This is a genomic window from Pseudomonas sp. GV047, assembly GCF_003058245.1.
Taxonomy (GTDB): Bacteria; Pseudomonadota; Gammaproteobacteria; order Pseudomonadales; family Pseudomonadaceae; genus Aquipseudomonas; species Aquipseudomonas marginalis.
Genome location: NZ_QCWA01000002.1, coordinates 225,048 through 281,668, shown reverse-complemented (window position 1 = coordinate 281,668; position 56,621 = coordinate 225,048). Strand labels below are relative to the sequence as shown.

The following is a 56,621-nucleotide window of genomic DNA, read 5'->3' as shown; positions in this document are numbered from 1 at the left end:
CGAGCATCGGGGCACGCCGGAGTTGCCGGGCCTGGTCTTTGGCCTGGATCGCGGAGGCTCGTGCAGCGGGTTTGCCTACCGCTTGCCGGACGATCAACTGGAGGCTTCGCTTTACGCCTTGTGGCAGCGCGAGATGCCTTACCCGTCCTACCGGCCGCACTGGCTCAGTTGCCGCCTTGAAGATGGCAGTCAGGTGCAGGCGTTGGGGTTTGTGTTGGAGCGGCACTTGCCCAGCTACGCCGGTAACCTGCCCGATATCGTGCTGAACCACGTGCTGCAAAGCGCTTGTGGGCGTTACGGCACCACTCGCGATTATGTCGAGCAGACCGTCAACGCCCTGCGTAGCCACGCCATGCCAGATAAAAACCTGGAGGCGCGGCTCAAGCGTTGTGCCAAGGATTGCTCAGGCGATTAACGCGCCGAGCTGACGCTGTTGGTGTGCCACAGCGTTGGGATCAGGAATGCGATGGCCAGCACGCACGCGCCGATCAGCAGCACGAAACCACCGTCCCAGCCAAAATGGTCCACGGTGTAGCCCATGGCCGCACTGGCTGCCACCGAACCGCCCAGGTAGCCGAACAGACCGGTGAAGCCCGCAGCCGTACCGGCGGCTTTCTTCGGTGCCAGTTCCAGCGCCTGCAGGCCGATCAGCATCACCGGGCCGTAGATCAAAAAGCCGATCGAGATCAGCGCGATCATATCGACCATCGGGTTGCCCGGCGGGTTGAGCCAGTACACCAGGGTCGCCACGGTCACCAGCGCCATGAACACGATGCCGGTCAGGCCACGGTTGCCACGGAAGATCTTGTCCGACATCCAGCCGCACAGCAGCGTGCCCGGAATACCTGCCCACTCGTAGAAGAAGTACGCCCAGGACGATTTATCCACCGTGAAGTGCTTGGCCTCCTTGAGGTAGGTCGGCGCCCAGTCCAGTACGCCGTAGCGCAGCAGGTAGACGAACACGTTGGCGAATGCGATATACCAGAGCATTTTGTTGCGCAGCACGTACTTGACGAAGATTTCCTTGGCGCTGAATTCGTCTTCGTGGCTGGCGTCGTAGCCTTCCGGGTAATCATTCTTGTACTGCTCGATCGGCGGCAGGCCCACCGATTGCGGGGTGTCGCGCATGGTAATGAAGGCAAATGCCGCCACTGCCAAGGCCACCGTGGCCGGTACATAGAACGCCGCATGCCAGTCGTTGAACCAGGCCATGCCCAGCAGGAACAGCGGGCCGATCAGACCGCCGCCGACGTTGTGCGCCACGTTCCACACCGACACCACGCCGCCGCGTTCTTTCTGCGACCACCAGTGCACCATGGTCCGGCCACTGGGCGGCCAGCCCATGCCCTGGGCCCAGCCGTTGATGAACAGCAAAATGAACATCATGGTCACGCTGGACGTCGCCCAAGGCGCGAAACCGAAAATGAACATCACCCCCGCCGATACCAGCAGGCCGAAGGGCAGGAAGTAACGCGGGTTGGAGCGGTCGGATACCAGGCCCATGAGGAACTTGGACAGGCCATAGGCGATCGCGATGGCCGACATCGCCAGGCCCAGCTCCCCCCGGGTGTAACCCTCGTCGATCAGGTAGGGCATGGCCAGGGAGAAGTTCTTGCGCAGCAGGTAATACCCGGCATAACCGAAGAAAATACCGGCGAAGATCTGCCAGCGCAGCCGTCGGTAGGTACTGTCGATATTTTCTTCAGGCAGAGGCGCCTGGTGTGCGGCAGGACGAAAGAAAGCAAACATTCAAGAGCTCCAAATTTCTTGTTTTGACTGCGGATGCGAATGTTACAGTTTCGTTACCGAAAATAGCATTGCCTCTTATGCGCAAACACAGGAAATTAGAGCAAGCGCGTGTTCTCTTACGAACATGTCGCTAATAGATAAGTGGTGGTCGCTCAGCGTTTCTCAGTCCAATGGAGAACAAATGTGGGAGGGGGCTTGCCCCCGATAGCGGTAGGTCAGCCAGCTTATCTGTAGCTGACCCACTGCCATCGGGGGCAAGCCCCCTCCCACATTTGATTGCATTTCAGATCGGTCAGCGGGTCTGGACGACGACCTTGCCTACCGCCCGGCGCTGCCCGAGGTCATTAATCGCCTGAGCGGCCTGCTCCAGCGGATACACCTGCGACACCAACGGCTTGAGCTTGCCCTCACCGTACCAAGTGAACAGTTGCTGGAAGTTCGCCGCATTGTCCTGGGGCTGGCGCTGGGCAAACGAACCCCAGAACACCCCGACCACCGCCGCACCCTTGAGCAGCGCCAGGTTCACCGGTAGCTCCGGGATGCGCCCGCTGGCAAAACCCACCACCAGCAGGCGGCCGTTCCAGGCAATCGCGCGAATGGCCTGGTCAAACAGGTCGCCGCCCACCGGGTCGTAGATCACATCGGCGCCGTTACCGTCGGTCAGGCGCTTGATTTCGTCCTTTAGGCTGGCTTCGCTGTAGTTGATCAGTTCATCGGCGCCGGCGGCCTTGGCCACGGCGAGTTTGTCGGCACTGCTCGCGGCGGCGATCACCCGCGCGCCCATGGCCTTGCCGATTTCCACGGCGGCCAGGCCCACGCCACCGGAGGCACCGAGCACCAGCAGGGTTTCGCCGGGTTGCAGGTTGGCGCGTTGTTTCAGCGCGTGCATGGAGGTGCCGTAGGTCATGCTGAAGGCGGCGGCGGTGTTGAAGTCCATGGTCGGCGGGATCGGCAGCACGTTGTAGCCTGGCACCGCGACCTGTTCGGCAAAGCTGCCCCAGCCGGTCAGTGCCATGACCCGGTCGCCGACTTTCAGGTGGCTGACCTTTTCCCCGACTTCGCTGACCACCCCCGATGCCTCGCCACCCGGCGAGAACGGGAAGGGCGGCTTGAACTGGTATTTACCCTCGATGATCAGGGTGTCGGGGAAGTTGACCCCGGCGGCATGCACGTCCAGCAGGATTTCGTTCTTCTTGATCGTGGGGCTTGCGACGTCTTCCAGCACCAGGGTTTCGGCGGGGCCGAAGGCTTTGCACAGCACAGCTTTCATCGGGCTATTCCTTTTGGTGTCGTGGCCGATAAGTGTAGGAGGGTAGGCCTGTGGGTCAACGAGCATGCTCGGCCCTGATAAGTCGCCATAAGCTTGTGCTCTGCCTTGCTAGCGTTATGCTACCCGGCAACCGAATGTGAGGAATGAACTGTGAAAGCGTGGATCCTATTGATGCTGGCCCTGACCTTGCCGATGGCAGCCCAGGCCGAAGAAGCCAAAGAAGGCGAGGCGCCGAAGGTCAGCTATATCAGCCTGAGCCCGCCGTTCGTGGGTAACTACGGCCTGGATGGCACAGCCAAGCTCAAAGTGTTCAAGGCCGACATCGCCCTGCGCGTGACCGGCGAAGAAGCCGCCAAAGCGGTCAAGTCCAACGACGCATTGATCCGTAACCAGTTGGTCGCGCTGTTCACCCAGCAGACCAATGAGGCCATGAGCACGGTCGACGGCAAGGAGAAGCTGCGCCAGGAAGCCCTCAAGCAAACCCAGCAAGTGATGAACGACGAGACGGGCAAGCCCATGGTGGAAGACCTGCTGTTCAATAACCTGATCATTCAGTAATCAGCCTGGCTTGCGGTTCAGGAAGCCAGGCTCTTCCTGAACCGCGCCAACGCCACCGCAAAAAACAACAGCCCGATCCCCGCCAGCGCCAGCAAGTCCGGCCACACCACACTCACCCCCGCATCGCGAAACAAAATCGCTGCGCTCAGGCTCACAAAGTGCGTCGACGGCGAGCCCTGCATCACCCACTGCAACCACTCGGGCATGCTGTCCAGCGGCGTGCTGCCGCCTGACAACAGCAGCATCGGGATAATCACCGGGATCGCCAGCAAGCCGAACTGCGGCGTGGAGCGGGCGAGGGTGGCGAGGAAGATCCCCAGTGCCGTACTGGCAAACAGATACAGGGCAGTCACAAACAGGAACAACCCCAGCGACCCGGCCAGCGGCACGCCGAGCAGCCCTTTGACCACCACCTCCAGCGATAGCCAGGTGCACAGCACCACCACCAGCATATTGCTCCAGATTTTCGCCAGCATGATTTCCAGTGCGGTCAGCGGCAGTACCAGCAGGTGGTCGAGGGTGCCGTGCTCGCGCTCACGCAGCAATGCGGTGCCGGTGAGCACGATGGCCAGGATGGTGATGTTGTTGACGATCTGGATCACGGCCAGGAACCAGCCGCCCTCCAGGTTGGTGTTGAACAGTGCTCGGGTCGTGAGCAGCGCGGGCGCCTGGCGGGTGGCGTCGGTTTGCCCACTGTAGCTGAGCAATTCGCGCTGGAAGATCCGCCCGATATAGCCCGCGCCCATGAACGCCTGGCTCATCGCCGTGGCGTCGACGTTCACCTGCACGCCAGGCTGGCGACCGGCCAACAGGTCGGCCTGAAAGTTGGCCGGTACGTTGATCACGAAGGTGTACTGGCCGCTGTCCATCACCTTGTCCAGCTGGTCATAGGCCAACGGTGCCGGTGGTTGGAATTCGGGCGGTTGCAGCGCCTCGGCCATCTGCCGGGAGAGCGCGCTGTGGTCTTCATCGACAAACGCCACGCTGGCGTTGTGCACGCCGATCACCGAGCCGGCGGCGGGCATGTAGATGGCGACGGTGAAGGCGTAGAACAGAAACAGCAGCAAGACGCTGTCGTGACGCAGGCTGGTGAGTTCCTTGATGCCCAGCCGGAAGATGTGTGCGAGCTTGTGCATCAGGCCTCCTGCTTCTTGAGCATGACCAGGCTCAACCCGGTGAACCCGATAAAGAAGCCGAACAGCGCCAGGCATTGCGGCCACAACTGGCGCAGATCCAGGGCCTTGGTGAAGGTGCCCACGGCAATATCCAAAAAGTGCCCGGCCGGAAATAGTGCGCCCATCAAGGCGGCGGCGCCCTCCAGGGACGAGCGCGGCACGATCAGCCCGGAAAACTGGATGGTTGGCAGGCTGGTGATGATCATGGTGCCGAGGATCGCCGCGATCTGGGTGCGGGTGAACGCGGAAATCAGCAGGCCCATGCTGGTGGTGGCCAGCACATACAGCAGCCCGCCAAACGCCAGCGTCAGGCCGCTGCCCTTGAACGGCACGCCGAACAGCCAGCGATTCATCGCCACCAGCAGCGCCAGGTTGACCAGGCTCACGGCCAGGTAAGGCGCCTGTTTACCGAGCAGGAATTCCAGGCGCGTCAGGGGGGTGGCGTAGAAGTTGGTGATCGAACCCAGTTCTTTCTCGCGCACGATGCCCAGGGCGGTGAGCATCGCCGGGATAAACGCCAGGATCAGTGCCATCACGCCGGGGCCGATGGCATTCACGCTGACCACGTCCTGGTTATAGCGAAAACGGGTTTCCAGTTTGGCGGCTGCCTGGGTGCTGCGCGGCAGGCTGCTCAGTTCGGCCAGTTGCTGCAGGTTGCCTTGGTGCACCGCCTCCACATAGTTGCGGCTGGTTTCCGCACGAAACGGCATGCCGCCATCGAGCCACGCGGCCACGGTGGGTTGGCGCCCGGCATAGAGATCGCGACCAAAGCCGGGCGGGATCTCCAGGGCCAGTTTGATTTCCGAGCGTTGCAGGCGTCGGTGCAATTCGGGGGCGTCCTGGATCGGCGCCTGCTCGGCGAAGTAGCGCGAGCTGCGGAAGGCTTCCAGATAGGCGCGGCTTTGTGGCGTCTGGTCCTGGTCGTAGACGGCGAAGGCGAGGTTTTCCACATCCAGGGAAATGCCGTAGCCGAAGATCACCATCATGAACATCGCACCGAGCAGGGCAAAGGCCATGCGTACTTTGTCGCGCAGCAGTTCCTTGCCTTCGCGGCTGGCCACGGCCAGCAGGCGAGACAGGCTGAAACCACGCTTGCTGAGGGGCGGCGCATGGGTTTCGCTGACGGTTTTGGCCGACGTGGCAGGTTCGGCATCGCCCTGGGCTTGCTCAAGGCAGGTGACGAACGCGGCTTCCAGGGTGTCGCCGTTGAATTGCCGTTGCAGTGCGTCCGGTGTATCGCAGGCGAGTACCTTACCGGCATGCATCAAGGAGATGCGGTCGCAGCGCTGGGCTTCATTCATGAAGTGGGTAGACAGGAAGATCGTCACCCCTTGTTCGCGGGACAACTCGATCAACAGTCGCCAGAAATCATCCCGGGCCGCCGGGTCGACGCCCGAGGTGGGCTCATCGAGGATCAATACTTCCGGGCGATGCAGCACCGCCACGGCCAATGACAAGCGTTGGCGCAGGCCGAGGGGCAGTTCCCCGGAGGGCTGCTCGGCCACTTCACCGAGGTCGAAGCGCTGGATCAGCTCATCGATGCGCTGGCCGCTGTCGGCCTTGGGCAAATCGAACAGTTGCGCGTGCAGCCCCAGGTTCTGGCGCACGCTCAGCTCGCCATACAGCGAGAAGCTTTGCGACATGAACCCTACGCGCTTGCGGGTGGCCAGGTCCTTGGCGTTCACCGGGTTGCCCAGCAGCGTGGCGCTGCCTTCGGTGGCCGGCATCAGCCCGGTGAGGACTTTCATCGTGGTGGTCTTGCCACAGCCGTTGGAGCCGAGGAAGCCGAAGATCTCGCCACGGCCGATGGCAAAGCTGACCTTGTTCACCGCCGTGAAGTCGCCGAAGCGCAGGGTCAGGTCGTGGGCTTCGATGGCGATATCGGTGTTGGCGTTTTCCCTTGGCGGGATCACCAGGGGTTGGTTGCCGTGGGCGCTGTCGCCCTGGAAGTGGGTGAAGGCCTCATCCAGTTTGCCCCTGGGGGTCGCTGCCGCCAGTTCGCTGCTGAGCCCGTCGGCGATCAGTTGGCCACGGTCGAGCATCAGGCAATGTTCGAATTGCTCGGCTTCTTCCATGTAGGCGGTGGCTACCAGCAGCGTCAGTTGCGGGCGCTCGCTGCGGACGGTCTCCACCAGTTCCCAGAAGCGCCGCCGCGACAGCGGGTCGACACCGGTGGTGGGTTCGTCGAGGATCAACAGGTCCGGATCGTGGATCAGCGCGCAGCACAGGCCGAGCTTCTGCTTCATGCCACCGGAGAGCTTGCCGGCCGGGCGCTCGGCGAAGCGCGCGAGGTCGGTGGCCAACAGCAGGTTGTGCATGCGCTGGTCGCAGTCGGCGTTGGACAGGCCGAACAGCGTGGCGAAGAAGCGGATGTTTTCGCTGATGGACAGTTCGGGGTACAGGTTGCCGCCCAGGCCCTGGGGCATGAAGGCGATGCGCGGGTACAGGCTGTTGCGGTGGCGGCGGTCGGCGATGGAGCCGCCGAGCACCTCCAGTTGGCCGTCCTGGAGCTTTTTAACCCCGGCGATCAACCCCAACAGGCTCGACTTGCCTGCACCATCCGGGCCGATCAGTCCGCAGCGGGTGCCGGTGGGCAGGCTGAAGGCGATGTCGATCAAGGCCTGCTGCTTGCCGTAACGGTGGTTGATGGCGGTGGCGTGCAGCGCCAGGCCGGTCATTGCAGGTTGGCCGGCCAGTCGATGTCAGCCATGCGCACGTAGCCGGCGCCGGGCATCCCCGGTTTGGCCTGGGGCACGGCGCTGGGCTGGGTCAGGCGCAGCTTGACGCGAAACACCAGCTTCTGGCGTTCGTCGCGGGTTTCGACTTCCTTGGGGGTGAACTGCGACTTGGCGGCAACAAAACTGATTTTCGCCGGCAGCGGTTGCTGGGGCAGGGCATCGAGGAGGATGCGTGCGTCACTGCCCACCGTCAGGCGCCCGGTGACGGAGGCGGGCAGGTAGAGGTTCATGTACTGATCCTCGGGGTCGATCAACAACAGCACGCGCCCGCCGGCGCCGAGGACTTCGCCTGGCTCGGCCAGGCGCAGTTGGATAATGCCGTCGATGGGTGCGCGCAGGCTGCTGTCATCGATTTCGCTGGTCAACTGGGCGACCTGGGCCTGGGCGGCACCGATGGCGGCCTTGACCGAATTGACCTGGGCTTGCGCGGCGATCACGGCAGCGTTGCCGGTGTTCTGGCGGGCCTGCTGCTGGTCGATCAACTGGCTGCTGGCAAAGCCGCGCTTGTACAGTTCCTGGGTACGCTTGAGTTCCTGGTTGGCCAGCAGTTGCTCGCTTTGGCGCAGTTGCACATTGGCCTCGGCGGCGGCGAAGTTTTCCCTGGCGCGCAGCACTTCGGCTTCGGCCTGGGCGCGCTGGGCTTCCAGGGTGCGGGTGTCCATGCGCGCCAGCAACTGGCCCTTGAGCACCTTGTCACCTTCATCCACCCGCACCTCGGCCAGGCGGCCGGGGATCTTGGCGGCGATCTGCACTTCGGTGGATTCCAGGCGGCCGTTGCCCATTCCCAAGCCTTCGGGCAGGCGATCCTGGGTGGACTTCCAGTAACCGAAGCCGCCGGCGGCGAGCAACAAGGCAATCAACAAAGCGGCAAACAGGTGGGAGGAGCGGGGCGTGATCGACATGGGTGCATCCTGCGGCGTTAGCGTCCTAGTTTGACCGAGGCAGCCCGAGGGGCGTTGATGCCGGTCAAATGAAGCGCAAGCCTAACCCGGTTCAGGTGCAGATGCATGCGCCGGGAGCGTGACCGCAGGGTTCTGGTCAGCGCAGTGCCAGCACCGCCGCCCATTGCTCTGCCGTGACCGGCATCACGGACAAGCGACTGCCTTTTTGTACCAGGGGCAATTCGGCGAGGGCGGTTTGCTGTTTCAGGTAGCCCAGGCCCAGCACCTTGGGAAAGGTCTGGACGTGCGCGACATTGATCGCGCTCCACGGGTTTTTCTCCGGGGTGGCCTTGGCGTCGAAGTAATGGCTGTCCGGTTCCAGCGCGGTAGGGTCCGGATAGGCGGCCGCGATGATCTTGCCGATGCCGGCAATGCCGGGCTCGGGGCAACTGGAGTGGTAGAAGAAAAATTGGTCACCCACCGCCATGGCGCGCAGGAAGTTGCGTGCCTGGTAGTTGCGTACCCCGTCCCAGCGCGCTTCGCCCAGCGTTTCCAGGCCGTTGATGGAGAGTTCGTCGGGCTCGGATTTCATCAGCCAGTAGGCCATTTTTGCGCTCCTGAAAAAGCAGTGGGCAAGTTGTCAGGCAATTTGATGACAAACCGACAGTCGGTTGGCGTCAAGGTTTGCGTGTTGGTTCACGTTATCGCAGAATGCCGGGATTTTAAGCTTGACGCAGCTGCAACGGACTACTTTGGAACGTTGTTGTCATCGTGTACGAGATGCCTGAAGGGGGGCAATCGATGCAACGTAAACCGGATTTACTATGGATATTGGTGATTTTGTTTGGTCTGGGCGTCGTGACCACCGGGTATGCGCAAAGCTTGTGGTCGAACAAGACCGATGCGCCAGTTGAACTGACTCAGCAGCAGCCGCAACCCTTCAAGCGCTGACCCTTCTTCAAGGCGCCGTAGCTTCCTGCGGCGTTTCTGCGACATACCACTGCCTGTCGGTAACGGTGCCAGCCAACGGCACATCCCAGCTGGCCTGTGCCAATCGATCGACCTTCTGACATTCATGGGCCAGGCCCAGCAGCGCCGGCTTGCGCCAGCTTTTGCGGCGTGCCAGATAGGCGAGGCTGCGGTCGTAGAAACCGCCGCCCATGCCCAGGCGGCCACCGGTATCATCGAACCCCACCAACGGCAGCAACACCAGATCCAGCGCCCATACCTTGCGCTGGCGCCTGGCATTGACCCGTGGCTCCAGAATGCGAAAGCGATTGGGCAGCAGCGTTTCCCCAGGCTTCACGCGCTGGAACACCATCTTGGTCCGTGGCCAGGCGCTGAGCACCGGCAGGTAAGTGGCCTTGCCCCGGCGCTGTGCCGCACGCAGCAGCAGGCGCGGATCGATTTCACCGTCCGTCGGTAGATACAGGGAAATATGTTTGGCCCGGCGAAACAGCGGGTGCTGTGCCAGTTGCCGATACAGGCCATGGGCGGCCTGGCGCTGCTCGCTGGGCGTGAGGGCGCGGCGGGCTTTGCGCAACATGCGTCGAAGGTGCGGACGGGAAAGCGGCGCAGGCTCGTTCATGGTTTTTCGGCTCATAAAACAATGCCAGTCCGGGGACTGGCATTGAGTTCTGGAATTCAGGCTCCCCGACAGAGCCGCTGTCGACTCAGCCCTTGAACCCGAAAGTTCAAGGTGGAAGAAGCAGTAGGCTTTAAGGCTTTCCGTCTAGCGGACATGCACACCAGCCCAACGTGCAACTTCCAGGGTAGTGCGAATCGGCTCCGGGACATCGCCGACTGGCAAGCACGCCAGGGAGTGGGGCGAGTATACCTTAAACAGTCGCGGCAATCAGCCCTTGGGTTGCTCTGTGTCGCTGGAAAGCACCAGGTCGACGCGTTCGAGCAGGTCGCGCACCTGCTCGCGCGTCGAGCCGCTGGCCTGTACGTCAGGGCGCTCCTGCTTATGCAGCAGGTCGTGGGTAATGTTCAGGGCGGCCATTACGGCGATGCGGTCGGCACCGATGACTTTGCCGCTGCTGCGGATTTCACGCATCTTGCCGTCCAGGTAGCGGGCGGCGCTCACCAGGTTGTTGCGCTCTTCCTGGGGGCAGATGATCGAATATTCTTTGTCGAGGATCTGCACGGTGACGCTATTGCTTGAACTCATGAGTCTTGCTCCAGGGCCTTCAGGCGCGAAATCATCGATTCGACCTTACGCCGGGCGATTTCGTTTTTTTCAATGAGGTGAGCGCGTTCCTCGCGCCAGGTCTTTTCCTGAGCTAATAGGAGTCCGTTTTGACTCTTAAGTTGCTCGACCCGAGTAATTAGCAATTCGAGTCTGGCCATCAGCGCTTGCAGGTCGGTGTCTTCCATTGGGTTCCACTGGATTTGTCTGATGAATGGCAACTGCAGGATAAACGATCTGACGCCCTCGATAGTCTTGGTACGTCTGCCGGTGCTAGGATACAGCGCTCCATTCTAGACATTGCGCCGTCTGGCGCCTAGCTCACCATGCCCATTCAGAACTCCCCGTACGATGCTTTTTCCAAACTGCTGAGCACCAGCGGCCATCCTTGCTCGCCCGCCGAGCTGCATGGCGTGCTGCTCGGCCGCAGTTGCACCGGTGTTGGCTTTGATGCCGACAACTGGCTGGCCGATGTGGCCGAGCTGCTGGAAACCGAACCGACCGACAACGTGCGCAACGCGCTGATCGGCCTGCAAGAGATGGTCAAGGGCGAACTGACCGGTGATGACGTCACCGTGGTCCTGCTGCTGCCGACCGACGATGCACCGCTCCCCGAACGCGCCGCCGCACTGGGCCAATGGTGCCAGGGCTTCCTCCACGGTTTCGGCGTGAACGCCGGCGGCCTGGAACTGAGCACCGACGCCAAGGAAGTGCTGCAGGACCTGGCGGCCATCTCCCAGGTGCAAGATGCCCTGGAAGAGTCCGAAGACGGCGAAGGCGACTACATGGAAGTCATGGAATACCTGCGCGTCGCGCCATTGCTGCTGTTCACCGAGACCAGGAAGTCCGCTGAGCCTGCTGCACCCAAGCCTTCGCTGCACTAAGAAAAGGAAGCCCATCTGCCCATGATCCATATCCCCAAAGCGGAATACACCCGGCGTCGCAAGGCGCTCATGGCGCAGATGGAACCCAACAGCATCGCGATCCTGCCGGCTGCCGCCGTGGCGATCCGCAATCGCGATGTGGAGCACGTCTATCGCCAGGACAGCGACTTCCAGTACCTGAGCGGCTTCCCCGAGCCGGAAGCGGTGATCGTGCTGATGCCCGGTCGCCAGCATGGCGAGTACGTGCTGTTCTGCCGCGAACGCAATGCCGAGCGCGAATTGTGGGACGGCCTGCGTGCCGGTACCGAAGGCGCCATCCGTGACTTTGGCGCCGACGATGCCTTCCCCATCACCGATATCGACGACATCCTGCCCGGCCTGATCGAAGGCCGCGACCGGGTGTATTCGGCCATGGGCAGCAACGCCGAATTCGATCGGCACCTGATGGAGTGGATCAACGTCATCCGCTCCAAAGCGCACCTTGGCGCCCAGCCACCGAACGAGTTTGTTGCCCTGGATCATCTGCTCCACGACATGCGCCTGTATAAATCGGCGGCAGAAGTGAAGGTGATGCGCGAGGCCGCGCGAATTTCCTGCGCGGCCCATGTGAAGGCCATGCAGGCCAGCCGCGCCGGCTTGCATGAGTTCAGCCTGGAAGCCGAACTGGATTACGAATTCCGCAAGGGCGGCGCGAAGATGCCGGCCTATGGCTCCATCGTCGCCACCGGGCGCAACAGCTGCATCCTGCATTACCAGCAGAATGACGCCGTGCTTAAGGACGGCGACCTGGTGCTGATCGATGCCGGTTGCGAAATCGACTGTTACGCCAGCGACATCACGCGCACCTGGCCGGTCAATGGCAAATTTTCGCCGGAACAGAAGGCGATCTATGAAATCGTGCTGGCTTCCCAGGAAGCCGCCTTTGCCGAGATCGCGCCGAACAAACATTGGAACCAGGCCCACGAGGCGACGGTGCAGGTCATCACTGCCGGACTGGTGAAGCTGGGGTTGCTGAAGGGCGACGTCGACGAGCTGATCGCCAGTGAAGCCTACAAACCCTTCTATATGCACCGCGCCGGCCATTGGCTGGGGATGGATGTGCATGATGTGGGCGAGTACAAGGTGGGCGGCGAATGGCGTGTACTGGAAGTTGGCATGGCGCTGACGGTGGAACCGGGCATTTATATCTCGCCGGATAACCAGACCGTCGCGAAAAAATGGCGTGGCATTGGTGTACGTATCGAGGACGACGTGGTGGTGACCAAGCAAGGCTGTGAAATCCTGACCGGCGGCGCCCCCAAGGGCGTCGCCGAAATCGAAGCCCTGATGGCGGCCGCCCGATGAGCCGGGTCAACCTGGCGATTATTGGTGGCGGCCTGGTGGGCGCGAGCCTGGCGCTGGCGTTGCAGGCCGGGGCCAAGGCGCGTGGCTGGAAGATCGTGCTGATCGAACCCTTCGCGCCCGGCGACAGCTACCAGCCGAGCTACGACGCGCGGTCTTCGGCGCTGTCCTACGGCGCCCGGCAGATTTATCAGCGCCTGGGCCTGTGGCAGCAGATCTCGCGCCGCGCCGAGCCGATCAAGCAGATCCATGTGTCGGACCGCGGACGCTTCTCCACCGCGCGACTGTCCGCCATGGAGGAGGGCGTGCCGGCCCTCGGTTACGTGGTGGAAAACGCCTGGCTCGGCCAATGCCTGTGGCAAGGCCTGGACAAGGACGTGGTGAGTTGGCGCTGCCCGGCGGAAGTCACACGCCTGGAGCCGCTGCCCGATGGCTACCGCCTGACCCTCAACGATGAAACCGTGCTGGAATGCGACCTCGCGGTGCTCGCCGACGGCGGCCGCTCCGGCCTGCGCGAGCAATTGGGCATTGGCGTGAGAACCCGCCCGTACAACCAGAGCGCACTGATCGCCAACATCACCCCGAGCGAAGCCCACAACGGCGAAGCGTTCGAGCGTTTCACCGATGAAGGCCCGATGGCCCTGCTGCCGCTGCCGGACAACCGTTGCGCACTGGTATGGACCCGTATCGGCATGGACGCACAGCGCCTGGCAAATCTCGATGAACGCAGCTTCCTGAGCGAGTTGCAGGGCGTGTTCGGCTACCGCCTGGGCACCCTCAAGCAAGTCGGCGCCCGTCATCTGTATCCGTTGACCCTGGTGGAAGCCGAAGAGCAAGTGCGCTCGCACCTGGCGATCCTCGGCAATGCCGCCCACAGCCTGCACCCGATTGCCGGGCAGGGGTTCAACCTGTCCCTGCGTGATGCGCACGCCTTGGCCGAGGCCCTGTTGGCCGGGCCGGCGGTGCCGGGCGACCTGGCGACGTTGCAGGCTTATCGCGAGCGTCAGCGCATGGATCAGAAGTTGACCGTGGGTTTCTCCGACCAGGTCACGCGGCTGTTTGGCAGCGCGCAACCGCTGGTCGCCCTGGGCCGCAATATGGGCCTGCTGGGCCTGGACCTGCTGCCACCGGCCAAGCGTTGGTTCGCCCGTCAGGCCATGGGCCTGGGGACGCGTCCCGATGCGTGAGACTCATCAATCCTTTTACGTGCGGTGCAAGCCGCCAGCGAGACAGGCTTAAAGCATGGACATGCGCGCAGATGTGCTGATTGTCGGGGCCGGAATGGTCGGAAGCGCCCTGGCGCTGGCATTGCAAGGCAGCGGCCTGCAAGTGCTGCTGCTCGACGGCAGCCCGCTGAGCGTCAAGCCGTTCGACCGCGCGGCGGCCTTCGAACCCCGTGTGAGTGCCTTGTCGGCGGCCAGCCAGCGCATCCTCGAGCGCCTCGGTGTGTGGGATGGCATCGTTGAACGACGCGCCAGCCCGTACGGCGAGATGCAGGTGTGGGACGGCAGCGGCACCGGGCAGATCCACTTTTCGGCGGCCAGTGTGCATGCCGAAGTGCTCGGGCATATCGTCGAGAACCGCGTGGTCCAGGATGCCTTGCTCGAGCGTCTGCACGACTGCGACCTGGGCCTGCTGGCGAATGCGCGCCTGGAGCAGATGCGCCGCTCCGGCGATGACTGGCTGCTGACCCTGGCCGATGGCCGAAAATTGCGCGCGCCGCTGGTGGTGGCCGCCGATGGCGCCAACTCCGCCGTGCGCCGCCTGACCGGCACCGCGACCCGTGAATGGGACTACCTGCATAACGCCATCGTTACCAGCGTGCGCAGCAGCCAGCCGCACCAGCGCACGGCCTGGCAACGCTTTACCGACACCGGCCCGCTGGCGTTTTTGCCGCTGGAGCGGGACGGGCAGCAAGATTGGTGCTCGATCGTCTGGTCGACTACGCCGGTTGAATCCGAACGCCTGATGGCGCTGGATGATGAAAGCTTCTGCCGTGAACTGGAGCGCGCCTTTGAAGGGCGCCTCGGTAGCGTGGTCAGCGCCGATCCGCGTGTGTGCGTACCCTTGCGTCAGCGCCACGCCAAACGCTATGTGGCCGAGGGCCTGGCATTGATCGGCGACGCCGCCCATGTCATCCATCCATTGGCCGGGCAGGGCGTCAACCTGGGTTTCCTCGATGCGGCGGTGCTGGCCGAAGTGTTGTTGTCGGCCACCGAGCGCGGTGAACGTCTGGCCGATGTGAAGGTGCTCAGCCGTTACGAGCGCCGACGAATGCCCCATAACCTGGCCCTGATGGCGGCGATGGAAGGCTTTGAGCGCCTGTTCCAGGCCGATCAACTGCCGCTGCGCTGGTTGCGTAATGCCGGGTTGAAGATGGTCGACCAGATGCCCGAGGCCAAGGCCGTGTTTGTGCGCCAGGCCCTCGGGTTGAGCGGGGATCTGCCGGACCTGGCCAAGCCCTGACAGGTTTGTGCAACATTTGGTAACGGCTCCGCCGAGCGTTACCAAATGTGAGTCCCTATCATTTGCGCTTATTTTGCAAATGAGAGACCGCACCCATGTTGGCACCCAAGCGCCTCCTGACTGCCCTGGCATTCACCCTGATCGGCAGCACCTCCGTGCAGGCAGCCGACGAAGTGGTGGTCTACTCCTCGCGTATCGACGAACTGATCAAACCGGTGTTCGACGCCTACACCCAAAAGACCGGTGTCCAGGTGAAGTTCATCACCGACAAGGAAGCGCCGCTGATGCAGCGCATCAAGGCCGAGGGCGAAAACGCCACCGCCGACCTGCTGCTCACCGTGGATGCCGGCAACCTCTGGCAGGCCGAGCAAATGGGCATTCTGCAACCGTTCACCTCCCCGGTAATCGACAAGAACATTCCCCTGCAATACCGCTCTTCGGCGCATGCCTGGACCGGTTTGAGCCTGCGCGCGCGGACCATCGCGTACTCCACCGACCGGGTCAAACCGGGTGACCTGACCACCTACGAAGCCCTGGCCGACAAACAGTGGGAAGGCCGCCTGTGCCTGCGCACGGCGAAAAAGGTCTACAACCAGTCGCTGACGGCCACCCTGATCGAAACCCACGGCGCGGCCAAGACCGAAGAAATCGTCAAGGGCTGGGTGAATAACCTGTCTACCGACGTATTCTCGGATGACATTGCGGTGCTGGAGGCGATCAACGCCGGGCAATGCGACGTGGGTATCGTCAATACCTACTACTACGGCCGTCTGCACAAGCAGAAGCCGGACCTGGCGGTGAAGCTGTTCTGGCCGAACCAGGGCGACCGTGGCGTGCATGTGAACCTGTCGGGCATCGGCTTGACCAAACACGCGCCACACCCGGAAGCCGCCAAGGCATTGGTGGAGTGGATGACCACGCCTGAGGCGCAGAAGATCTTTGCCGACGTGAACCAGGAATTCCCGGCCAACCCGGCGGTACCGCCGTCGGCTGAAGTGGCGACCTGGGGCAAGTTCGTGGCGGATACATTGCCGGTGGAAGTGGCGGGCAAGCGCCAGGCTGAAGCCATTCGCCTGATGGATCGGGCGGGCTGGAACTAAGTACAATTTGTAGGACGCCGCAGATCCAAATGTGGAGGGGGGCTTGCCCTCGATGTCGGAGTGTCAGTCTACTCATCGTTGACTGATCCACCGCCATCGGGGGCAAGCCCCTCCCACATTGGATTGTGGTGATTTGAAGATTTCATTATTGAGAACCCACCCTTGGCCCACCCCGCCCAACGCCGCTGGTACCTGCCGGTCTTCAGCGTCGCCGCCCTGGTGCTGCTGCCGCTGAGCGTGCTGTTGCTGTCCTGGCAAAGCATCGACGCGCAAATCTGGTCCCACCTGTGGGAAACCCAGATGCCCCGCCTGCTGGGTAACACCCTGACCCTGGTGCTGGGCGTCGGCGTCGGTGTAACCCTGTTGGGCGTCAGCCTCGCCTGGCTCACCAGCCTCTGCGAGTTCCCCGGCCGGCGTTGGCTCGACTGGGCGTTGATGCTGCCCTTTGCCATTCCCGCCTATGTGCTGGCCTTCGTGTTTGTGGGCCTGCTGGATTTTTCAGGCCCCGTGCAGACCCTGCTGCGCGAGTGGTTCGGCACCGGCTTGCGCCTGCCGCGGGTGCGCTCCACCAGCGGTGTGATCATCGTGCTGGTGCTGGTGTTCTATCCCTACGTGTACCTGTTGGCGCGCAGCGCATTCCTCGCCCAGGGCAAGGGCCTGATGGAGGCGGCGCGGGTGCTGGGACAGTCGCCCTTGCGGGCATTCTGGCATGTGGCCCTGCCCATGGCGCGGCCGGCGATAGGAGCCGGGGTGGCGTTGGCACTGATGGAGACACTGGCGGATTTCGGTGCGGTGTCGGTGTTCAACTTCGATACGTTCACGACCGCGATCTACAAGACCTGGTACGGCTTTTTCAGCCTGTCCAGCGCGGCCCAACTGGCCAGCCTGTTGCTGTTGGTGGTGATGCTGGTGCTGTATGGCGAACGGCGTGCCCGGGGCGCCAGTCGATCCAGCAATGAACGGCCACGGGGCAAGGCGCTGTACCACTTGCGCGGGTTCAAGGCGGCGGCTGCCAGTGCCTGGTGTGGATTGGTGTTTGCCTGTGCCTTTGTCATCCCGATGCTGCAATTGGTCGCCTGGTTCTGGCAGCGCGGCCGGTTCGACCTGGATGAGCGCTATTCGGGCCTGATCGTCCATACCCTCTACCTGGGTGGCATCGCGGCGCTGATCACGGTCAGCGTGGCGCTGGTACTGGCCTTCGCCAACCGCCTGGCGCCGACCCGGGCGATTCGCTCCGGTATCAGCCTGGCCAATGTCGGCTATGCCTTGCCGGGCTCGGTGCTGGCGGTGTCGATCATGCTGGCGTTCAGTTACCTGGACCGTGAGCTGGTGGTGCCGCTGTCCGGCTGGCTCGGCGGGGCGGGCAAGCCATTGTTGCTGGGCAGTCTGTCGGCGCTGGTGCTGGCGTATCTGGTGCGCTTTCTGGCCGTGGCCTACGGGCCGCTGGAAAACAGCCTGGCGCGCATCCGGCCTTCGTTGCCGGAAGCTGCCCGCAGTTTGGGCGTGAGTGGGCCGCGACTGTTTTGCAAAGTGTATCTGCCGCTGTTGCTGCCCGGCACCCTGAGTGCAGCACTGCTGGTGTTCGTCGACGTGCTCAAGGAAATGCCCGCAACCCTGCTGATGCGCCCGTTCGGCTGGGACACCCTGGCGGTGCGGATCTTTGAAATGACCAGCGAAGGCGAGTGGGCGCGGGCTTCTCTGCCGGCCTTGACGCTGGTGCTGGTGGGGCTGCTGCCGGTCATCGGGCTGATCCGACGCTCCGCCCGACCAATCGGTTAGGTGCCAGTCCTACGGCTTGCGGCTACAATGCGCGGCATTCGGTGCGGTCCGTCCTTCGGATCGAGTCGCTGTACGTGGCTGCAGGCCTTGTCATTCAAGGTGTCCGGCACGGGCAACGGCGCTGCGCACCTTCGCCAAGCCCGGAAGGAGAAACCCATGGGACAGCGTACGCCTCTGTATGACCTGCATCTCGCCCTCGGCGCGAAAATGGTCGATTTTGGCGGTTGGGATATGCCTTTGCACTACGGCTCGCAAGTTGAGGAGCACCATCAGGTGCGGCGCGACTGCGGGGTGTTCGATGTATCTCATATGACCGTGATCGATATCACCGGCCCCCAGGCCAAGGAATGGCTCCAGCACCTGCTGGCCAATGATGTCGAGCGTTTGCATGGCTGTGGCCGTGCGTTGTACAGCGCCATGCTCAATGAGCAGGGTGGCGTGGTGGACGATATGATTGTCTATCGCACCGAGACCGGATATCGGCTGGTGGTCAACGCCGCCACCCGAGACCAGGACATGGCCTGGATCCAGGCGCAACTTGGCAGCTATCAGGTGCACCTGCATGAGCGGCCCGAGTTGGCCATGCTCGCCATTCAAGGTCCCCATGCCCGGCAGAAGATTGCCGAGCTGGTCACCCAGTCTCGCGGTACCCTGATCCACCAGCTCAAGCCCTTTGAAGGGCATGCCGACGGCGATTGGTTTATCGCCCGCACGGGTTACACCGGCGAAGACGGCCTGGAAATTGTCCTGCCTGCCGATCAGGCGCCGGGGTTTTTCAACGATCTGGTCGGTGCGGGTATTTCCCCCATTGGCCTCGGCGCGCGGGACACCCTGCGGCTGGAAGCCGGCATGAACCTGTACGGCCAGGATATTCACCAGGACGTTTCGCCCCTGGCGGCCAACATGGCCTGGAGCATTGCCTGGGAACCTGCCGAGCGCAATTTCATTGGGCGAGCGGCGCTGGAAGCAGAGTTGGCCGCCGGTGTGCAGTTCAAACTGGTCGGGCTGGTACTGGAAGAACGTGGGGTTTTACGCGCTCACCAGGTGGTTCGCATCGCCAATGTTGGCGAAGGGGAGATCACCAGTGGTAGTTTCTCTCCTACGCTGAGCAAATCCATTGCCCTGGCGCGTGTACCGACGGCGACTGCCGATCGGGCCGAAGTGGAAATCCGCGGCAAGTGGTACCCGGTTCGAGTGGTCAAACCGACCTTCGTGCGCCATGGCAAAACCTTGATCTAACTATTTCCGGCAGGCCAATGGCTGCTGACATTTCTTCTTGAGGACACAGACTATGAGCGATATCCCTGCCGACCTGCGTTTTGCCGAAAGTCACGAATGGGCCCGTCTGGAAGCTGACGGTACGGTGACCGTCGGGATCTCCGATCATGCTCAGGAAGCTTTGGGTGATGTGGTGTTTGTTGAGTTGGCCGAAGTCGGCGCTACGTTTGAAGCCGAAGGCCAGGCAGGTGTGGTTGAGTCGGTGAAGGCTGCTTCGGATATCTACGCCCCGGTTGCCGGTGAAGTGATTGCCGTCAACGAAGAGCTGGGTGGCAGCCCTGAGCTGCTGAACTCCGACCCTTACGGCGCGTGGATCTTCAAGCTCAAGCCAAGCAACCCGGCTGATCTGGAAAAGCTGCTGGATGCGGCTGGCTACAAGGCGGTCATCGGCGAGTAAACGCTAGACCCCTGTGGGAGGGGCCTTGCTCCCTCCCACATTCAACCGTGCAGGGCCACGAGTGTTCAGTCCGCCTTCAGGACCGCCTTTACCGCCGCCACCGACCGCTCCACATCTGCCTCTGTCATCGCCGTGAACATCGGCAACGACACGATCAAACGTCCAACCTTTTCCGCTACCGGGAACATACCTTCCTTGAACCCCTGTGCCCGATACAGGCTCAGCAGGTGAATCGGCGGGTAGTGATAGCCAATGCCAACACCCTGTGCCTGCATTTTCTCCATGAAGGTGGCGCGGGCGGGCAGCCCGTCTTGGCGCTCCGGCAGCACCAACTGGAACAGGTGCCAGTTGCTGTTTTCGAAGTCGGCCGGCGGCAGTTGCGCGCCGTACTTTTCCTCGAAATCACTGCCGAAACATTTGAAGTAGTGCCGGGCCAGATGCTGGCGATGGGCGGTGATCTTCTCGATGTGGGCAAACTGCCCCAGGCCGATGGCTGCAGCGATGTCGGTCATGTTGAACTTGCCGCCCAGTACATCCACGTCCAGGCCGTCGAAGCCGGTGCGGGTGACGCCCTGCAGGCGGTATTTTTCCGCCAGGCGGGCTTCTTCGGCATTGTTCAACACCAGGCAACCGCCCTCGGAAGAGGTGATGTTCTTGTTGGCCTGGAAGCTGAACGATACAAAGTCCCCGGTGGAACCGATGCGTTCGCCATCCCAACTGGAGCCCAGGGCCTGGGCGGCGTCTTCGACGATGCGCAGGTTGTACTTGTTGGCCAGTGCGTACAGCATCGGCATGTCCAGGGGCAGGCCGGCCAGGTACACCGGGATGATCGCCTTGGTGCGCGGGGTGATTGCGGCTTCCACCTGGGCCAGGTCGATATTGCGGGTGACCGGGTCGATGTCGGCGAACACCGGCGTGGCGCCTACTTCCAGGATCACGTTGGCTGTTGCGACCCAGGAGATCGGTGTGGTGATGACTTCATCGCCGGGCCCGATACCGGCGATACGCAAGGCGATCTCCATGGTGCAAGTGCCTGAGTTGAAGGTGCGCACTGGCCGGCCGCCAAAGTATTCCGATAGCTGCGCCTCGAAAGCCTGCACTTTCGGTCCGCTGGTGATCCAGCCCGAGCGCAGTACATCGCCGACCGCCGAGATGGTGGCTTCATCGATGGTAGGTTTGGAGAACGGCAGAAAGGGCTGTTGGCTCATGACGACGAAGGCATCCGTTTCAGATTGGCGATGAGTAAGCGAGGGTTCAGTCCCGGCATGGTGGCACGGTTAGACTGAATATAGCCTGTCGCCTGTGAATGAATCGTCATGCCACGGATACGGAAGTGCCGCTTGAACGGCGGCATGTCCTGTTGCCGGTCAGAAGTACACACGGGTTTCAAAGAACACACTCTGCTCCTTGAGCTTGCCCTTGAGCTGTTCATCACGAGCGTTTATCCGGTTGGTGAAGGTGTTGTAGCCGGTCTCGATACGGCCCATGTCCACGTAGCGCCAACCTGTGCCAAAGGCAATGCGGTCGTTGACCTTGGCATCCAGGCCCAAGCCTACGCTGTAGGCAAAATTATATTGGCGGTGGCTGGCAAAGCGACGGGTGTCATTGCTCTGAAAACCCTCGGCATCAATTTGCGCGACGCCCATCCCCGCCATGCCGTAGAACGAGAGCCAATGGGTGAGCGGTATGTTTTTATAGCCGTTGACCATCAAGCGCTGGCTGTCCGCTTCAAGACGGTTGACGTTGGCATTGAAGGGCGACCAGAAGGAGTCGAAGGTCGAGCTGCCGGAGAGGGTGTATTCCCCTTCCGCGCGCCAGCCATTGGCGAAGGCATAACCTACCGCGTAGGATCCGGTGAATGTTTTAGTGCTATCAGGCGCTTCCACTCGTTCGTTGACGCGCGGGCTGGTCAACAGTGCGCTGGATAGATTCTGGCGTGCACTGTTGAATTTTGCCGAGCCGTACCAGGCCTCTGCCTGTGCATAAGGCGTTGCAATAGCAGTGAGGAACAGAAAGGAAGATAGTTTTCGCATGGTTATCGATTCACTGAGGGGAAGGGTGGAATCGATAGCTTGTCGTCGGGCGAGTGCAGTGATCGAGAGGACTTCTCCTGTTCAATCGTCAACTCATCAGTCTTTGCTGTAGGAAGAAAAGCGGCACAAAAAAGCCGCTCCCAGGGAGCGGCTGTTTTAACCGGCGGTTTTACTCGGCGGCGATAGCGTTTTTCGCCAGGATGGCGTTGGCCAGTTCCATATCCGTGGCCTGCAGGCCAGGGTTATCGGCGCGGACTTTCTGCATGGCGGCTTCAAGGTACGGGCCGCGGATACCGCCGTCGCTGGCAACGAAGCTGCCTGCGTCGTCTTGTGCGGCAACCACCAGTTTGTGGTCCTTGAAGGTCAGGTAGGTCGAGCCGGTCGTGGCGCCCGACGAGATGACATTGCGCCAGAAACTGTCGGCCATGGCTGAACCGACAGGAAGGGAAAGCACAGCGAGGGTAGCGACAGCATATTTAAGACGCATGATGGGTGACTCCGGGTGGGTGATCTGTACCGTTTGATTGCAGTTAGCCCAGCCGAGTTCCATCACTGACTAAACAGTTTCTACCTTCAAGATCACGCCATCCAGGCCCACCACACGCACTTGAGCGCCTACAGGGCTGTCAGGGCCGGTTACCATCCAGACGCCGTCACCGACTTTTACCTTGCCCCGACCCTCCACAATCGCCTGATGCACCACGAACACACGGCCGATCAGCTCCGAGCCACGCTCGTTGAGCCCCGGCTGGTCACTGGCTTTGGCACTGCTGCGCTGGCGTTTCCACCAGTACACCGCTGTCAATATCGACAGCACAGCGAACAGCAACAGTTGCCACTCCAGCCCGAGCGGCGGCACCAGAAACTTGATCACGCCCACGGCTGCCGCAGCTATGCCCATCCACAGCAGGTAGCCACCGGCGCCGAATACTTCAAGAATCAATAGCACTGTACCCAGTGCGAGCCAATCCCAGAACGAAAGATGCTGCAGGAAATCCCACATGGCGATCGCCTCAGGCTTTCTTGTTGTCGAAGGTTGCCTTGACGATTTCGCCGATGCCGCCGACAGCGCCGATCACCTGGCTGGCTTCCAGCGGCATCAGGATCACTTTGCTGTTATTGGCCGACGCCAATTTGCCAAGGGCATCGATGTATTTCTGCGCGACGAAGTAGTTGATGGCCTGTACGTTGCCGGTGGCAATCGCTTCGGAAACCACCTGGGTCGCGCGGGCCTCAGCCTCTGCCTGACGCTCACGGGCTTCAGACTCCAGGAACGCGGCCTGGCGCCCACCTTCGGCTTCAAGAATCTGTGCCTGTTTCTTGCCTTCGGCCGTCAGGATCGCCGATGCCCGCAGGCCTTCGGCTTCCAGGATCTGTGCACGCTTGATCCGCTCGGCTTTCATCTGGCCGGACATGGCGGCCATCAGGTCGGCGGGCGGGCTGATGTCCTTGATTTCGATCCGGGTGATCTTGATGCCCCACGGCGCCGTGGCTTCATCGACGGTGCGCAGCAGTTTTTCGTTGATGCCGTCACGCTGGCTGAGCATGGCATCCAGCTCCATGGAGCCGAGCACCGTGCGGATATTGGTTTGCAGCAGGTTGCGGATAGCGTGTTCGAGGTTGTTGACCTCGTAGGCGGCCTGGGCGGTATTGACCACCTGGAAGAAGCACACGGCGTCGATCTGCACGGTGGCGTTGTCGGCGGTGATGACTTCCTGGGGCGGGATATCCAGCACGCTTTCCATCACGTTGATCTTGCGGCCGATGCGGTCCATGACCGGGATGATGATGTTCAGGCCCGGCTTGAGGGTGTTGGTGTACCGGCCGAAGCGCTCGACGGTCCACTGATAGCCCTGGGGTACCACCTTGAAGCCCATGAACAGGATGGCGATGGCCAGGCCCACGAAAAGAAGCAGTACGGTTCCGATCTGCATAGCGATTCCCTATCTGATGGTGTCAGTTAAACGACGTTCGGCGGATTGTAACGGTCTTGTCACCGATAAGAACGGTTTCAGCACGGCGTAATCAACGCATTTGTTACCGAATCCCCAGGCGTCACTCGCAATACCTCGGCCATTGTGGTCAGCCCCGCCTTGACTTTACCCACGCCGGCCATGCGCAGGCCGCACATGCCTTGCGCCACCGCCTCCCTGCGCAGGGACTGCGCGTCGGCGCCTGGCGTGATCAGCGCCTTGAGCGAGTCATTCAGCACCATGATCTCGTAGACCCCGGCGCGCCCGCGAAAGCCGCTGTTTCGACATTCTGCACACCCTACCGCTTCGTGAGCATCGCCCGCCACCCGCTTGCAATGAGGGCACAGCAAGCGCACCAAGCGCTGCGCCATTACGCCCAATAAGGTGGCCTTGATCAAATAATGAGCAATGCCCAGTTCCTGCAAGCGGCTGATGGCGCTGGGCGCATCGTTGGTGTGCAGCGTCGAGAGCACCAAATGCCCGGTCAATGCGGCCTGGATCGCCATCTCGGCGGTTTCCCGATCGCGGATCTCGCCGATCATGATGATGTCGGGGTCCTGGCGAAGCAGGGCTCGGATGCCGCTGGCGAAGGTCAGGTCGATATTGGGCTGTACCTGCATTTGGTTAAACGCCGGCTCGACCATCTCGATCGGGTCTTCCACGGTGCAAAGATTGACCTCCCGGGTCGCCAAGTGTTTGAGCGTGGTGTAGAGGGTGCTGGTCTTGCCTGAACCGGTAGGCCCCGTGACCAGGATGATGCCGTTGGTGTGGCGCGTCATGTCGTGCCATCGCTGCTGGTCTTCGGCCGACAAGCCCAGCTCGTCAAAGTCCTTGAGCAGCACCTGCGGGTCGAAAATCCGCATCACCAGTTTTTCGCCAAAGGCGGTGGGCAGGGTCGACAGCCGCAACTCGACTTCTGCGCCGGCAGGGCTTTTGGTCTTGACCCGGCCGTCCTGGGGTTTGCGTTTTTCCGCGACGTTCATCCGCCCGAGGCTTTTCAGGCGGCTGACCACCGCCATCGTCACCTGGGGTGGAAATTGATAGACGTCGTGCAGCAGCCCATCAATGCGAAAGCGCACGCGGCCTTGTTCACGGCACGGCTCGATATGAATATCACTGGCCCGCTGGGCGAACGCGTATTGCAACAGCCAGTCGACGATATTGACGATATGCGCGTCGTTGGCGTCCGGCTCCTGGTCGCTGGCGCCGAGGTTGAGCAACTCGACGTTGCCAGGCCCCGCGACCTTTTGATCCGCACCGCTGACGGACTTCGCCAGCCGGTAGAATTCGCTGATACAACGCTGAATGTCCTGGGGGTTGGCAACCACGCGCCTGATCGAGCGCTGGAGCACTTGTGCCAGTCCCGATTCCCAACTGGTGACATGGGGCTGGGCGCTGGCAACGGTGACGGTCTGCGCGTCCACGGCCACCGCAAGGATGGCGTGGCGTTGGGCAAATGCGTGGGACATCAGCGGCACCACCGTTGCAACATCGATCTTCAGCGGGTCGATGCGCCAATAAGGTTGCCCCACATGTTGGGCAAGCCACTGGGTCAGGGTTTCCAGGGAAGGCCCATGGGCGGCGATGCACTCCAACGGGTGCTGGGCATTGCCGGCGGGCAGCGCTGATAAGCGCTGCGCGATGTCGGGAGCAATCAGCCCTCCCTCGACCAGCGCCGGGAGCAACTGATGCAGTTCCAATCGGTGATCAGCAGACATGAAGGTGTTCCTGGGTAGCCTCGGACGACATTTCAGGCTAGCCAGCCGCCGAATATCTTCCTCCCAGCGTATGTTGCAGGCCTTTACCGAGCTGCTGCCGCCACGGCCACCGGCCCCACGGAATCAGCGCGCCATACATGCAGCGTGCACACGCTGATCAGGTTTCGAATCTTTTCGGCGATCACTTGGGCGCGATGCCAGCTCAGGCTATCCATCACGATATCGATGTTCAGCAGGTCTTCCTGGCGGCTCACGTTGACCTGGCTCGGTGTCAGGAACTGCAACGCAAAATAGTTGAGTACCCGACACAACACATCGGGCTCCGCCTCGGCGACGATCCGGTAATGCGCCTGGCAATGGGTGCTGCTGGCAGCCCACGCATCGACGCGGGTCAGAGGGTGGGTGGTTTCGACGGCATGCATGCTGACTCTCCAGATTCGACTGGAGAAATTTTTACATTCGCTTCGGGAGATTTCTTATCTAAGATGGGCATGATTTGCGATTAATCGAATCGTTCAATTCAGAAAAGACAGCCTTTAAGGTATTTTTATGCATAGCGAATTGGACGCCTACGACCGCCGCATCCTGGCCCTGCTGCAAGAGGACGCCTCGCTCTCCAGCGCGCAGATCGCCGAACAGGTCGGCCTGTCCCAGTCGCCGTGCTGGCGACGCATCCAGCGGCTCAAGGAAGAAGGAGTGATTCGCGGCCAGGTCACTCTGCTGGATCGCAAGAAGATCGGCCTGAATACGCAGATCTTTGCCGAGGTCAAACTCAACGCCCACGGCCGATCCAACTTCACCGAGTTCACCGACGCGATTCGTGGGTTTCCGGAAGTGCTGGAGTGCTATGTGCTGATGGGGGCGGTGGACTTTCTACTACGCATCGTGACGTCGGACATTGAGGCGTACGAGCGGTTTTTCTTCGAGAAGTTATCGATGGTGCCGGGGATTCAGGAGGTCAACTCGATCGTGGCGCTGTCCGAGATCAAGTCGACCACCAGCCTGCCAGTATTGCGCTGACAGGATCGGCCTCATCGGGGGCTAGGCCCCCGATGGCGATATTACAGGCGCAGCAGGGTCTTCCAGGCACGGTTCTGATACACCGCAATCGCCTGATGCATGCGCGCATCCAGCGACTCGTCGGTGATCGGCTGGTTGGCCAGTTGCGCCAGCTTGTTCAGCTCGCCGTACAAACGATCCAGTTCCGCAATGTCCACCACGTTACGCGCATGGTGCAGCCAGGCCTGGATGCGTTCGATGCGCGGCAGTTGCTCGGCCAGGTCTTCCGGTTGCTGCTGGTAGCGCGGCAGTTGCAGGGCGACGGCATCGTCAGCCAGCAGGCGCGGCAGCCAGTTGGTGATTTGCGCGGCGCCCTGGCGGTTGCCGCGCACGTTGCGGTCGGCAGTCCAGGTGCGGGCCATCAGCCAGCGTGACATGTTCAGCGAGAACAAGCCCCAGCGCACGTCGTCCAATTCTTCGGCAAACTGCTCGGGTGCGGCTTTGCGGATGTCTTCGTCGTCGTCACCGGCCTGGACCAGCGGGCGCCAGTCTTCCAGCAGCGCATCGAGTGCGCTGCGCAGTTCGCTGGTGGATTGACGCGGCGCGGCCTGGCCGAGGCTGCCGATCAGGGCGCGCAGTTCGCCGAGGTTGTCGACCCAGTCCTGCAGCAGACGCCAGTGGCCATTGAAGCGGTATTGCTCTGCCAGGCGCTGGCTGCTGCCGAGCAGGTGCCACATGATTGCGGCGAAGGCGTCGTCCAGCGGCATTTCGGCGTGGATCTGCGGCGCCGGCAGGCTCAGGGAGTAGCTGCTGGCGTCGTACAGGCGGTAGCCGCGCTCGGCCTTGCTGATGTCACACGGCATCAGCGCGAGGGTGGCGGCCAGTTCGGCGGCCAACTCCAGCAGCGCAGCCGGCTCGCCTTCGCGCAGTTCGAGTTCCAGCTCGCAGATTTCTTCTTTCTGCTTACCCACGACCACATGGCCCAGGTCCAGGGCGGCTTCGATCACCACCTTGGCCTTGCCACGGCCCCAGGCGATTTCGGCGCGCTCGCGCACGAAGTCGGTGGTGAAGATCGGCTTGAGGGTCTTTTTGTCCAGCTCGGCCAGTTGCTCGGGCCAGCAGTCGCCGTCGAGTTTCTTTACGTCGAGCTTGGCCTTGGGCAGGTCCCAGTTGTACTCATTGCGTTCCGACAGGCCGGCGACGCTTTGGCCACGGGTCTTGAGGGTCTGGATAATCTCGTCACCGTCCTTGCGCAGGCGCAGGGCGACTTTGGCCTGGGCCAGGTCACGCTCGGGGGTGTCGAAGTACTGGTTCATCAACTCACGGCGTTCCCAGCCACTTTTGTTGCGTTTTTTCAGTAGCGGGTGCTCACGCAGCGCGGCGAGTGTTTCGCGGCTGACGCGGAGCTTGATTTCGGTTTCTTTCTGCATGGCCGGAAAATCCAGGATCGGGAGCGCAGCCGGGGAAAAGAGTGGCTGCCAAGGTCGTGCAGTGTACAGGACTGAGCCCGGCAACGCGCCGCAACGGTTTATTGTCTCGTGCAGATGCCTCTATAGTGGGGCTCATCCGGGAAGTAGGGAGACCGCGTATGCCGTTACCGTCCATGAAAGAGCAGTTCGCCGCGCTGATTGCCGCGCCTTCGGTGAGTTGCACCCAGGCGTCTCTCGACCAGACCAACCGACCGGTGATCGATTTGCTCGCCGGTTGGTTGGGCGACCTGGGGTTCTCCATTGACATCCAACCGGTCAGCCCCGGCAAATTCAACCTGCTGGCCAGCTTTGGCACAGGCCCCGGCGGCCTGGTATTGGCCGGCCATAGCGACACCGTTCCTTATGACGCTGCGTTGTGGAAGACCGATCCGCTCAAGCTGACGGAAGTCGACGGCCGCTGGGTAGGATTGGGCAGTTGCGACATGAAGGGTTTTTTCGCGCTGGCGATTGAAGCGGTGTTGCCGCTGCTGGACCAACCGTTCAAGCAACCGTTGCTGATCCTCGCCACCTGCGATGAAGAAAGCTCCATGTCCGGTGCCCGAGCATTGGCCGAAGCCGGGCGCCCGCTGGGCCGGGCGGCGGTAATCGGTGAACCGACCGGCCTCAAGCCGATCCGCCTGCACAAAGGCGTGATGATGGAGCGCATCGACATTCTCGGCCAAAGCGGCCATTCGTCGGACCCAAGCCTGGGCCACAGCGCCCTGGAAGCCATGCATGACGCCATCGGCGAGCTGCGCGGCCTGCGCCTGGCCTGGCAGCGCGAGTACCGCAACCCGCAATTCAGCGTGCCGCAACCGACCATGAACTTCGGCTGTATCCATGGTGGCGACAACCCCAACCGCATCTGTGGCCAATGCTCCCTGGAATTCGACCTGCGGCCCTTGCCGGGCATGGACCCCGCAGTGCTGCGTGCGGCGATCCGGCAAAAGCTCGAACCCCTGGCCGAGCGCCATAAGGTCAAGATCGACTACGCGCCGTTATTCCCCGCAGTGCCGCCGTTCGAGCAGGTCGAAGACGCCGAGTTGGTGCGGGTCGCGGAACGATTGACCGGGCATCGTGCCGAAGCAGTAGCGTTCGGCACCGAAGCGCCTTATCTTCAGCGCCTTGGTTGTGAAACCCTGGTGCTCGGCCCTGGCGACATCGCCTGTGCCCACCAACCGGGCGAATACCTCGAAATGTCACGCTTGACGCCTACAGTGCGTCTATTGCGGGAACTGATCGAACATTACTGCCTGAAACCTGCGTAAATTAACCCCTGTCCATTCGTACATAAGGAGAGCGAGCGTGTCGCCAAGCCTGTTCCGACGATAACCATCAGCCCGCTGTGCGTTTTCACGACTCATCCTTTTTCGGCTGCTTTTTATTACAGGCCCAGGTTCCATGCCCGACTACGTTAATTGGCTTCGTCACGCTTCGCCCTACATCAACGCCCACCGCGACTGCACCTTTGTGGTCATGTTGCCCGGCGACGGTGTGGATCATCCGAACTTCGGCAATATCGTCCACGACCTGGTGCTGCTCCACAGCCTGGGCGTGCGTCTGGTGCTGGTGCACGGTTCGCGCCCACAGATCGAAGCGCGCCTTGAAGCGCGTGGCCTGGTCCCGACTTACCATGAAGGCATGCGCATCACCGATGCCGCGACGCTGGAGTGTGTGATCGACGCGGTCGGCCACCTGCGTATCGCCATCGAAGCGCGCTTGTCGATGGACATGGCCTCGTCGCCGATGCAGGGCTCGCGCCTGCGGGTGGCCAGCGGCAACCTGGTGACGGCGCGGCCTATCGGCGTGCTTGAAGGCGTGGATTACCACCACACCGGCGAAGTGCGCCGGGTCGACCGCAAGGGCATCAATCGCCTGCTGGATGAGCGCTCCATTGTGCTGCTGTCGCCCCTGGGCTATTCGCCTACGGGGGAGATCTTCAACCTGGCCTGCGAAGACGTCGCCACCCGCGCCGCCATCGACCTGGGGGCGGACAAGCTGCTGCTGTTCGGCGCTGATCTCGGCCTGATCGATGAAAATGGCCGCCTGGTCCGCGAATTGCGCCCGCAACAAGTACCGGCACACCTGCAACGCCTGGGCAGCAGCAACTACCAGTCCGAATTGCTTGATGCAGCGGCCGAGGCTTGCCGGGGCGGGGTAGGGCGCAGCCACATTGTCAGCTACGCCGAAGACGGTGCCTTGCTCACCGAACTGTTCACCCGCGATGGCGGCGGCACGCTGGTGGCCCAGGAGCAATTCGAACGGGTGCGCGAGGCGGCGATTGAAGACGTCGGCGGCTTGCTCGACCTGATCAGCCCCCTGGAAGAACAGGGCATCCTGGTGCGCCGTTCGCGGGAAGTGCTCGAGCGTGAGATCGAGCAGTTCAGCGTGGTGGAGCGCGAAGGCATGATCATCGCCTGTGCGGCGTTGTATCAGATCGCCGATTCGGACGCGGGTGAGCTGGCATGCCTGGCGGTGAACCCGGAGTACCGCCATGGCGGGCGGGGTGACGAGCTGCTGGAGCGTATCGAAACCCGCGCGCGGGCGCAGGGGTTGAAGACGCTGTTCGTACTTACCACGCGGACTGCCCACTGGTTCCGTGAGCGCGGCTTTGTGCCGAGCAGCGTGGATCGCCTGCCCTCGGCACGGGCCTCGCTGTACAACTACCAGCGTAACTCGAAGATTTTCGAGAAGGCCTTGTAGAACCCTACCCCCAAGTCACCGGGCAGGCTCGTGTAAGAGCCTGCCGTCACGCACGACTAAAGTTTAAGCATTCTTGATCTGACGCCGATAACAGGTGGGCGGCTATGGATAGAGTGTGGGCGCTTGCAAACACCTGAATCGTCGAGTGGGCGGCTTGGACAGCAAAAGAAACGATTAGTGACACAAAAACTGTAACAAATTGACGGGAGGATGTGCCTTTGGCCATGATGGCGTCGCCTTTTTGATCGTGGGTGACGTATGCAACAGCGCGGCCACACTAATCGATCTAAAAAAGCTCTAACAAATACCCTTTAGGAATTAGCTTGTGTGGCGAGTGGTCTATGCTGGCCTGTCCACGTCACGGAAAGTCTTATTCCTGAATCGTATGAAAAAGAATGAAATAATTCTTTTTGGGTGTATGAAAAACTCATTACCCTGCAGGGACCAAATCAACGGTGGTTAGACGAAGGTAGTAGACACACAAGGTTACGATTGACTTGTCAGTCACTATCCGGTGCTAATCGCGCATCTGTGGATCGAGGGCGTCAGACCCGAGACCAAAGAAATACAAAAATTAGAAACGAGAGGAGCGGTACATGAAGAAGTCCACCTTGGCACTGTCTGTAGCTTTGGGCGTAATCGCTCAGCAAGCAGGCGCTGCCGGTTTCATCGAAGACAGCCACGCCACACTGAGTGCGCGTAACTTTTACATCAACACCGATAACCGTGATGGCCACCCATCGTCGACCTCGAACACCCGCAGCAAGAACGCTGAATGGGGCCAAGGCTTCGACCTGCGTTTCATCTCGGGTTACACCCAAGGTACCGTTCAGTTCGGCGTTGATGCGATCGGCCTGTACGGCGTGCGCCTGGATTCGAGTCGTGCTGAACACGGTAACTACAACGGCACCGCATCTGGCGGTACTGTGTTCCCGAGCGATGGCAACACGGCTGTTAACGATTTCGCCAGCCTGGGCGTGACCGGCAAGGTCAAGATCTCCCAAACCGAACTGAAGTTGGGCACCCTGCAGCCTAAGTTGCCGGTTATCGTGACCAACGATGGTCGTCTGCTGCCGCAGACCTTCCAAGGTGGCCAGATCACTACCAACGACATCAAGGATTTGACCTTGGTTGCTGGTCAGGTGGAAAAGGCCAAGGGTCGTAACTCCAGCAACAACGAAAACCTGTCGATTGGTGGTGCCAACGGTAGCTCCAACTACAACACAGGCACTTTCGTTAACAAGTTCTACTATGCGGGTGGTGACTACAAACTCACCAAAGACCTGACCGCCCAGTACTACTACGGCAACCTGGAAGACTTCTACAAGCAGCACTTCCTGGGCCTGACTCACAACTGGGCAATCGGCCCGGGCGTTTTGAAGTCTGACCTGCGTTATTTCAACAGCTCCGACGATGGTAAAAACGGCAACACCCCTGCTTACTACAGCAGCGGTAACTACAACGGTTTCAGCGGCGGCAAAGGTAAGGTTGATAACAACCTGTACAGCGGCCTGTTCCTGTACACCGTTGCCGGCCACACTTTCGGTGGTGGTTACCAGGTCAGCAACGGCAGCAGCGACTTCCCTTGGTTGAACCAGGGCGACGGTTCGTCGGCTTACCTGACGACTGACATGCAGATCCAGAAGTTTGCCCGCGCCGGCGAGCGTACCTGGCAAGCTCGCTACGCTTACGACTTCGCTAAAGTCGGCGTACCTGGCCTGACTGCTGGTGTCGTTTACCTCAAGGGTAGCGACATCGACACCGTAGGCACCAACGCTGGTCGTACTGAAATCACCGGTCAATCCGAGTGGGAACGTGACATCACCGTTGCTTACGTGATTCCAGAAGGCCCGCTGAAAAACCTTGGCGTTGCCTGGAAAAACGCTATGTGGCGCACCGACCTGGCGAACACCCGTTCCCAGGACGAAAACCGCCTGATCGTCAGCTACTCGCTGCCACTGTTCTAGTCGCGTGAAGCTGTTGTAAGACCGTAAAACCTTGCCCGGCGCACGCCGGGCAAGGTGTCTTGCTTTTCAAGTCGGGCTAAACCCCCGCAAGCCCTTCCTGAACCCCTCTTTGTACAGCGTCTCAAGGCCTTCTCGAACCTTGGAAACGATGTTGCGCCTTGCCCTTTCCCGCGTCCAATGAACAGATTTTTAATATTCCTTTATCGTCTAGATAAATCGATATTTATTCTTTTTAAATAATCCGCAATCCATGCACAGTGGGCTCCATAAGCACTCACCAGGAGCCACACCATGAGCCTAAGACTGGGCGATATCGCCCCCGACTTCGAACAGGATTCCAGCGCCGGCAAGATTCGTTTCCACGAATGGCTGGGCGACAGCTGGGGTGTGTTGTTTTCCCACCCGGCGGACTTTACCCCGGTGTGCACCACGGAGCTGGGCTTCACCGCCAAGCTCAAGGACGAGTTCGCCAAGCGCGGCGTCAAGGCCATCGCCCTGTCGGTGGACCCGGTGGACTCGCACCACAAGTGGATCGAAGACATCAACGAAACCCAGGCCACCGTCGTCAACTTCCCGATCCTGGCTGACGCCGACCGCAAGGTTTCGGACCTCTACGACCTGATCCACCCGAACGCCAGTGACACCCTCACCGTGCGTTCCTTGTTCGTGATCGACCCGAACAAGAAGATCCGCCTGACCATCACCTACCCGGCCAGCACCGGCCGTAACTTCCACGAAATCCTGCGGGTCATCGACTCGCTGCAACTGACCGACAACTACAAAGTCGCCACCCCCGCCAACTGGCAGGACGGTGATGAGGTGGTGATCGTGCCGTCACTCAAGGATGAGGAAGAGATCAAGAAGCGCTTTCCGAAGGGCTATCGGGCGGTGAAGCCGTATTTGCGGCTTACTCCACAGCCCAATCGTTGAAACTGACTCACAGCAGGGGTTTTCAGGCCGTTTCTACGGCCTTTTTTTTCGCCTGGCGACCTACAAACCTCATATGCATTTAAAGAATAAACAAATGAAAAAATAAGATTTATAGATATATGAATCTGCTGATAAGGTCTGTTCCATCTTGGCGCCATCGCCACACAGCGAACCGCCGGCACTTGCTCAAGGAATTCCTGCATGTTGGTCGTAACACTTGGAGGCAGTCCCAGCCAGCGTTCCCGCTCCGGGGTCTTGCTGGAAAAAACCCGTCAGTGGTTGCAAGACAAAGGCGTTGAAGTGGTGAGTTACCAGATACGGGACTTCCCGGCTGAAGACTTGCTGCATGCACGCTTCGACAGCCCCAAGGTCATCGACCTGCTGCAGCAGGTGGCTAACGCAGATGGCCTGGTGATCGCCACGCCGGTGTACAAGGCTTCGTTCTCCGGTGCGTTGAAAACCGTGCTCGACCTGCTGCCGGAGCGCGCCCTGGCCCACAAGGTTGTGTTGCCGATGGCGACCGGCGGCAGCATCGCTCACATGCTGGCGGTGGATTACGCCTTGAAGCCGGTATTGTCGGCCCTCAAAGCCCAGGAGCTGCTCCACGGCATCTTTGCCGAAGACAGCCAGATCGCCTACGGCGAAGGCAGTGCCCAGGCACAACTGGTACCGGTCCTCGAACACCGTTTGCACGAGGCCCTGGAGACGCTTTACGGCGCCATGGCCCGTCGTCCGAAACCGTTGGACCCGCATGTGTTGAATGAACGTTTGTTGAGTGCTCGCTGGAGCATTTAAGTCAGCCTCACCGCTATATAGATGTACTCACCTTACTCAGCCGCCAACGGCCAAGCAGGTGCAGCCAACCCCCTCATCGCACTATTTGGAGAGAGCGCCATGCGCACTGTCATCTTGCGTCGTGGTCTGGTCGCACTGTTTGCTGCGGCTGTGTCCTTCGGCGCCATTGTTCAGGCTCAAGCCGCCGAGACCCTGCGGATCGGTTACCAGAAATACGGCACCCTGGTGCTGCTCAAGGCCAAGGGCACCCTGGAAAAACGCCTGGCCGCCCAAGGTGTGCAGGTGCAATGGACCGAGTTTCCCGGCGGTCCGCAACTGCTCGAAGGCCTGAACGTGGGTTCCATCGACTTCGGTGTCACCGGCGAAACCCCGCCGGTCTTCGCCCAGGCTGCCGGTGCCGACCTGCTCTACGTGGCCTACGAGCCGCCAGCGCCCACCAGTGAAGCGATCCTGGTGCCGAAAGACTCGACGATCAAATCGGTGGCCGAGCTCAAGGGCAAGAAAGTCGTGCTCAACAAAGGCTCCAACGTGCACTACCTGCTGGTGCGTGCCCTGGAAGACGCCGGCCTGAAATACACCGACGTGCAGACCGTGTTCCTGCCGCCCGCCGATGCCCGTGCCGCCTTCGAGCGTGGCAGCGTGGATGCGTGGGTGATCTGGGACCCGTACCAGGCCGCCGCCGAGAAACAACTGCAAGCGCGCACCCTGCGTGACGGCACCGGCATCGCCGACAACCACCAGTTCTACCTGGCCACCAAGCCGTACGCCGAAAAGCATCCGGAAGTGGTCAAGGCGCTGATCGAAGAAGTGCGCGCGGTGGGCGAGTGGTCCAAGGCCAACCCCCAGGAAGTGACCGAGCAAGTCGCGCCGCTGCTGGGCCTGCCGGCCGACATCACCCTGACCTCGGTGAAACGCCAGGGCTATGGCGCGCTGTTCCTGACCCCGGAAGTGGTGGCGGCCCAGCAGAAAATCGCCGACAGCTTCTACCAACTCAAATTGATCCCCAAGCCCTTGAGCATCAAGGACGTGATCTGGACGCCACCGGCTGCCGTGGCTAAAGCGCCGTAATCCGATTTCTTCAGGAGACAACTCCATGAGCCTCACTATTTTCTGGTTCCTGCCTACCCACGGCGACGGCCATTACCTTGGCACCGCCGAAGGCGCTCGCGCCGTCGACCACGGTTATCTGCAGCAAGTGGCCCAGGCCGCTGACCGCCTGGGATTCGGCGGGGTGCTGATCCCCACCGGTCGCTCCTGCGAAGACTCGTGGCTGGTGGCCGCCTCGCTGATCCCGGTGACCCAGCGTTTGAAATTCCTTGTCGCGCTGCGTCCCGGGATCATTTCCCCGACGGTGGCGGCGCGCCAGGCCGCGACTCTGGATCGCCTGTCCGGCGGCCGTGCGTTGTTCAACCTGGTGACCGGTGGTGACCCGGAAGAGCTGGCCGGCGATGGCTTGTTCCTCAGTCACGAAGAGCGCTACCAGGCTTCGGTGGAGTTCACCCGCATCTGGCGCCGCGTGCTGGAAGGCGAAACCGTGGATTACGACGGCGAGCACATCAGCGTCAAAGGCGCCAAGTTGCTCTACCCGCCGATCCAGCAACCGCGCCCGCCGCTGTACTTCGGCGGTTCCTCCGAAGCGGCCCAGGACCTCGCCGCCGAACAAGTGGAGATGGTGCTGACCTGGGGCGAGCCACCGGCCGCCGTCGCCGAGAAGATCGAGCAGGTGCGGGCCAAGGCGGCGAAACTCGGGCGCACCGTGCGCTTCGGCATTCGTCTGCATGTGATCGTGCGTGAAACCAACGAAGAAGCCTGGAAAGCCGCCGACAAACTGATCTCCCATCTGGACGACGACACCATCGCCCGTGCCCAGGCTTCCCTGGCGCGCTTCGATTCTGTCGGCCAGCAGCGCATGGCGGCCTTGCATGGCGGCAACCGCGACAACCTGGAAGTCAGCCCCAACCTGTGGGCCGGCGTCGGCCTGGTGCGTGGCGGTGCGGGCACCGCGCTGGTGGGCGACGGCCCGACGGTTGCCGAGCGGGTCAAGGAGTACGCAGCGCTGGGCATCGACACCTTTATCTTCTCCGGTTATCCACACCTGGAAGAATCGTATCGGGTCGCCGAGCTGCTGTTCCCGCACCTGGATATCGAACGTCCCGAGCTGCCGAAAAGCGCCGGTTACGTAAGCCCGTTCGGCGAAATGGTCGCCAACGACATCCTTCCCAAAGCTGCGTCACAGAGCTGAGGCGGCGCCATGAACCTGGAAAAATTGAGCCATCGCGTGGCGCCCTGGGTGCTGCCGATTCTATTGCTGGCGGTGTGGCAGTTGTCGGTGTCGGCGGGTTGGTTGTCGACACGCATCCTGCCGGCGCCCAGCGCGGTGATTGAGGCTGGGGTCAACCTGGTGCGCAGCGGCGAAATCTGGACGCACCTGGCTATCAGTGGCTGGCGTGCCGGCCTGGGCTTTGTGATCGGTGGCAGCATCGGCCTGGCGCTGGGGTTTATCACCGGCCTGTCGACGTGGGGCGAACGCCTGCTGGACAGCTCGGTGCAGATGATCCGCAACGTGCCGCACCTGGCGCTGATTCCGCTGGTGATCCTGTGGTTCGGCATCGACGAGACCGCGAAGATTTTCCTCGTGGCCCTCGGCACGCTGTTCCCGATCTACCTCAACACTTACCACGGCATCCGCAACGTCGACCCGGCGCTGGTGGAAATGTCGCGCAGCTACGGCTTGTCCGGTTTCAGCCTGTTCTGGCAAGTGATCCTGCCGGGTGCGCTGCCGTCGATCCTGGTGGGTGTGCGCTTTGCCCTGGGCTTTATGTGGCTGACGCTGATCGTGGCGGAAACCATCTCTGCCAGCTCCGGCATTGGTTACCTGGCGATGAACGCCCGCGAATTCCTGCAAACCGACGTGGTGGTATTGGCCATCGTGATGTACGCCATCCTCGGCAAGCTGGCCGACCTGGCCGCGCGCGGTCTGGAACGTGTTTGGCTGCGCTGGCACCCGGCGTATCAAGTCAATAAAGGAGGTGCGGCATGACGGCTCAACAACCTCCGCGCCTGCTGAAGGGGATTCCCCTGGCGGTGCGCAAATTGCGCAAGGCCTTCGGCGCGCGGGAAGTGCTCAAGGAAATCGATCTGCACATTCCGGCGGGCCAGTTCGTGGCCGTGGTCGGTCGCAGTGGCTGCGGTAAAAGTACGTTGCTGCGCCTGTTGGCCGGCCTGGACAAAGCCAGTGGCGGCGAGCTGCTGGCCGGTTCGGCGCCGCTGAGCGAGGCGATTGAAGACACGCGGTTGATGTTCCAGGAAGCGCGCCTGCTGCCGTGGAAAAAGATCATCGACAACGTCGGCCTGGGCCTCAAAGGCAACTGGCGCCCTAAAGCCTTGGAAGCCCTGGAAGCGGTAGGCCTGGCCGAGCGTGCCAATGAGTGGCCGGCGGCCTTGTCCGGTGGCCAGAAGCAGCGTGTGGCCCTGGCTCGTGCCTTGATCCACCAGCCGCGCCTGCTGCTGCTCGACGAACCGCTGGGCGCCCTGGACGCCCTGACCCGTATCGAGATGCAGCAGCTGATCGAAAACCTCTGGCAAAAACACGGCTTCACCGTGTTGCTGGTAACCCATGACGTCAGCGAAGCCGTGGCCATCGCCGACCGGGTGATCCTGATCGAAGACGGCGAAATCGGCCTCGACCTGATCGTCGATCTGCCGCGCCCACGGGCCCGAGGCTCACATCGCCTGGCCGCACTGGAAGCGCAAGTACTTAACCGTGTGCTGTCGTTGCCCGGCACGCCGCCGGAACCCGAACCTGTTTCACCGCTGCCCACGCAATTGCGTTGGGCTCAATAACTCACTTGTCCTACGAAGGAAGTACACCATGACTATTAAAGCCATCAACGTGCGTAACCAGTTCAAAGGCACCATCAAGGAAATCGTCGTCGGCGACGTGCTGTCGGAAATCGACGTGCAGACTGCATCCGGTATCGTCACGTCCGTGATCACCACCCGCTCGGTCAAAGAGCTGGAGCTGGTGATTGGCAGCGAAGTGATTGCCTTTGTGAAATCCACCGAGGTGTCGATTGCCAAGTTGTGATTTGCGTCGCTCTTGAGGCTCTCATCGGGGTGTAGCCCCCTCCCACATATTGATCTGTGAGCACATTCAAAATGTGGGAGGGGGCTTGCCCCCGATGAGGCCGGCCCAGCCAACCCAGGATTCAGCGCTTAGGCAGATACGCCGGCAAATACAGCCCCACATACGCATCAAACACCCGCATCCCTTCCTCCGCCATACGCGGCGTAATCAGCCCATGCTGATGCACCGAACGCGCATACACGCGATCACTCAATTCCAACGCCAGCGCAAACACATCCACATCGGTTGGCAAGCTCGGCACTTCAAAGTGGCGGTCGAACACTTCCAGCATCAAATCCCCCAGCTCCAGATCATGCTGGCGGTCCGCCTGGGTCACTTCGGTCAGCCCGTGCTGGGCCAGGATCAACTGGCGCGCGGCGGCGTCGTTGCTGTAGATGGTCAGCATGCGCTGTTCGACGATGTAGGACAGGTCGCGCCAATGCTTGAGTGAATCATGCTCGATGGGGGCCTGGATGGCGCAGCGGAAGGCTGCATGTATATCGGCGGTCAGTGCCTCCAGCAGCGCCGGCACACTGGCGAAAAAGTGATACACCGACGACGGCGGAATCTGCGCGCGCTCGGCCACGCTGTAGATCGACAAACTCGCCACGCCTTCGGCGGCCAGCAAGGTGCGGGCGGCATCGAGAATCGCGTCGATCCGTGCCTGGCTGCGGGCGCGGGGTTTGCGAGGGGCGGCGGGGCGGGTGGGCATGGAAGTCTCCTACAAGGCAGCGGGCATTGTACGCAGAGCCTGGGGATGATCCATACCGCTTGTTGGGGTGAGCGGGCTTGCCCCGCGCTGGGCTGCGAAGCGGCCCCCATAAAAAACGCCGAGTTCCTTCAGAAAGAACTCGGCGTCTGTGTTTGGGGCTGCTACGCAGCCCAGCGCGGGGCAAGCCCGCACCACAGTCAATGCAGCCGTCGTTTAGACGGTATGCAGGTACCAGTTGTACTCAAGGTCGGAGATGGAGTGTTCGAACTCTTCCAGCTCACTTTCCTTACAGGCGACGAAGATATCGATGTATTTAGGATCGATGTACTTGGCCATCACCTCGCTGTCGTCCAACTCGCGCAGGGCATCGCGCAGGTTGTTCGGCAGGCTCTGTTCGTTCTGCTCGTAGCTGTTGCCTTCCACGGGTGCGCCCGGCTCGATCTTGTTGGTCAGGCCGTGGTGCACGCCTGCAAGGACCGAAGCCATCAGCAGGTAAGGGTTGGCGTCGGCACCGGCCACACGGTGTTCGATACGTACGGCGTCGGACGAGCCGGTCGGTACGCGAATCGCCACGGTGCGGTTGTCCAGGCCCCAGCACGGCGAGTTCGGCACGTAGAACTGTGCGCCGAAACGACGGTAGGAGTTGACGTTAGGGCACAGGAACGCCATTTGGGCGGGTAGGGTCTCGAGCACACCGCCGATCGCGTGACGCAATGCGGCGTTCTGCTCGGGATCCTCGCTGGCAAAGATGTTCTTGCCGTCCTTGTCCAGGATCGAGATGTGTACGTGCAAACCGTTGCCTGCCTGGCCTGGGTAAGGCTTGGCCATGAAGGTGGTATCCATCTCATGGTCGTAGGCGATGTTCTTGATCAGGCGCTTGAGCAGCACTGCGTAGTCGCAGGCCTTGATCGGGTCGGCCACGTGGTGCAGGTTCACTTCGAACTGCGCCGGGGCACTTTCCTTGACGATGGCGTCGGCCGGGATGCCTTGCTCTTTGGCACCTTCCAGGATGTCCTGGAGGCAGTCGACGTATTCGTCGAGGTCGTCGATCAGGTAGACCTGTGTCGAGTGCGGGCGTTTGCCGGAGATCGGCGAGCGGGGCGGTTGTGGGCGGCCGTTCACGTTCTCCTGGTCGATCAGGTAGAACTCAAGCTCGAAGGCGGCGCAGATGGTCAGACCGAGGTCGTCAAACTTGCTTACAACTTGGCGGAGCACTTCGCGCGGATCGGCGAAGAAAGGTTCACCTTCAAGTTCGTGCATGGTCATCAGCAGTTGCGCGGTAGGGCGCTTTTGCCAGGGTTCATTGCACAGGGTGTCAGGGATCGGATAACAGATTCGGTCAGCATCACCGATGTCCAGGCCCAGGCCGGTGCTTTCCACCGTCGAGCCATTGATATCCAGGGCAAATAAAGAGGCAGGCAGGTTAATGCCCTTCTCGTAAACCTTGTGGAGGCTGGTGCGTTCGATGCGCTTACCGCGCACCACACCATTCATATCCGCAATTAGAAGGTCTACGTACAGAACCTCAGGATGATCCTTAAGGAACGCGTTCGCTTCGTTAAGCTGAACGGCACGCGGGGGTACCGACATGATGCAACACCTTTGTTGTTAAAAATATCAATCATTGATCTTTTCTGGTTTCAGTCAACCCGAACGGCATGCCGAAGTCAAGCGAGGCCTTTTTTGCCCTAAAAAAGCGCCGTGACCGCACTTTTGGGGCTTTTTGGGGCGGTTTTTTCGGTTTGACCGGCTTGGGACTCGCAGGCTTGAGCGGGCCGTGTTGTATTTTTTACGGGGGTGTTGTGTAAAAAAATGAACAAGGCTAAGCTCGATTCAAACCCATAACAGCAATAATACCGGGGTGCTTCATGTCTCGCCTGCCGCCAATCGGCGTCTCAGCCTGCTTCAGCCAGGCTTTGTCCGCAGTCCGTTCGTCCCGCGTGAATGCCCACGCACCGGCCAATATTCTTGACGGCCCATCCGCTCTCTTTTTTGCCTCCTCGACTGCCACTGACCGGCTGCCATCCGCGCGACCGCTCATGATTCTGCACGACTTTGGCTTGAGGAATGCAACGCTGCAGCAAATGGCAGGTAAGCTCCTACCCTGAACGAAAAAACGACGCGGATGCTGCGTCAACCAACGCCTGGCCTTTAATGGATGCCAGGAAACCCAGCCCAGAGGCATTTATGAGTAACAACCTCGACCAGCTCACCGATTGGTTGAAAGACCACAAGATCACAGAAGTCGAATGCATGATTGGCGACCTGACCGGTATCACCCGGGGCAAGATCTCGCCGACCAACAAGTTCATCGCCGAAAAAGGCATGCGCCTGCCCGAGAGCGTTCTGTTGCAGACCGTGACCGGCGACTATGTCGAAGACGACATCTATTACGAATTGCTCGACCCGGCAGACATCGACATGATCTGCCGCCCCGACCAGAACGCGGTGTTCCTGGTGCCCTGGGCCATCGAGCCGACCGCCCAGGTGATCCACGACACCTACGACAAGCAAGGCAACCCGATCGAGCTGTCGCCGCGCAACGTGCTCAAGAAAGTCCTCAAGCTCTACGCCGACAAAGGCTGGCAGCCCATCGTGGCGCCGGAGATGGAGTTCTACCTGACCAAACGCTGCGAAGACCCGGACTTCCCGCTGCAACCGCCGATCGGTCGGTCCGGGCGCCCGGAGACCGGCCGCCAGTCCTTCTCTATAGAAGCCGCCAACGAATTCGACCCGCTGTTCGAAGACGTCTACGACTGGTGCGAGCTGCAGGAGCTGGACCTCGACACCCTGATCCATGAAGACGGCACGGCGCAGATGGAAATCAACTTCCGTCACGGCGATGCCCTGTCCCTGGCGGACCAGATCCTGGTGTTCAAGCGCACCATGCGTGAAGCCGCGCTCAAGCACGACGTGGCGGCCACCTTCATGGCCAAGCCGATGACCGGCGAGCCGGGCAGCGCCATGCACCTGCACCAGAGCATCATCGACATCGCCACCGGCAAGAACGTCTTCTCCAATGAAGACGGGACCATGAGCCAGCTGTTCCTCAACCACATTGGCGGCCTGCAGAAGTTCATCCCTGAGTTGCTGCCGCTGTTTGCCCCCAACGTGAACTCGTTCCGCCGCTTCCTGCCCGACACCTCGGCGCCGGTGAACGTGGAGTGGGGCGAAGAAAACCGCACCGTCGGCCTGCGCGTACCGGATGCCGGCCCGCAGAACCGTCGCGTGGAAAACCGCCTGCCGGGCGCCGACGCCAACCCGTACCTGGCGATTGCCGCCAGCCTGCTGTGTGGCTACATCGGCATGGTCGAAGGCCATAACCCCAGCGCCCCGGTGGTGGGGCGTGGTTACGAGCGCCGCAACCTGCGCCTGCCGTTGACCATCGAAGACGCCCTGGAACGCATGGAAAACAGCAAGACCATCGAGAAATACCTGGGTCAGAAATTCATCACAGGCTACGTCGCGGTCAAGCGGGCCGAGCATGAAAACTTCAAGCGCGTGATCAGTTCGTGGGAGCGGGAATTCCTGCTCTTCGCCGTCTGATGCGCCGGGCGCACGGGGCAACCCGTGCGCCCTTCACTGAAAAGTCTAGGAGATTGGTATGTCCAGCAACAACCCGCAAACCCGTGAATGGCAAGCCTTGAGCAGTGATCACCACCTGGCGCCGTTCAGCGACTTCAAGCAATTGAAAGAGAAAGGCCCACGGATCATCACCAAAGCCCACGGCGTTTACCTGTGGGACAGCGAAGGCAACAAGATCCTCGACGGCATGGCCGGCCTTTGGTGCGTGGCGATCGGTTACGGTCGCGATGAACTGGCCAACGCCGCCGCCAGGCAGATGAAAGAACTGCCGTACTACAACCTGTTCTTCCAGACCGCTCACCCACCTGTACTGGAGCTGGCCAAGGCGATTGCCGACATCGCGCCTGCCGGCATGAACCATGTGTTCTTCACCGGTTCCGGCTCCGAAGGCAACGACACCATGTTGCGCATGGTCCGCCACTATTGGGCGATCAAGGGCCAGCCGAACAAGAAAACCATCATCAGCCGCAAGAATGGCTACCACGGCTCCACCGTGGCTGGCGCCAGCCTGGGCGGCATGACCTATATGCATGAACAGGGCGACTTGCCGATCCCGGGCATCGTCCATATCGCCCAGCCGTACTGGTTCGGCGAAGGCGGCGACATGAGTCCTGAAGAGTTCGGGATCTGGGCCGCCAACCAACTGGAAGAGAAGATCCTCGAGCTGGGCGTGGACAATGTCGGTGCTTTTATTGCCGAGCCGATCCAGGGCGCCGGTGGCGTGATCGTGCCGCCGGACAGCTACTGGCCGCGCATCAAGGAAATCCTTGCCAAGTACGACATCCTGTTTGTGGCCGACGAAGTGATTTGCGGTTTCGGCCGTACCGGTGAGTGGTTCGGTAGCGATTTCTACGACCTCAAGCCCCATATGATGACCATCGCCAAGGGCCTGACCTCGGGCTACATCCCCATGGGCGGCCTGATCGTGCGCGACGACGTGGTGGCCGTGCTCAACGAAGGCGGTGATTTCAACCACGGTTTCACCTACTCCGGTCACCCGGTGGCTGCGGCCGTGGCCCTGGAAAACATCCGCATCATGCGCGATGAAAAAATCGTTAACCGCGTCCACGACGAAACGGCACCGTATTTGCAGAAACGTCTGCGGGAGCTGGCGGATCACCCGTTGGTGGGTGAAGTGCGCGGTGTCGGCATGCTCGGTGCAATTGAGCTGGTTCAGGACAAGGCGACGCGCAAGCGTTACGAGGGCCGGGGCGTAGGCATGATCTGCCGAACCTTCTGCTTCGAGAATGGCCTGATCATGCGCGCCGTGGGCGACACCATGATCATTTCGCCGCCTCTGGTGATCAGCAAGGCTGAAATCGACGAACTGGTGACCAAGGCTCGTCAGTGCCTGGACCTGACTTTGGCGGCATTGCAGGGCTAAGTGCTAGGCTCAGTGCGCAGCGCACCGGGCAGTTATAAATGCAGGGGCTTTGGTTGAAAGCCGGCCCCTGAACTTGCCAGACTGTCGCCCTGTTTTGCTGCCCTCTGGAAGGGTCGCTGAACATAAAAGAACGTGGCCCAAAAAAGAAAAATTGGAGCATCACCAAATGAAGGCATTAGGTTTGAAGAACGCTGGCAAGACCCTCCTCGCCTTGTCCCTGATGGGCGCAATGGCGGGCGCGGTCCAGGCCGACGATAAAGTGCTGCACGTCTACAACTGGTCCGACTACATTGCACCGGACACCATCGCCAACTTTGAAAAAGAGTCGGGCATTAAAGTGGTGTACGACGTTTTTGACAGCAACGAGACACTCGAAGCCAAGTTGCTGGCAGGCAAGTCCGGCTACGACATCGTCGTACCGTCGAACAACTTCCTCGCCAAGCAGATCAAGGCCGGTGTCTACCAGGAGCTGGACAAGTCCAAGCTGTCCAACTATGGCAATCTGAACACCTCCCTGCTTAAAGCCGTGTCGGTCAGCGACCCGGACAACAAGCACGCTTTCCCGTACATGTGGGGTTCGATCGGCATCGGCTACAACCCGGACAAGGTCAAGGCCGCGCTGGGCGTGGACAAGATCGATTCGTGGGACGTGCTGCTCAAGCCTGAAAACATCGCCAAGCTCAAAAGCTGCGGCGTGAGCTTCCTCGACTCGCCGACCGAAATGCTGCCGATCGCGCTGCATTACCTGGGCCTGCCAACCGACAGCCAGAAGAAGGCCGACCTCAAGCAAGCCGAAGACCTGTTCCTGAAAATCCGTCCTTCGATCGGCTACTTCCACTCGTCCAAGTACATCTCCGACCTGGCCAACGGCAACATCTGCGTAGCCGTGGGTTACTCGGGTGACATCCAGCAGGCCAAGTCCCGCGCGGCTGAAGCCGGTGGCAAGGTCAAGGTGGCCTACGACATTCCGAAAGAAGGTGCCGGTAGCTTCTTCGACATGGTCGCCATCCCTAAAGATGCCGAAAACGTCGATGCCGCTTATAAGTTCATGAACTACCTGCTCAGGCCGGAAGTCATGGCTTCGATCACCAACAGCGTGCGTTTCCCGAACGGTAACGAGAAGGCCACCGCACTGGTCGACAAAGACATCACCAATGACCCGGGCATCTACCCGCCAGCGGATGTGCAAGCCAAGCTCTACGCCATTGCGGACTTGCCGGCTGCGACCCAGCGTGAAATGACACGCAGCTGGACCAAGATCAAATCCGGTAAATAAACCGGCCTTCGTTAACCACCGCGCAGCCCGCGGTGGTTAATGAAACAAATAAATGACAGAAAGTTTTGCCGGATCGGTTTATCGAGGGTAAGTTGCGCGCCGGTTTTGTTGCCGGGCAACAACTTTGGGCCCAACTATTTAAGAGGACCTCCACTTGCCAATTTCTTTGTTTCGCCAAGCCTTGCTGGTAGGTGCAGGTCTCACGCTGGCTGTCAGCGTGCAGGCCGCACCGACCGTGCATATTTATAACTGGTCGGATTACATCGGTCCCGACACCCTGGCCAACTTCGAAAAGGCCACCGGCATCAAACCCGTGTATGACGTGTTTGATTCCAACGAAACCCTGGAAGGCAAGTTACTGGCCGGGCGTACCGGCTATGACGTGGTAGTGCCGTCCAACCACTTCCTTGGCAAGCAGATCAAGGCCGGGGCGTTCCAGAAACTCGATAAGTCGCTGCTGACTCATTACGCCAACCTGGACCCTGTGCTGCTCAAGCGCCTGGAGAAGAACGACCCGGGCAACCAGTACGCCGTGCCGTACCTGTGGGGTACCAACGGCATCGGTTACAACGTCGACAAAGTGAAGGAAGTGCTGGGTGTCGACAAGATCGACTCCTGGGCCGTGCTGTTCGAACCGGAAAACATGAAGAAACTGGCCACCTGCGGTGTGTCGTTCATGGACTCGGCGGATGAAATGCTGCCGGCGGTGCTCAACTACATGGGTCTGGACCCTAACAGCACCAACCCTGAAGACTACAAGAAGGCCGAGGAAAAGCTGCTCAAAGTGCGGCCCTACGTGACCTACTTCCATTCTTCCAAATACATCTCCGACCTGGCCAACGGCAACATCTGCGTGGCCGCCGGGTTCTCCGGCGATGTATTCCAGGCCAAGGCTCGTGCAAGCGAAGCGGGCAAAGGCGTGAACATCGCCTACGCAATTCCGAAGGAAGGCGGCAACCTGTGGTTTGACGTGCTGGCGATCCCCAAGGACGCCACCAACATCAAGGAAGCCCACGCCTTCATCAACTATTTACTGCAATCTGAGGTGATCGCCCAGGTCAGTGACACCGTCGGTTACGCCAACCCTAACCCAGGGGCGGACAAACTGATGGAGCAATCGATACGCACCGACGAAGCGGTTTACCCACCGCAGGCGGTTCTCGACCGGACATTCGTCAACTTCGAGCTACCCCCGAAAGTGCAACGTCTAATGACCCGTAGCTGGACCAAGGTCAAGACGGGCAAGTAAGGCTCAAACTATCCAAGGTTCGCCCGCTTCGGGCGAACTGCACTCTTTTTTTTGGGAGTTTCGTAAATGGCAGTTGCCTCCGGCGCCTATAAGAAAGCCCTCGAGGGCGACCAGACACCGAAAAAGGTGCTGGTCAAAATCGACCGGGTCACGAAGAAGTTCGACGAGACGATTGCCGTGGACGATGTGTCCCTGGAAATCAAGAAAGGCGAGATCTTCGCCTTGCTCGGCGGTTCGGGTTCGGGCAAGTCCACCCTGCTGCGCATGCTCGCAGGCTTCGAGCGCCCGACAGAAGGTCGGATTTACCTCGACGGCGTGGACATCACCGACATGCCGCCCTACGAGCGGCCGATCAACATGATGTTCCAGTCCTACGCCTTGTTCCCCCACATGACCGTGGCGCAGAACATTGCGTTCGGCCTGCAACAGGACAAGATCCCCAAGGCCGAGGTCGATGCCCGCGTGGCCGAAATGCTCAAGCTGGTCCAGATGAGCCAGTACGCCAAGCGCAAGCCGCACCAGTTGTCCGGTGGCCAGCGTCAGCGGGTGGCGCTGGCCCGCTCCCTGGCCAAGCGCCCGAAACTGCTGCTGCTCGATGAGCCCATGGGCGCCCTCGACAAGAAGCTGCGCTCGCAGATGCAACTGGAACTGGTGGAGATCATCGAGCGCGTCGGCGTGACCTGCGTGATGGTGACGCACGATCAGGAAGAGGCCATGACCATGGCCGAGCGCATCGCGATCATGCACCTGGGCTGGATCGCCCAGATCGGCAGCCCGATCGACATCTACGAGACGCCGACCAGCCGCCTGGTGTGCGAATTCATCGGTAACGTCAACATCTTCGACACCCAGGTGGTGGATGACGCCGAAGGTCACGCGGTGCTCAAGTGCCCGGACCTGGACCGCGACATCTACGTGGGCTACGGCATCGCGACCTCGGTGGAAGACAAGTCGGTGACCTATGCCATCCGCCCGGAAAAACTGTTGGTCACCACCGAAATGCCGACCTGCGAGCACAACTGGTCCAGCGGCAAGGTGCACGACATCGCCTACCTGGGCGGCCACTCGGTGTTCTACGTCGAGCTGCCAAGCGGCAAGCTGGTGCAGTCCTTCGTCGCCAACGCCGAACGCCGTGGCCAGCGCCCAACCTGGGGTGACCAGGTCTACGTGTGGTGGGAAGACGATAGCGGCGTGGTACTGCGCACATGAACATGAAGAAGCTCAAGCGGCGCTTGCACCGCATCGTCCCCAGCGGCAAGCAGGTGGTCATCGGGATTCCGTTCCTGTGGCTGTTCCTGTTTTTCGCCTTGCCATTTTTCATCGTCCTGAAAATCAGCTTCGCCGAAGCCGACGTGGCGATCCCGCCGTACACCGAGATCTACACCTACGTCGAGCAGAAGCTGCAGGTGGTGCTGAACCTGGCCAACTACAGTTTGCTGGCAGGTGATGAGCTGTACATCGCGGCGTACCTGGGCTCGCTGAAGATGGCGTTCTTCAGCACGCTGCTGTGCCTGCTGATCGGCTACCCGATGGCCTATGCCATTGCCACCGCGCGCAAAGAGATGCAGACCGTGCTGGTGCTGCTGATCATGATGCCGACCTGGACCGCGATCCTGATCCGCGTGTATGCGTGGATGGGCATCCTCAGCAACAACGGCCTGCTCAATGGCTTCCTGATGTCCATGGGGTTGATCAACGAACCGCTGCAGATCCTCAACACCAACATCGCGGTGTATATCGGCGTGGTGTATTCGTACCTGCCGTTCATGATCCTGCCGCTGTACGCCAACCTGGTGAAGCATGACCAGAGCCTGCTGGAAGCCGCATCGGACCTGGGTTCGAGCACCTTCAACAGCTTCTGGAAAATCACCGTGCCGCTGTCCAAGAACGGCATCATCGCCGGCTGCATGCTGGTGTTTATCCCGGTGGTGGGCGAGTTCGTGATCCCGGAACTGCTCGGCGGCCCGGAAACCCTGATGATCGGTAAAGTGTTGTGGCAAGAATTCTTCAACAACCGTGACTGGCCGGTGGCGTCTGCCCTGGCGGTAGTGATGCTGGCGATCCTGATCGTGCCCATCATTCTGTTTAACCGCAGCCAAGCCAAAGAGATGGAGGGCAAGATATGAAGCGCGTCAGTTTCTCAAGCTTCATGCTGGTGGCGGGGTTGTTGTTCATCTACCTGCCGATGCTGATCCTGGTGATCTACTCGTTCAACGAATCCAAGCTGGTGACGGTGTGGGGCGGTTGGTCGATCAAGTGGTACGTGGGCCTGTTGGACAATACCCAGTTGATGGGCTCGGTGGCACGTTCCCTGGAAATCGCCTGCTACACGGCGGTGGCCGCCGTGGCCCTGGGTACGTTGGCGGCGTTTGTGCTGACGCGCATCAGCCAGTTCAAGGGCCGCACGCTGTTCGGCGGCCTGGTGACCGCGCCGTTGGTGATGCCGGAAGTGATCACCGGTCTGTCGCTGCTGCTGCTGTTCGTGGCCATGGCGCAGATGATCGGCTGGCCTCAGGAGCGTGGCATCGTCACCATCTGGATCGCCCACACCACGTTCTGTGCCGCTTATGTGGCGGTGGTGGTATCGGCGCGCCTGCGTGAGCTGGACCTGTCGATCGAAGAGGCGGCGATGGACCTGGGTGCACGGCCGTGGAAGGTGTTCTTCCTGATCACCATCCCGATGATCGCGCCGTCGCTGGCGGCGGGCGGCATGATGTCGTTCGCACTGTCCCTGGATGACCTGGTACTGGCCAGCTTCGTGTCGGGGCCGGGTTCGACGACGTTGCCGATGGAAGTGTTCTCGGCGGTACGCCTGGGGGTTAAACCCGAAATCAACGCCGTGGCCAGCCTGATTCTGCTGGCAGTGTCGCTGGTGACCTTCCTGGTGTGGTTCTTCAGCCGGCGTGCCGAAGAAATGCGCAAGAAAGCGATCCAGCAGGCGATTGAAGAAGCTGCTGCCGATGGCTGGCAGCAGCCGGACAAGCGTCGGGCTCCAGCGCCGGTCTAAAGGTCTGTGCGGTCCAAATGTGGGAGGGGGCTTGCTCCCGATGGCGGTGGGTCAGTCAATAGATGCAGTGACTGACACTCAGCAATCGGGGGCAAGCCCCCTCCCACAGTTTTGACCGCATTCCAGATTGGCTATGCAGCCCACGGCGACTTGCGAATCACCTCGACAAAATTCATCGGCTTGAACCCCGGTTCCTGATCCACCAGCACATCGGTCTTCACGTTGCCGAACGTGGTCTGCGGGCGATGGCGCAAGCCGTCGGCAAACGCGCAGATGATGCACTCCTTGAACCCTTCACCGCGTGGATGCGCATGCACCACGGCTTCGCGCTGCACGCTGCTGAACGCGGCGTAGTCCATGCCCAGCACGTCCATTTCCACACCGGCGGTCACCAATGCCACGGTCGGGCGCAGGTGCTGCGGCACGCCCGGCGTGGTGTGCAGGGCGATAGACAGCCACACCTGTTCGATATCGTCGTCGCTCAGCCCGTAAGGCTTGAGGAAGGCCGCGGCGGCGTTGGCGCCGTCCACTTCGAAACGCTGGTCATCACTGCGATGGCCTGCCACCAGGCCCAGGTCATGGAACATGGCGCCGACGTAGAGCAGTTCCGGGTTGTAGGCCAGTTGCTTGCGCTCACCGCTCAATGCGCCGAACAGAAACACCCGGCGGGAGTGGTGGTAGAGCAGGTCGGACTCAATGTCGCGGATGTATTCGGTGGTGGCCCTGGCCAGGGCGCTGTCCGGGATCTTGATACCGGCGATGGTGGTGGTCATGGTGGTTCTCCTCTGGAAAGCAGTCAGTTTGGTCGCTGGTCGGTGCAGCGACCATCGCGGTGAGAGCGCGATCCCGGCCAATGTGCCGACACATCGTGCCAAGCAGAAATCGACTAGGGTGTAGCGGGCGATATCACTCTGGAAGCCTGCGAAAATCCCAGTGTGGGAGGGGGCTTGCTCCCGATTGCTGAGTACCAGGCACTGCATCTGCTGACTGATACAGCGCCATCGGGAGCAAGCCCCCTCCCACAGGGTTTGCATTTTATTCCGCTAGAAAAAGGTGTCTGTGAGCATGCACAAGACCGTCGCGATCCTGATCTTCCCCGGCGTCCAGTCACTGGATGTGACCGGTCCCATGGACGTGTTCTACGAGGCCAACCGCTTTCTGGTGCCTGAAGATCATTACCAGTTGGAAGTGATAGGTTTAGGCCACGGCACGATGGCGGCTTCCAATGGCCTGTCACTCCAGGCCCATAATCATTACAGCGAAGCCCTGCAGGCCTATGACCTGCTGCTGGTCGCGGGCGGCCCGCAGTTACCCTTCGAGGACTTCGGCGCTCCGTTCGATGATTGGCTGCGTGGCGCCACCGCCCGGGCGCGACGGTTTGGCTCAATCTGCAACGGGGCCTTCATGCTGGCGCGCGCCGGATTGCTGGACGGAAAAACCGTCACCACTCATTGGAACGACGCCGCCGACCTGGCGCGTCTGTGCCCCTCGGCCCAGATCGAAGCCGACCGCCTCTACGTACAGGATGGCAATCTCTACACCTCGGCGGGCGTCACCGCAGGCATCGACCTGTCGCTGTACCTGCTGGCCCAGGACCACGGCCCTGAAGTGGCGTTGAGCGTGGCCAAGCGCCTGGTGGTGTTCACCCAGCGTTCCGGCGGGCAGTCGCAGTTCAGCCCGTTCCTCACGCCCCACGCCGAAACCACCTCGGCGGTGGCGCTGGTGCAGTTATACGTATTGGCGAACCTGACCGGCGACCTGACCATCGCCGACCTGGCCAAGGCCGCCAACATGAGCGCGCGCAACTTCTCCCGGGTGTTTGCCCGTGAGGCGCGGATTACGCCAGCGGAGTTTGTCGAACGGGCGCGGGTGGATGCTGCGCGGGTGATGCTCGAAAGCACGCATGCGCCGCTGAAAACCGTGGCCTATCAATGCGGGTTTCGCGATGCCCAGCACATGCGCAGCGTGTTCAACCGCCGGCTGGGTGTGACGCCGCAACAGTTCCGGCTCAATTTTGCGGCACCGGTCTAAGCCCCTTCCACAGGTTGACCGATTTCCAAGGGGCTATCGCGCCGGCAGCAGTTTCAGCGTGCCGCGGGTATTGGCCGTGACTTCCTCATCACTGAAATGCGCCTGCTCGTAACCCCCTTCGATATAGGTCTCGGCCTGGTCGCCATAGTGCTTGTCGAACGGCACGCCGCTTTGCCCCACCGGGTTGATGGTGAGGGCGTGGGCCACGTCGGCAAAGTCGATCAGGCGGCGGGTGGACGGGCCGTAGGTCACCGGCCAGGGCGCGGGGCCGATGACGGCCGACTGGTTGTTCGGCACTTCATGGGTGCCGGGGGCCGGGAACGGCCCGACGTTGACGATCAGGTCCAAGGGTTTCTGCGAGCCCAGCGGATGGCCGTGGGTCAGGGTATGGGCCTTGCCCCAATGCCATTGTGTCGGGTCATCGCCGAAGGTGGCCTTGAGGTGCGCGAGGCTATTGTCCCAGGCCCGTTTGACGGTGTCGGCGCGCTTGCCGTCCCACCAGGGCGAGGCCGGGTCGGCAGCCAGGCGGGGCAGGGCGGCGTCGATCACGCGGGTGGTGAGCAGGGTCTTGAACATCCCGTCACCCAGCTTCGGGTGGAAGGCCGCGTCGGCGAGGTTGAACAGGAACTGGTTGAACAGCGTGGCGCTGGTGGAATCCAGCGGGTAGTCACCCTTCCAGCCGGCCAGCTGTTCCACCAGCTTCAACTGCGCCGGGTCCGTGACCACCTCGCGCAGCACCGGCAACAGCGGCGCCAGCAGGCGCGGGCCGAAGGCGGTGGTGGTGCCCAGTTGCAGGGCCTGGCTGTTGGTCACATCCCACTTCACTCTCTTGTCGCTCAACTGCGCGTTCAACTGCTGGCCCCGGTCGGCGAGGTTGTAATAGCCGGGGATTTCCATGCCGGTGGGCGACACCGGCTGGGCATTGGCCGACACCACATAGCCCCGCGCCGGGTTTTCTTCCTGGGGGTTGGCGCTGAAGGGGTAGAAGCCCAGCTTGTCGGCCTCGGCGGTGCTGCCGTCGAGGATAAACCCTGGGTGGGTACCTGCCGGGCGAATCGGCAACTGTGCCGCTGCCCACCAGCCGATATCGCCCCTGGCATTGGCCCACACGATATTCAGCCCCGGTGCGGACACCTTTGCCGCCGCCGTACGGGCCTTGGCCAACGTGTCGGCGCGGTTGAGCTGGTAGAAACCTTCGAGGATCGGGTTCTGGGTGTCGAGGAACGCCCACCACATGGCAATCGGCGTCTTGCCGCCGCTGTCGCCGAGCACGTCATTGACGATCGGGCCGTGGGGTGACTGGCGCAGGGTGAGGCTGACCGGTGCCTGGCCTTTGACGGCGATCTGTTGCTCGCTGCGGGTCATGTCGACCCACTGGCCGTGGTACCAGACCTGGTTGGGGTTGTCCGGGTTGACCTTTTCGGCGATCAGGTCGAGGTCGTCGTTCTGGAACATGGTCAGGCTCCAGCCGAAATCCAGGTTGTGCCCCAGGAACGCTACGGGTACCAGCGCGTTGTGATAGCCATACAGCTCGAAGCCCGGCGCCGACAGCTGCGCCTCGTACCACACCGACGGCACCGAGAAGCGAATATGCGGGTCACCCGCCAGCAGCGGTTTGCCGCTCTTGGTGCGACTGCCACTGATGGCCCAGGCGTTGCTGCCCTCGAACTGCGGCAAGCCGTTGTCGGCCAGGGCCTGCTCACTCAGCGCGGCGAGGGCGCCGAGGGTTTTCCAGTCACTGTCGGCCAGGTTGAGGGCGCCCTTGGGTTGCCAGTCGAGGTCGAAGACGTTCAGGTAGTCGCTGCCCAGTTGGTCGCGGACGTAAGTCAGTAAGGGCTCGGTACGAAACGCAGCGGCAAAACTGTAGGCCATGTACCCGGCGACGCTGATGGTGTCCTCGGCGGTAAACGCGCGCCTGGGGATGCCCAGCACGTCGAACTCCATCGGGCGGGCGTGGCTGTCCTGATACTGGTTGATCCCGTCCAGATAGGCCTGCAGGGCCTTCCAGTGCGCCGATTCATGGTCCTGCTGGGCCACGTAGGTGGCGGCGCGGTCGCGAATGCGCAGGCTGCGGAACAGCTTGTCGGTCTCCAGCAGCTTCGGCCCGAGCACCTCGGCCAGTTCGCCACGGGCCAGGCGGCGCATGATCTCCATCTGGAACAGGCGGTCCTGGGCATGCACGTAGCCCAGGGCGCGGTACAGGTCGGTCTCGTTCTCGGCGCGAATATGCGGCACGCCACGGTCGTCGTAGCGCACGGTGACCGAGCCTTGCAGGTTGGCCAGTTCAACCGTGCCCTGGCGGGTGGGTTGCTTGCTGTAGACGTACCAGCCCGCTCCGAGGCCGATCAGCACCAGCAGAACCGCAAGAACCTGCAGGACGCGCTTCATGAACATTCCTTACCAAGAGTGGGGTGGCGGGCTACTCATCTTTTGACCACGAACAATAGCAGCCCACCGCCAGGGTGTGCGTGGCGTTCACGTCTCGGCCGGCTTCAAGGGCTTTCAGGATCGGCTCGATAAAACTGTTACTGGCGTTACACGTCAGCCCTTCGCTGTAGGGCCCGAAATACGCGAGCTTGCCGGTGCGGTCCCAGATGCCCACGGCGGGGCTGGCCGGCACCTGGTCGGCGCCGGGCAGGGCGGTGAGGGTTTTCATCTTGCGCAGGTTATCGGGCAACTGGCCGTGGCTGCCGGCTTTTTGCAGGGCATAGAACTCGACGCCCTGGGGCGCGTATTGCTCTATCAACTCGCCCAGGTGCTGCTGGTTGCCGACATTGCACGGGCACGCCGGATCCCAGAAATGCACCAGGCGGATCGGCCCGGGGCCGCTGAGTTCGGCGGGCAGGCGCAGGGCGTCGCCGGAGAATACCGCGGTGTGTTCGCTGAAGGCGCGCAGGTAGCGGCCCTGGAACCAGTCATACGCTGTCCACAGCACACCGGCGCAGATGATCAGGATCAGGCTGGCGAACAGGGCGTTACGGTAAGGCTGTCGCATTCGGATCTATCCTCGCAGGTCGCGTAGCTTGCCATGCTTGTCCTGACAGATGAATATCGCAGCTCGATATTCATCTTCGCCGCAAGTCTGGAAGCCTTTATGCCTGTGACCTTTGACCCTGATCACCTTCGCGAAAGCCTGCGGCCCCTGGTGGATGCGCAACCGCTTTCAGCCGAAGCACGGGTCTACCAGCGTTTCTACGGACTGGACCTGAGTGCACGCAAAGTGCCGACAGTGAGTCGGCTGGGGCGTTTCGAGGTGGCTGGGTTCGAGGTGGTCGCCCAGGTGTGGTGGCCGCCCGTGCCGGTGGCGACGATGTTTATGTTCCACGGCTTCTACGACCATATGGGCCTGTATCGCCACGTGGTGGACTGGGCCTTGGACCAGGGCTTTGTGGTAATCGCCTGCGATTTGCCGGGCCATGGCTTGTCCAGCGGCGTGCGCGCCAGCATCGATGATTTTGCCGTGTACCAGGATGTGGTGCAGGCACTGTTCGCCCAGGCCCAAGCGCTGCAATTGCCGCAGCCCTGGCACTTGTTCGGGCAAAGCACCGGCGGCGCGGTGGTGGTGGACCACTTGCTCAACCATGGCGCTACCAGTCCGGCGCAAGGCAAGACCTTCCTGCTCTCACCGCTGGTGCGGCCGCGTGCGTGGGGATGGTCGCAGGTCAGCTATTACCTGCTGCGCCCGTTCGTCAAAGGCATCGCCCGGCGCTTCAGCGAGAACACTCACGACCCGGCGTTCAAGCCGTTCCTGGAAGCCGACCCGCTGCAACCCCGGCAACTGCCCACCGCCTGGGTAGGCGCCCTGGCGCGCTGGATCAAACGCATCGAAGCCGCGCCACGCAGCCCTCGGCGGCCGGTGATTGTGCAGGGTGAGGAAGACATGACGGTGGATTGGCAGCACAACTTGCAGGTGCTGCGGGGCAAGTTCGACCAGCCCGAGGTGTTGATGCTGTCGCGCGGCCGGCATCACTTGGCGAATGAGACTCCTGAGATTCGTGAAGAGTACTTCCGGTATTTGACAGACCATTTGAAATAACACAATCCAAATGTGGGAGGGGGCTTGCCCCCGATAGCGGTGCATCAGTCAGCTTATCTGTAGCTGACCCACTGCCATCGGGGGCAAGCCCCCTCCCACATTTTATTACTGTGTCAGGCTTGAAGTGCTCTGGCCGACTGCCAGACCTGCGCGAATCGCCGCCAGCGCCGCCTGGTAATACGCCTTACCTTCCGGTGACTCTGCAAACGTCGCGAACTCCTCCAGCTCCGGGTCGGACAAATCCCGATAGACGTACAGCAGAGTGTTGTTCAGGTCATTGCCAATCTGTTGCATCAGTCGCTCGCGCTGGCCATTCAGCATGCCTTGGGCCTGGCCGCCACCCAGCAGGCCGGGGATCATCTGGCTCAAGCTGTCGGCGGCCACGCCGGCGATCGCCAGGCTCACCTCCGCCCCGGCTTCGCGGGCGGGCAGGGCCTGGGCCAGGTGGCCGATGATCAGGCTGCGGGTGGCGTCAGCCTCGATGTGCGGCAGGCCTTGGGCGTTTTTTGCCAACTGGTCACGGCGCGTGGCCAGTAACTCGGCCGCAACGACCTTGCGGCCCAGGGGCGATTGGAAAAACGCCAGGGCCGGCGCAGGGTCTGCCAGGTGCTTGCGTAGCTGGGCTTCGGCGCGCTGGTCCATGGCCTGGGCGGCAAAGCGCTTGTTGCTGTTGTCCACCAGCGCCTGGTACACCGCCGGCGGCAGGCTGTTACGGTAGCGTTGCTGGGCAGCACTGAGGGCGTCATTGAAATGCGCACGTTGTTCGGCCCAGCCGGCGACCTTGTACAACTGGTCATGGCCGTCTGCCCAGGCGGGCAAAA

General features: G+C 61.4%; 54 protein-coding genes and 1 other RNA gene (2 of these 55 cut by a window edge). 31 read left to right on the top strand and 24 right to left on the bottom strand.

All coding sequences use genetic code 11. The features are described from left to right. Positions 1-415, top strand: the 3' portion of a protein-coding gene (locus C8K58_RS06550; RefSeq protein ID WP_027608366.1) for a gamma-glutamylcyclotransferase. Its footprint begins 239 nt before the window's first position; 415 of the gene's 654 nt are visible here — the last part of the coding sequence; its start codon lies off the left edge, out of view; it ends in the stop codon at positions 413-415. Here the strand turns inward: C8K58_RS06550 and glpT are convergent. Together glpT and C8K58_RS06540 are read right to left on the bottom strand one after the other, a co-directional pair. Next, on the bottom strand, positions 412-1,749 hold the full coding sequence (gene glpT / locus C8K58_RS06545; RefSeq protein ID WP_027608367.1) for a glycerol-3-phosphate transporter: 1,338 nt from the start codon (positions 1,747-1,749) through the stop codon (positions 412-414). The genes C8K58_RS06550 and glpT overlap by 4 nt on opposite strands. A 292-nt stretch (positions 1,750-2,041) precedes the next feature. Further along, on the bottom strand, positions 2,042-3,019 hold the full coding sequence (locus C8K58_RS06540; protein WP_027608368.1) for an NADPH:quinone oxidoreductase family protein: 978 nt from the start codon (positions 3,017-3,019) through the stop codon (positions 2,042-2,044). A 150-nt stretch (positions 3,020-3,169) separates the two neighbouring features. Here C8K58_RS06540 and C8K58_RS06535 point away from each other — a divergent pair, with 150 nt between their 5' ends. Beyond that, a complete protein-coding gene (locus C8K58_RS06535) occupies positions 3,170-3,577 on the top strand; it encodes a flagellar basal body-associated protein FliL (RefSeq protein ID WP_108573425.1) in 408 nt (135 codons plus the stop codon). A gap of 17 nt (positions 3,578-3,594) precedes the next feature. On the opposite strand, the gene C8K58_RS06530 is transcribed toward C8K58_RS06535, so the two are convergent. The 4 genes from C8K58_RS06530 to C8K58_RS06515 form a co-directional block, all read right to left on the bottom strand. After that, positions 3,595-4,713 carry an ABC transporter permease gene (locus tag C8K58_RS06530; protein ID WP_027608370.1) on the bottom strand — a complete coding sequence of 373 codons (1,119 nt, stop codon included), beginning with the start codon at positions 4,711-4,713 and terminating at the stop codon, positions 3,595-3,597. Next, positions 4,713-7,430, bottom strand: a complete 2,718-nt coding sequence (rbbA, locus tag C8K58_RS06525) for a ribosome-associated ATPase/putative transporter RbbA (protein ID WP_108573423.1) — start codon at positions 7,428-7,430, stop codon at positions 4,713-4,715. Before rbbA ends, C8K58_RS06530 begins: the two co-directional genes overlap by 1 nt. After that, positions 7,427-8,392, bottom strand: a complete 966-nt coding sequence (locus C8K58_RS06520) for an HlyD family secretion protein (RefSeq protein ID WP_027608372.1) — start codon at positions 8,390-8,392, stop codon at positions 7,427-7,429. The genes rbbA and C8K58_RS06520 overlap by 4 nt, the downstream gene beginning before the upstream one ends. Positions 8,393-8,528: 136 nt before the next feature. After that, positions 8,529-8,978 carry an EVE domain-containing protein gene (locus C8K58_RS06515; RefSeq protein WP_027608373.1) on the bottom strand — a complete coding sequence of 150 codons (450 nt, stop codon included), beginning with the start codon at positions 8,976-8,978 and terminating at the stop codon, positions 8,529-8,531. Between the two features lie 194 nt (positions 8,979-9,172). On the opposite strand from C8K58_RS06515, the gene C8K58_RS06510 reads away from it, so the two are divergent. Beyond that, positions 9,173-9,322: a hypothetical protein gene (locus C8K58_RS06510; protein ID WP_092355790.1), complete on the top strand. Its 150-nt coding sequence runs from the start codon at positions 9,173-9,175 to the stop codon at positions 9,320-9,322. A 7-nt stretch (positions 9,323-9,329) separates the two neighbouring features. On the opposite strand, the gene C8K58_RS06505 is transcribed toward C8K58_RS06510, so the two are convergent. The 4 genes from C8K58_RS06505 to C8K58_RS06490 form a co-directional block, all read right to left on the bottom strand. Further along, entirely contained in the window at positions 9,330-9,959 is a 630-nt protein-coding gene (locus C8K58_RS06505) for a 5-formyltetrahydrofolate cyclo-ligase (RefSeq protein ID WP_027608374.1), read from the bottom strand. Positions 9,960-10,017: 58 nt separating this feature from the next. Then, a non-coding RNA gene (gene ssrS, locus C8K58_RS06500) (6S RNA) lies at positions 10,018-10,196 on the bottom strand. Between the two features lie 30 nt (positions 10,197-10,226). Then, positions 10,227-10,544, bottom strand: coding sequence for a cell division protein ZapA (locus C8K58_RS06495; RefSeq protein ID WP_027608375.1), 318 nt, complete (start codon positions 10,542-10,544; stop codon positions 10,227-10,229). Then, positions 10,541-10,750, bottom strand: a complete 210-nt coding sequence (locus tag C8K58_RS06490) for a TIGR02449 family protein (protein WP_007982902.1) — start codon at positions 10,748-10,750, stop codon at positions 10,541-10,543. Before C8K58_RS06490 ends, C8K58_RS06495 begins: the two co-directional genes overlap by 4 nt. Before the next feature lie 138 nt (positions 10,751-10,888). Between C8K58_RS06490 and C8K58_RS06485 the strand changes: the two genes are divergently transcribed. The 8 genes from C8K58_RS06485 to gcvH all read left to right on the top strand — a co-directional run bounded on the left by C8K58_RS06485 (position 10,889) and on the right by gcvH (position 19,807). Continuing rightward, complete coding sequence (locus C8K58_RS06485) at positions 10,889-11,446, top strand: YecA family protein (RefSeq protein ID WP_065938043.1); 558 nt, start codon at positions 10,889-10,891, stop codon at positions 11,444-11,446. Positions 11,447-11,467: 21 nt separating this feature from the next. Then, positions 11,468-12,790, top strand: a complete 1,323-nt coding sequence (gene pepP / locus C8K58_RS06480; RefSeq protein WP_108573421.1) for a Xaa-Pro aminopeptidase — start codon at positions 11,468-11,470, stop codon at positions 12,788-12,790. After that, positions 12,787-13,974, top strand: a complete 1,188-nt coding sequence (ubiH, locus tag C8K58_RS06475) for a 2-octaprenyl-6-methoxyphenyl hydroxylase (RefSeq protein WP_027608378.1) — start codon at positions 12,787-12,789, stop codon at positions 13,972-13,974. The genes pepP and ubiH overlap by 4 nt, the downstream gene beginning before the upstream one ends. Before the next feature lie 61 nt (positions 13,975-14,035). Continuing rightward, the gene (locus C8K58_RS06470) at positions 14,036-15,253 is read left to right on the top strand and encodes a 2-octaprenyl-3-methyl-6-methoxy-1,4-benzoquinol hydroxylase (protein WP_166655295.1); all 1,218 of its coding nucleotides are present in this window, start codon (positions 14,036-14,038) and stop codon (positions 15,251-15,253) included. A 95-nt stretch (positions 15,254-15,348) separates the two neighbouring features. Next, complete coding sequence (locus tag C8K58_RS06465; protein WP_027608380.1) at positions 15,349-16,353, top strand: extracellular solute-binding protein; 1,005 nt, start codon at positions 15,349-15,351, stop codon at positions 16,351-16,353. A gap of 162 nt (positions 16,354-16,515) precedes the next feature. Then, on the top strand, positions 16,516-18,132 hold the full coding sequence (locus C8K58_RS06460; protein WP_027608381.1) for an iron ABC transporter permease: 1,617 nt from the start codon (positions 16,516-16,518) through the stop codon (positions 18,130-18,132). A 156-nt stretch (positions 18,133-18,288) separates the two neighbouring features. Beyond that, positions 18,289-19,371, top strand: a complete 1,083-nt coding sequence (gene gcvT, locus C8K58_RS06455) for a glycine cleavage system aminomethyltransferase GcvT (RefSeq protein ID WP_092355773.1) — start codon at positions 18,289-18,291, stop codon at positions 19,369-19,371. 52 nt (positions 19,372-19,423) lie between these two features. Further along, entirely contained in the window at positions 19,424-19,807 is a 384-nt protein-coding gene (gene gcvH, locus C8K58_RS06450) for a glycine cleavage system protein GcvH (RefSeq protein ID WP_108573418.1), read from the top strand. Between the two features lie 65 nt (positions 19,808-19,872). Here gcvH and C8K58_RS06445 read toward each other — a convergent pair whose 3' ends face one another. From C8K58_RS06445 to C8K58_RS06415, 7 genes are all read right to left on the bottom strand, one after another. Next, entirely contained in the window at positions 19,873-21,015 is a 1,143-nt protein-coding gene (locus C8K58_RS06445; protein ID WP_027608384.1) for a DegT/DnrJ/EryC1/StrS aminotransferase family protein, read from the bottom strand. A gap of 159 nt (positions 21,016-21,174) precedes the next feature. Then, positions 21,175-21,846, bottom strand: a complete 672-nt coding sequence (locus C8K58_RS06440) for an outer membrane protein (RefSeq protein ID WP_027608385.1) — start codon at positions 21,844-21,846, stop codon at positions 21,175-21,177. 163 nt (positions 21,847-22,009) lie between these two features. After that, positions 22,010-22,327, bottom strand: a complete 318-nt coding sequence (locus C8K58_RS06435) for a DUF2388 domain-containing protein (protein ID WP_027608386.1) — start codon at positions 22,325-22,327, stop codon at positions 22,010-22,012. A gap of 69 nt (positions 22,328-22,396) precedes the next feature. After that, a complete protein-coding gene (locus C8K58_RS06430; protein ID WP_027608387.1) occupies positions 22,397-22,843 on the bottom strand; it encodes an NfeD family protein in 447 nt (148 codons plus the stop codon). Between the two features lie 10 nt (positions 22,844-22,853). Continuing rightward, positions 22,854-23,774, bottom strand: a complete 921-nt coding sequence (locus C8K58_RS06425) for an SPFH domain-containing protein (RefSeq protein ID WP_027608388.1) — start codon at positions 23,772-23,774, stop codon at positions 22,854-22,856. Between the two features lie 77 nt (positions 23,775-23,851). Continuing rightward, positions 23,852-25,531 carry a GspE/PulE family protein gene (locus C8K58_RS06420; RefSeq protein WP_098480762.1) on the bottom strand — a complete coding sequence of 560 codons (1,680 nt, stop codon included), beginning with the start codon at positions 25,529-25,531 and terminating at the stop codon, positions 23,852-23,854. Positions 25,532-25,614: 83 nt separating this feature from the next. Continuing rightward, positions 25,615-25,953, bottom strand: a complete 339-nt coding sequence (locus tag C8K58_RS06415) for a hypothetical protein (protein WP_092355766.1) — start codon at positions 25,951-25,953, stop codon at positions 25,615-25,617. 127 nt (positions 25,954-26,080) lie between these two features. On the opposite strand from C8K58_RS06415, the gene C8K58_RS06410 reads away from it, so the two are divergent. After that, the gene (locus tag C8K58_RS06410) at positions 26,081-26,551 is read left to right on the top strand and encodes an Lrp/AsnC family transcriptional regulator (RefSeq protein WP_010207358.1); all 471 of its coding nucleotides are present in this window, start codon (positions 26,081-26,083) and stop codon (positions 26,549-26,551) included. A 41-nt stretch (positions 26,552-26,592) separates the two neighbouring features. Here the strand turns inward: C8K58_RS06410 and C8K58_RS06405 are convergent, their stop codons facing one another. Continuing rightward, positions 26,593-27,960, bottom strand: coding sequence for an inorganic triphosphatase (locus C8K58_RS06405; protein ID WP_027608391.1), 1,368 nt, complete (start codon positions 27,958-27,960; stop codon positions 26,593-26,595). A gap of 158 nt (positions 27,961-28,118) precedes the next feature. Between C8K58_RS06405 and argE the strand changes: the two genes are divergently transcribed. The 10 genes from argE to C8K58_RS06350 all read left to right on the top strand — a co-directional run bounded on the left by argE (position 28,119) and on the right by C8K58_RS06350 (position 38,481). Then, on the top strand, positions 28,119-29,267 hold the full coding sequence (argE, locus tag C8K58_RS06400; protein ID WP_092355762.1) for an acetylornithine deacetylase: 1,149 nt from the start codon (positions 28,119-28,121) through the stop codon (positions 29,265-29,267). Between the two features lie 133 nt (positions 29,268-29,400). Next, a complete protein-coding gene (gene argA, locus C8K58_RS06395; RefSeq protein WP_027608393.1) occupies positions 29,401-30,702 on the top strand; it encodes an amino-acid N-acetyltransferase in 1,302 nt (433 codons plus the stop codon). A 596-nt stretch (positions 30,703-31,298) separates the two neighbouring features. Then, complete coding sequence (locus C8K58_RS06385; RefSeq protein ID WP_092355760.1) at positions 31,299-32,669, top strand: OprD family porin; 1,371 nt, start codon at positions 31,299-31,301, stop codon at positions 32,667-32,669. A 291-nt stretch (positions 32,670-32,960) separates the two neighbouring features. Beyond that, positions 32,961-33,599, top strand: coding sequence for a peroxiredoxin (locus C8K58_RS06380; protein WP_027608395.1), 639 nt, complete (start codon positions 32,961-32,963; stop codon positions 33,597-33,599). A 201-nt stretch (positions 33,600-33,800) separates the two neighbouring features. Then, on the top strand, positions 33,801-34,394 hold the full coding sequence (gene ssuE, locus C8K58_RS06375) for an NADPH-dependent FMN reductase (RefSeq protein WP_027608396.1): 594 nt from the start codon (positions 33,801-33,803) through the stop codon (positions 34,392-34,394). Positions 34,395-34,493: 99 nt separating this feature from the next. Beyond that, positions 34,494-35,462 (top strand): sulfonate ABC transporter substrate-binding protein, encoded by a 969-nt coding sequence (locus C8K58_RS06370; RefSeq protein WP_027608397.1) that lies wholly within the window; start codon positions 34,494-34,496, stop codon positions 35,460-35,462. Between the two features lie 25 nt (positions 35,463-35,487). Next, positions 35,488-36,636, top strand: coding sequence for an FMNH2-dependent alkanesulfonate monooxygenase (gene ssuD, locus C8K58_RS06365; RefSeq protein ID WP_027608398.1), 1,149 nt, complete (start codon positions 35,488-35,490; stop codon positions 36,634-36,636). Between the two features lie 9 nt (positions 36,637-36,645). Further along, complete coding sequence (ssuC, locus tag C8K58_RS06360; RefSeq protein ID WP_027608399.1) at positions 36,646-37,434, top strand: aliphatic sulfonate ABC transporter permease SsuC; 789 nt, start codon at positions 36,646-36,648, stop codon at positions 37,432-37,434. After that, positions 37,431-38,237: an aliphatic sulfonates ABC transporter ATP-binding protein gene (gene ssuB, locus C8K58_RS06355; RefSeq protein WP_027608400.1), complete on the top strand. Its 807-nt coding sequence runs from the start codon at positions 37,431-37,433 to the stop codon at positions 38,235-38,237. Before ssuC ends, ssuB begins: the two co-directional genes overlap by 4 nt. A 28-nt stretch (positions 38,238-38,265) precedes the next feature. Further along, positions 38,266-38,481 carry a molybdopterin-binding protein gene (locus C8K58_RS06350; RefSeq protein WP_003176783.1) on the top strand — a complete coding sequence of 72 codons (216 nt, stop codon included), beginning with the start codon at positions 38,266-38,268 and terminating at the stop codon, positions 38,479-38,481. 121 nt (positions 38,482-38,602) lie between these two features. Here C8K58_RS06350 and C8K58_RS06345 read toward each other — a convergent pair whose 3' ends face one another. Together C8K58_RS06345 and C8K58_RS06340 are read right to left on the bottom strand one after the other, a co-directional pair. Then, positions 38,603-39,232 carry a TetR/AcrR family transcriptional regulator gene (locus C8K58_RS06345; protein ID WP_065924363.1) on the bottom strand — a complete coding sequence of 210 codons (630 nt, stop codon included), beginning with the start codon at positions 39,230-39,232 and terminating at the stop codon, positions 38,603-38,605. A gap of 213 nt (positions 39,233-39,445) precedes the next feature. Next, positions 39,446-40,822, bottom strand: a complete 1,377-nt coding sequence (locus tag C8K58_RS06340; protein WP_003213894.1) for a glutamine synthetase family protein — start codon at positions 40,820-40,822, stop codon at positions 39,446-39,448. 597 nt (positions 40,823-41,419) lie between these two features. On the opposite strand from C8K58_RS06340, the gene C8K58_RS06330 reads away from it, so the two are divergent. The 7 genes from C8K58_RS06330 (at position 41,420) to C8K58_RS06300 (ending at position 49,733) form a co-directional block, all read left to right on the top strand. Beyond that, positions 41,420-42,778 carry a glutamine synthetase family protein gene (locus C8K58_RS06330; RefSeq protein ID WP_003176780.1) on the top strand — a complete coding sequence of 453 codons (1,359 nt, stop codon included), beginning with the start codon at positions 41,420-41,422 and terminating at the stop codon, positions 42,776-42,778. Positions 42,779-42,836: 58 nt separating this feature from the next. After that, positions 42,837-44,201, top strand: a complete 1,365-nt coding sequence (locus C8K58_RS06325) for an aspartate aminotransferase family protein (protein ID WP_092355757.1) — start codon at positions 42,837-42,839, stop codon at positions 44,199-44,201. 181 nt (positions 44,202-44,382) lie between these two features. Then, positions 44,383-45,477, top strand: a complete 1,095-nt coding sequence (locus C8K58_RS06320) for a polyamine ABC transporter substrate-binding protein (RefSeq protein ID WP_108573585.1) — start codon at positions 44,383-44,385, stop codon at positions 45,475-45,477. Positions 45,478-45,631: 154 nt separating this feature from the next. After that, positions 45,632-46,726, top strand: a complete 1,095-nt coding sequence (locus tag C8K58_RS06315) for a polyamine ABC transporter substrate-binding protein (protein WP_027608404.1) — start codon at positions 45,632-45,634, stop codon at positions 46,724-46,726. A gap of 66 nt (positions 46,727-46,792) precedes the next feature. Continuing rightward, entirely contained in the window at positions 46,793-47,935 is a 1,143-nt protein-coding gene (locus C8K58_RS06310) for an ABC transporter ATP-binding protein (RefSeq protein ID WP_027608405.1), read from the top strand. Further along, the gene (locus C8K58_RS06305; protein WP_027608406.1) at positions 47,932-48,852 is read left to right on the top strand and encodes an ABC transporter permease subunit; all 921 of its coding nucleotides are present in this window, start codon (positions 47,932-47,934) and stop codon (positions 48,850-48,852) included. The genes C8K58_RS06310 and C8K58_RS06305 overlap by 4 nt, the downstream gene beginning before the upstream one ends. Further along, positions 48,849-49,733, top strand: coding sequence for an ABC transporter permease subunit (locus C8K58_RS06300; RefSeq protein WP_015886412.1), 885 nt, complete (start codon positions 48,849-48,851; stop codon positions 49,731-49,733). The genes C8K58_RS06305 and C8K58_RS06300 overlap by 4 nt, the downstream gene beginning before the upstream one ends. A gap of 131 nt (positions 49,734-49,864) precedes the next feature. Here the strand turns inward: C8K58_RS06300 and C8K58_RS06295 are convergent, their stop codons facing one another. After that, positions 49,865-50,506: an HD domain-containing protein gene (locus C8K58_RS06295; RefSeq protein WP_027608407.1), complete on the bottom strand. Its 642-nt coding sequence runs from the start codon at positions 50,504-50,506 to the stop codon at positions 49,865-49,867. Positions 50,507-50,798: 292 nt separating this feature from the next. Between C8K58_RS06295 and C8K58_RS06290 the strand changes: the two genes are divergently transcribed. After that, on the top strand, positions 50,799-51,764 hold the full coding sequence (locus tag C8K58_RS06290; RefSeq protein ID WP_065948772.1) for a GlxA family transcriptional regulator: 966 nt from the start codon (positions 50,799-50,801) through the stop codon (positions 51,762-51,764). Positions 51,765-51,797: 33 nt separating this feature from the next. Here the strand turns inward: C8K58_RS06290 and C8K58_RS06285 are convergent, their stop codons facing one another. Both C8K58_RS06285 and C8K58_RS06280 read right to left on the bottom strand, forming a co-directional pair. Next, on the bottom strand, positions 51,798-54,152 hold the full coding sequence (locus C8K58_RS06285) for a penicillin acylase family protein (RefSeq protein WP_108573414.1): 2,355 nt from the start codon (positions 54,150-54,152) through the stop codon (positions 51,798-51,800). 31 nt (positions 54,153-54,183) lie between these two features. Further along, entirely contained in the window at positions 54,184-54,759 is a 576-nt protein-coding gene (locus C8K58_RS06280; protein ID WP_027608410.1) for a DUF6436 domain-containing protein, read from the bottom strand. Between the two features lie 99 nt (positions 54,760-54,858). Between C8K58_RS06280 and C8K58_RS06275 the strand changes: the two genes are divergently transcribed. Continuing rightward, positions 54,859-55,800: an alpha/beta hydrolase gene (locus C8K58_RS06275; RefSeq protein WP_108573412.1), complete on the top strand. Its 942-nt coding sequence runs from the start codon at positions 54,859-54,861 to the stop codon at positions 55,798-55,800. 105 nt (positions 55,801-55,905) lie between these two features. Here C8K58_RS06275 and C8K58_RS06270 read toward each other — a convergent pair whose 3' ends face one another. Next, positions 55,906-56,621: the 3' portion of a DUF2059 domain-containing protein gene (locus C8K58_RS06270; RefSeq protein ID WP_027608412.1), read on the bottom strand. Its footprint extends 37 nt past the window's final position; only the last 716 of its 753 coding nucleotides appear in the window; its start codon lies beyond the right edge, outside the window — the gene reads right to left on this strand; it ends in the stop codon at positions 55,906-55,908.

Bases quoted from the DNA above. Each gene is read 5' to 3' on its own strand.
- glpT (WP_027608367.1), bottom strand. From the start codon at position 1,749: ATGTTTGCTTTCTTTCGTCCTGCCGCACACCAGGCGCCTCTGCCTGAA.
- C8K58_RS06540 (WP_027608368.1), bottom strand. From the start codon at position 3,019: ATGAAAGCTGTGCTGTGCAAAGCCTTCGGCCCCGCCGAAACCCTGGTG.
- C8K58_RS06530 (WP_027608370.1), bottom strand. From the start codon at position 4,713: ATGCACAAGCTCGCACACATCTTCCGGCTGGGCATCAAGGAACTCACC.
- rbbA (WP_108573423.1), bottom strand. From the start codon at position 7,430: ATGACCGGCCTGGCGCTGCACGCCACCGCCATCAACCACCGTTACGGC.
- C8K58_RS06520 (WP_027608372.1), bottom strand. From the start codon at position 8,392: ATGTCGATCACGCCCCGCTCCTCCCACCTGTTTGCCGCTTTGTTGATT.
- C8K58_RS06515 (WP_027608373.1), bottom strand. From the start codon at position 8,978: ATGGCCTACTGGCTGATGAAATCCGAGCCCGACGAACTCTCCATCAAC.
- C8K58_RS06510 (WP_092355790.1), top strand. From the start codon at position 9,173: ATGCAACGTAAACCGGATTTACTATGGATATTGGTGATTTTGTTTGGT.
- C8K58_RS06505 (WP_027608374.1), bottom strand. From the start codon at position 9,959: ATGAACGAGCCTGCGCCGCTTTCCCGTCCGCACCTTCGACGCATGTTG.
- C8K58_RS06495 (WP_027608375.1), bottom strand. From the start codon at position 10,544: ATGAGTTCAAGCAATAGCGTCACCGTGCAGATCCTCGACAAAGAATAT.
- C8K58_RS06490 (WP_007982902.1), bottom strand. From the start codon at position 10,750: ATGGAAGACACCGACCTGCAAGCGCTGATGGCCAGACTCGAATTGCTA.
- C8K58_RS06485 (WP_065938043.1), top strand. From the start codon at position 10,889: ATGCCCATTCAGAACTCCCCGTACGATGCTTTTTCCAAACTGCTGAGC.
- pepP (WP_108573421.1), top strand. From the start codon at position 11,468: ATGATCCATATCCCCAAAGCGGAATACACCCGGCGTCGCAAGGCGCTC.
- ubiH (WP_027608378.1), top strand. From the start codon at position 12,787: ATGAGCCGGGTCAACCTGGCGATTATTGGTGGCGGCCTGGTGGGCGCG.
- C8K58_RS06470 (WP_166655295.1), top strand. From the start codon at position 14,036: ATGCGCGCAGATGTGCTGATTGTCGGGGCCGGAATGGTCGGAAGCGCC.
- C8K58_RS06465 (WP_027608380.1), top strand. From the start codon at position 15,349: ATGTTGGCACCCAAGCGCCTCCTGACTGCCCTGGCATTCACCCTGATC.
- gcvT (WP_092355773.1), top strand. From the start codon at position 18,289: ATGGGACAGCGTACGCCTCTGTATGACCTGCATCTCGCCCTCGGCGCG.
- gcvH (WP_108573418.1), top strand. From the start codon at position 19,424: ATGAGCGATATCCCTGCCGACCTGCGTTTTGCCGAAAGTCACGAATGG.
- C8K58_RS06445 (WP_027608384.1), bottom strand. From the start codon at position 21,015: ATGAGCCAACAGCCCTTTCTGCCGTTCTCCAAACCTACCATCGATGAA.
- C8K58_RS06435 (WP_027608386.1), bottom strand. From the start codon at position 22,327: ATGCGTCTTAAATATGCTGTCGCTACCCTCGCTGTGCTTTCCCTTCCT.
- C8K58_RS06430 (WP_027608387.1), bottom strand. From the start codon at position 22,843: ATGTGGGATTTCCTGCAGCATCTTTCGTTCTGGGATTGGCTCGCACTG.
- C8K58_RS06425 (WP_027608388.1), bottom strand. From the start codon at position 23,774: ATGCAGATCGGAACCGTACTGCTTCTTTTCGTGGGCCTGGCCATCGCC.
- C8K58_RS06420 (WP_098480762.1), bottom strand. From the start codon at position 25,531: ATGTCTGCTGATCACCGATTGGAACTGCATCAGTTGCTCCCGGCGCTG.
- C8K58_RS06415 (WP_092355766.1), bottom strand. From the start codon at position 25,953: ATGCATGCCGTCGAAACCACCCACCCTCTGACCCGCGTCGATGCGTGG.
- C8K58_RS06410 (WP_010207358.1), top strand. From the start codon at position 26,081: ATGCATAGCGAATTGGACGCCTACGACCGCCGCATCCTGGCCCTGCTG.
- C8K58_RS06405 (WP_027608391.1), bottom strand. From the start codon at position 27,960: ATGCAGAAAGAAACCGAAATCAAGCTCCGCGTCAGCCGCGAAACACTC.
- argE (WP_092355762.1), top strand. From the start codon at position 28,119: ATGCCGTTACCGTCCATGAAAGAGCAGTTCGCCGCGCTGATTGCCGCG.
- argA (WP_027608393.1), top strand. From the start codon at position 29,401: ATGCCCGACTACGTTAATTGGCTTCGTCACGCTTCGCCCTACATCAAC.
- C8K58_RS06385 (WP_092355760.1), top strand. From the start codon at position 31,299: ATGAAGAAGTCCACCTTGGCACTGTCTGTAGCTTTGGGCGTAATCGCT.
- C8K58_RS06380 (WP_027608395.1), top strand. From the start codon at position 32,961: ATGAGCCTAAGACTGGGCGATATCGCCCCCGACTTCGAACAGGATTCC.
- ssuE (WP_027608396.1), top strand. From the start codon at position 33,801: ATGTTGGTCGTAACACTTGGAGGCAGTCCCAGCCAGCGTTCCCGCTCC.
- C8K58_RS06370 (WP_027608397.1), top strand. From the start codon at position 34,494: ATGCGCACTGTCATCTTGCGTCGTGGTCTGGTCGCACTGTTTGCTGCG.
- ssuD (WP_027608398.1), top strand. From the start codon at position 35,488: ATGAGCCTCACTATTTTCTGGTTCCTGCCTACCCACGGCGACGGCCAT.
- ssuC (WP_027608399.1), top strand. From the start codon at position 36,646: ATGAACCTGGAAAAATTGAGCCATCGCGTGGCGCCCTGGGTGCTGCCG.
- ssuB (WP_027608400.1), top strand. From the start codon at position 37,431: ATGACGGCTCAACAACCTCCGCGCCTGCTGAAGGGGATTCCCCTGGCG.
- C8K58_RS06350 (WP_003176783.1), top strand. From the start codon at position 38,266: ATGACTATTAAAGCCATCAACGTGCGTAACCAGTTCAAAGGCACCATC.
- C8K58_RS06345 (WP_065924363.1), bottom strand. From the start codon at position 39,232: ATGCCCACCCGCCCCGCCGCCCCTCGCAAACCCCGCGCCCGCAGCCAG.
- C8K58_RS06340 (WP_003213894.1), bottom strand. From the start codon at position 40,822: ATGTCGGTACCCCCGCGTGCCGTTCAGCTTAACGAAGCGAACGCGTTC.
- C8K58_RS06330 (WP_003176780.1), top strand. From the start codon at position 41,420: ATGAGTAACAACCTCGACCAGCTCACCGATTGGTTGAAAGACCACAAG.
- C8K58_RS06325 (WP_092355757.1), top strand. From the start codon at position 42,837: ATGTCCAGCAACAACCCGCAAACCCGTGAATGGCAAGCCTTGAGCAGT.
- C8K58_RS06310 (WP_027608405.1), top strand. From the start codon at position 46,793: ATGGCAGTTGCCTCCGGCGCCTATAAGAAAGCCCTCGAGGGCGACCAG.
- C8K58_RS06305 (WP_027608406.1), top strand. From the start codon at position 47,932: ATGAACATGAAGAAGCTCAAGCGGCGCTTGCACCGCATCGTCCCCAGC.
- C8K58_RS06300 (WP_015886412.1), top strand. From the start codon at position 48,849: ATGAAGCGCGTCAGTTTCTCAAGCTTCATGCTGGTGGCGGGGTTGTTG.
- C8K58_RS06295 (WP_027608407.1), bottom strand. From the start codon at position 50,506: ATGACCACCACCATCGCCGGTATCAAGATCCCGGACAGCGCCCTGGCC.
- C8K58_RS06290 (WP_065948772.1), top strand. From the start codon at position 50,799: ATGCACAAGACCGTCGCGATCCTGATCTTCCCCGGCGTCCAGTCACTG.
- C8K58_RS06285 (WP_108573414.1), bottom strand. From the start codon at position 54,152: ATGAAGCGCGTCCTGCAGGTTCTTGCGGTTCTGCTGGTGCTGATCGGC.
- C8K58_RS06280 (WP_027608410.1), bottom strand. From the start codon at position 54,759: ATGCGACAGCCTTACCGTAACGCCCTGTTCGCCAGCCTGATCCTGATC.
- C8K58_RS06275 (WP_108573412.1), top strand. From the start codon at position 54,859: ATGCCTGTGACCTTTGACCCTGATCACCTTCGCGAAAGCCTGCGGCCC.